Source organism: Acinetobacter sp. CWB-B33 (assembly GCF_039655955.1).
In the GTDB taxonomy this organism is placed as follows: Bacteria; Pseudomonadota; Gammaproteobacteria; order Pseudomonadales; family Moraxellaceae; genus Acinetobacter; species Acinetobacter bouvetii.
Genome location: NZ_JAGFEU010000002.1, coordinates 575132 through 632802, shown reverse-complemented (window position 1 = coordinate 632802; position 57671 = coordinate 575132). Strand labels below are relative to the sequence as shown.

Here is a 57671-nt window from a genome sequence, read left to right as displayed (position 1 = left end):
GATGTGACAATTGGCCATCATGTCAAACTGCACGGCTGCACCATTGGCAACCGCGTGCTGGTCGGCATCAGTACGATTATTTTAGATGATGCCATTATTGAAGATGACGTAATGATTGGCGCAGGTTCACTGGTTCCGCCGCGCAAGCGCTTAGAAAGCGGTTATTTATATGTGGGCACTCCTGTACAAAAAGTCCGTCCTTTAACCGATAAAGAAAAAGAATTTTTACCGTATTCGGCACTGCATTATGTGAAGGTGGCGAATAATTATTTAGATCAAAATTAATCATTCACACTTTTCTTATTTTCATCCTTTTTATAAGCTCATTTAATAGGCCTTGTCTATATAGACAAATATTGACTCAAATTCCGAGTAATTTTTAATGCTGCATAAATTTAATACGTCACAATTTATAAAAATTCTTTTCACAGGAATGATTTTATCTTCAACCACTGCTTTTGCTGATGAAACTCGATGCAAAAAAGATTATGGCAGCGTTATTTCTAAAGAAATGACACAAATGAGCACCGCTTTAAATAGTGGCAATTATCAATATATTGCAGACAAGTCAGATTCGTCCATCATTGAGCTTGCAGGCGGCCAGGAAAACTATAATGCCATGCTCGTACTTGCAGCTGACTCCTTAAAGAAAGGCAATATCCACGTTGAAAAAGTCGATATTCAGCCGCCGCAAAATAGTTATATTTTTGGAAAAAAAGAGTTTTGTGTGATTCCCAAACAACTGACTATCTTAATGAATGGCAAAGCCATGACGGGAGAGAAGTCCTTTATGCTCGCAGTGCGCTCGCTTGAATCTCAAGAGTGGAAGTATATAGATGGCACTGGCTTTAAGAAAAATCCAGATCTGCTATACACTCTATTTCCTGAAATCCCTCATGATAAACATATAATCCCTGAATAATTTCATTTTAAATAAACTGTACATGTGGCCTTATTGCAATTCACCTCATGTACAGCTTATCAATTATTCTTATTGATCAAGCTATTTTCTATTGTAAATTTTGGATTAAGCCTTGAGGGCGATTAAAATTACTTAGGCATTGATTCCTAAATAACTTTAATCAGCTGTTAAATCTAAAAGCGTGGCAATGCCTCGCAATGAATGAGCTTTAAACTTATCTCTATTTCTGACTCAGCTAAAGAAATGACATTTCATCCCTGTTCAACATAGCCACACACACCAAAATTTTATACAATAGCCCATCCCTTACCATGGTGCTGGTCATGACCTCTTGGACTCCTCACGTTACTGTCGCTACAGTTGTAGAAAAAGACGGAAAATTCCTGTTTGTAGAAGAACATACAGAAGCTGTGACGCATACTGTATTTAACCAGCCTGCTGGGCATGTCGAATGCGGCGAATCCATCATTCAGGCTGCCATTCGTGAAACCATGGAAGAAACTGGCCACGCAGTAGAAATTGATGCCCTCCTTGGCATTTATACCTACACGCCGCCGATGTACCCGGACCGCACTTATTTCAGATTTTGCTTTTTAGCGCATGTGCTGGAATATTTTCCAGAAGCTGAACTGGATAAAGGCATTGTCGGTCCAAAATGGATGACTTTAGACGAACTGCTGGAGTCTGCCCGCGCGCGCAGCCCATTGGTCATTAAAGCCGTGAAAGACGCCTTGTCGGGGCAAAAATATCCTTTATCGCTCGTTTATGAGCACCAAAACTCTCCCTTAATTTCAAATTTGGATGCTTAATCCTATGCAACAACGTGTCATCGTCGGTATGTCTGGTGGTGTAGATTCTTCTGTCTCTGCAGCGCTGCTTCTTCAACAAGGCTATCAAGTTGAAGGCCTGTTCATGAAAAACTGGGAAGAAGATGACGGCACGGAATACTGTACGGCGATGGAAGACCTTGCCGATGCGCAAGCGGTTTGCGATAAAATTGGCATCAAACTGCATACCGCCAACTTTGCCATGGAATACTGGGACCGCGTATTCGAACATTTTTTAGCAGAATATGCTGCTGGCCGTACGCCAAACCCAGACATTTTATGCAACAAAGAAATTAAGTTCCGCGCTTTCTTAGACCACGCAGTCAATTTAGGCGCAGACTTTATTGCGACAGGCCATTACTGCCGCCGCGGTGAAACTGCAACCAACTCACGCGGTGAAGAATACGCGCCTCTGCTGCGCGGTCTAGACCAAAATAAAGATCAGACTTATTTTCTGCATGCTGTGCATGGCCGTGAAATTAACAAGACCTTGTTCCCTGTCGGTGAAATTGAAAAGCCTCAAGTGCGGAAAATTGCTGAAGAACTGGGCTTAGCCACCGCCAAGAAAAAAGATTCTACCGGCATTTGCTTTATTGGCGAACGCCGCTTTAATGACTTCTTAAAGCAGTACTTGCCTGCTCAGCCCGGAAAAATTTTGTTGGATAACGGCAAAGAGGTTGGTGAACATCACGGCTTAATGTACTATACGCTCGGTCAGCGCGGCGGCATTGGCATTGGCGGCTTAAAAGGCGCGGAAGAAGGCGCTTGGTTTGTGCTGCACAAAGACATTGAAGGCAACCGTCTGATTGTTGGCCAAGGCCATGAACATCCGTTGATGCAAAGTACTATACTTTGGAGTGAAGCGATTGACTGGGTTGCCGGTGAGCAGGAAATTCCCGAATCAGGTTTCCGCTGCACAGCTAAAACCCGCTACCGCCAGTCAGATCAGGGATGCACATTGTATAAAGACCCAGATGCCCCGAAGGGTGTCCGTGTTGAATTTGATGAACAGCAGCGCGCTGTCACACCTGGTCAAAGCGTGGTGTTCTACGCAGGTGAAGTTTGCTTAGGCGGCGGTGTGATCCATCATACCAATGCTCCTAAACCGGATTTTATTTAAAAGGATTGTTTCGGCATGACAGAGTTACCGTTTCAACAGCCTCAAACTCTGAATGTTCGCCAAAACCGTGCATTGGCGTTAGCGGGCGTTTTTCAAGCGACCCAGCTGACGCATATGACCGCGTTGACTGGACAAAAGAGCATTGGCGAAAGCGGTAACTTTTATTTAGAACAGATGGTGAAAGCCAGTTTAAATATCCGCCCAAGCGGAAAATGCAGCTGTCAGACGCTGGACTTTTTTAATCAGCTGGCCGATATTTCCCTCGGTTTAAAAACCTTAGAAAGCAGCATAAATCAGCCGTTCAATACCTCTCCTACATCCAGATTACCTAAACTTTCCAGTGCCAAACTCCCCATGAGCTATGCCATGGCCCTGCTGCAATTAGAAAAAAAAGTCTACAGCAACCCTAAATTTGTTGAAATTATCGAACACTCTCAGCAAAAAATTCTCCGTCAGCTGTCTTTCTTTGACAACAACTATCTGCATCCCAGCGTACTCGCCAGCCTTGCGCAAACTTATGTAGATACTGCTGGACAGATTAATCCGCGCATTATGGTGCGCGGCAATGCAGAAGCATTCAAAGATTCTTCACATACTGACCGCATTCGCGCATCGCTCTTTACTGGCCTGCAGATGGCGCATTTATGGCGTCAGCTGGGCGGCAGTTCATGGGGCATGATTTTCAGCAAACGCAAGCTGCTTAAAGATATTCAAGATCTTGCCCGGCTGCAGTATCAGGTGATTTAACTTGAACTGCATCAGGCTCTTTGTTTTACGTTTAATTCCAAAGTTTAAGGAATCGCTATGAACGCTTTAACCGCACTTTCACCATTAGATGGTCGCTACGCTAGCAAATGTGATGCTTTGCGCCCTTTCCTCTCTGAGTTTGGCTTAATCCATGCTCGTGTGACTGTTGAAGTGCGCTGGTTGCAAGCGCTTGCAAACCGTCCTGAAATTACAGAAGTTCCGCCATTTTCAGCGGCAACCAATGCAGCTTTAGATGCAATTGTTGCGAACTTTTCTGAAGACAATGCAAACCGCATTAAAGAAATTGAACGTACAACCAATCACGATGTAAAAGCAGTTGAATACTTTCTGAAAGAACAAATTGCACATATCGATGAACTTAAAAATGCTGGTGAATTCATTCACTTTGCATGTACTTCTGAAGACATCAACAACCTTTCTCATGCCTTAATGCTGAAAAATGGCCGTGCGGTTCTGGTTGAATCAATGCAGCAAATCGTAGATGCCATTGCAGCTTTGGCTGAAACGCATGCAGAACAGCCTATGCTGTCCCGTACGCATGGTCAAACTGCAAGCCCAACAACCTTGGGTAAAGAAATGGCGAACGTGGCGTACCGCCTTGCTCGTCAAATCAAACAATTCAACAATGTTGAATTGCTCGGCAAAATCAACGGCGCAGTCGGCAACTACAATGCGCACTACTCGGCTTACCCAGACATCAACTGGCCTGCGCATTCTCAAGCTTTTGTCGAATCTTTAGGCTTAACCTTCAACCCATACACTACGCAAATTGAACCGCACGATTACATCGCAGAAATGTTCGATGCACTTCGCCGTTTCAACACAGTATTGATCGACTTTAACCGTGACGTTTGGGGCTATATCTCTTTAGGTTTCTTCAAACAGCGCTTGAAAGAAGGCGAAGTGGGCTCTTCAACCATGCCGCATAAAGTCAACCCGATTGACTTTGAAAACTCTGAAGGCAACTTGGGTATTGCCAATGCAGTGCTTGCGCACTTAGGCGAAAAACTTCCAATTTCCCGCTGGCAGCGTGACTTAACGGACTCTACTGTTCTGCGCAACATGGGCGTTGGTATGGCGCAAAGCTTGATCGCTTTTGAAGCGTGCTTAAAAGGTGTGGGCAAACTTGAATTGAATGCTGCGCGTATTCTTGAAGACTTAGATCACGCTCAAGAAGTGCTTGCTGAACCAATTCAAACCGTTATGCGTCGTTATAATGTTGAAAAACCATACGAAAAATTAAAAGCATTGACTCGCGGTCAAGCAATGACGCGTGAAATGATGGTTGATTTCGTCAACGGCAATGAATTAGAAGCCGTTCCTGCTGCTGACCGTGCGCGTTTGGCTGAAATGACGCCTGCAACCTATACAGGTAATGCCGCTGAACAAGCAAAACAAGTTAAAGCTTTAATTGCAAAAATCTAATTTAGCTTAAATATAAAACGAGGCTTTATGCCTCGTTTTTTATGCTTCATGATTCTGGTAAAGGACAATATCTAGACCAATCCGCTTGCATTTTTACCAATTCATTACCCGTTAAAATATCGCTGTAGTAAATATAATAAGTCGCATCTGGATATTGAATCTCGTGTCTATACAGCATGCCGCGCAAAGACACAGGCAGCTCTTCGGGAAAATCATCCGCCAGATATAATTTCTCAAAATCATAATTAAAATAGCAATTCTGTTTTGCTTCAAATGCTTCTACAATAGCCATGTTTGCAGCCTGGAACATGATAAAAATATAAATGCAGTTTACCGAATTCATTGATGAAAAGCTTTAAATGCAGCCACAGCATGATTCATCACATTAAAACGGGTTTAGAAAATCACAATGAATTTCAAGCTATTTTAACCAGCAATTCCACTGAGCGGGCAGCCATGCAACCTCACATCGCAATTACATTATTTCAAATCAGCAGATAAAAGATGGCATTGCTTAAATCTCATTGACCATTACACTTAAAAACAGCGAAACTTAAGCCTCGCCTTTTATGCCTTCCTTATTGATACTTAGATTGAACATAATAAATGATTGAAACACAGCTTAGCGGCAAACATTGGATTTGCCTTGCAATACTCTTACTGGCTGTCGCAATCGCCAGCATCCACCCGCTCGAATTTGATTCATATTTGCTGCATCAGGCCGGCACAGCCTTTATGCTGGCTGCGCTGCTGTATTGCCAAAAAAAGATTGGATTCACCTTTTACAGCTTTGCCCTCTATACCGCTTTCCTGCTGATACATATCTTAGGCGCGCATTATTTATATTCTTACGTGCCATATAACGAATGGCTGATTCAATATCTCAATTTTGATTTAAATCAAGCCATGGGCTGGTCACGCAATATGTACGACCGCTTGGTACACCTTGCATCAGGCTTATTGCTCTACCCCGTATTTTACCGGCTGTTTCAAGTCTGGCTGCCGAATCTTAAGCCCTTCACTTTATTCTTGCTGGTCATTCAATTTATTATGGCCACCAGTTTAATATATGAATGGATAGAATGGATCATTGCGATTCGACTCTCGCCGGAAGAAGCTGAAAATTATAATGGTCAGCAAGGCGATATTTGGGATGCGCATAAAGACATGCTGCTGGCGACCGTTGGCGGCATGATAACCGGCGTGATGTGTTTACTGAAGCCGCCAAAAGCATAATCGGGTTTGGGCTTTATTCACGCCATTTGATGACGATCGAATCCTGCATATGCGGATTCAGCTTGCGGTCATAAAATTCGAAACAGGCGCGGCCTCCTGCGCCTTTTTTCAAAAGGCCTCCATCAATTCGTAAATGCCGTGAATATTTTGCATCATCCATCAGAACTTCTATGCGCTCGAAGGGTTTCCTTTGATGACTATTTCCTGCTGTCATATATGTTTGATAGCCTTGCACCATACCGCAAGCTTGGGAGCGGATTTCAGCCGGCTGCCCAGTATAGAAAAAATAGCCAGCCAACAGCACTAGCGCTGGACCAAACAGCATCGCATATTGCTTCAAAGCCTGTGTTTCCGCTATGCGGTAACGCAGCAAATACATCCACGGCCAAACCAAAATGCAAAAAATGCCAACAAAAACAAACAGGAGTTTAAGCATTATCGAATACATCCAGGATAATGCCAGTGGCAGAACCTCATTCATCAATCCATTTTAAAATTTTAGATTCAGCCAAATCTGGATGCTCAAACTTGTCTAAATATTCAAAGCAAACATTATCACCTTTATTTTTCCGCTGCATTTTTTTATCAAAACGCAAATGCCGATTATATTTCCTGCCTTCAAATAAAATCGCAATCCGTTCAAAATGATCATGCTTTATTGAATATGTCTTATAAAACTGCACCACTCCGCACGCTTTTGAAGGCAAAATCGTTTTTTCCTCTTTTAAGCAAGCCGCGGCAATGAGGATAAAAAAGCCCGGCAATAACGCATAAAAAGGATAAGTATCACGATGATTTTTATTGCTTAACTTTGGAACAATAAAAATCAAAGTTAAAAATGGAATCATCACTAAACTTATGATTCCGATAAAAACCACAAAGCTAAACATCATTCAGCATCCGCAACATATCCCCCGTATTACATCACTCAAGGCGCTATCCACTGAGTAATATTTGAACTTTTCAAGTGTGAATATTGATTACGGTCATAAAAGCTAAAACAAACCCTGTCATTGATACTTTTTCGAGCTATATGCGTATCAAAACGCATGGCGCGTGAATACTCTGAGCCATCCAATTTCAGCAGAATTTTCTCGTAAGGCTGACAGCGCGTTCCGCCTCTCCCCGCGCAGTTTTTATAATGCTGATATCCCAAGACCACTGCGCATGCTGTCGATAACGCCATGGGCTTTTCTTTTTTCATTTTCATGCCAAAGTGATACGAAATGAGCCCTGCTGCCAGCATTGACCCCATAACAACAAAAGGCCGTACTGCCCATTTCTCATCCTCTTTTTCTGCCTTAGGCAAATACACCGCTAAAGCGGCAGCAAAGCCTAAAAAACTAAAGAAAAAGAAAATTAACCCCAAAATAATCAAAAAATTAGACATTAAAAAATAAGTTCAAAACATCAATCTGGCATGATGGCATTTTTTCCATAAAAAAGCTCACCGAAGTGAGCTTTAACATTGTTTAGCTTCAGGATTTAAAGCTTAGGATCACGCAGCTGAACTAAATCTGCATTCACCTTACTCAATGATTCCATCACTTTAGACAGCACCACTGGAATCAATGAATCTGCGATTTGAGCCGCCTGTAAGCCCAGTTTTTCACCTAATGTCGGCTTCTTCCGGGTTTCAATCACATAAACATCATGCTGCTGCAGCAAGCCCAATAAATATTCATCCGAAGTTTGCAGCTTATCCACCAAATTTAAATCCAGAGCATCGTTTCCATACCAATGCTCGCCTGTCGCTACTTTTTCAACATTCAATTTTGGACGGTATTTTTCCACAAAGTGCTTAAACAGCTCATGGGTCTGCTGCAGCTCTTCTTCAAACTTCGCTTTGCCTTCTTCCGTATTTTCACCAAACATGGTGACTGTACGTTTGAATTGGCCAGCCGTATACAGTTCAAAATCAATATGCTTTTCTTTCAGCAAGCGGTTAAAGTTGGGCACTTGTGCAACCACGCCAATGGAACCGACGACAGCAAAGGGCGCAGAAATAATATCAGAACCAATACAAGCCATCATATAGCCGCCGCTGGCTGCCACTTTATCGACACAAATCGTTAAATGGAAGCCTGCATCACGCAAGCGCACCAATTGTGCAGCCGCCAAGCCATAGCCATGCACCATGCCGCCCGGGCTTTCCAAACGCACAACCACACGGTCGCGGCCGGCCTTTGCTGTTGCCAGAATCAGCGTAATTTCTTCACGCAATTGCTCAACGGCAGAGGCCGCAGTATCACCTTTAAAATCCAGTACATAAACTTTTTGATTGTTTTTCTTACGTGCGCGGGCTTCTTTAGCAAACTGCTGTGACAGCTGCAAAAGTTCTAATTTTGACCCTGCTGATTGAGCCATTTTTTTCCGTTGTTCATTAATCCGCGCATTCAAATGGTGAATGCGGATTTCAGCAGGAAGTTTAGTTGTATGAAATAGCATAATGATTTCTTTTCTCAAATAAAGCTTGGCTTGCTTCTTAGATTAGGTCAATGCCCGTATTTTTCAATAGCCTTTAATCATCTTATTATGGGTACTTTTGTCTTTCATTAACCATGACTCATCTTTGCCAGCAGTAATATTTATAGCCAATACGGCCCCGTGATCCGCATAACAAAAAACAGAGCGCTAAGGCTCTGTTTTATAAAACGATAAATATTTAAACTAACCAAAACGGCCAGTAATATACGCTTCAGTCAATTGATGATCCGGCTGAGTGAAGACCTTCTCCGTGGAGTTAACTTCAATCAAATCCCCCAAATGGAAGTAAGCTGTACGGTCAGACACGCGCGCCGCCTGCTGCATAGAGTGCGTCACAATGGCAATTGTATATTGATTGGACAATTCTGAAATCAATTCTTCAATTTTTGCCGTGGCAATCGGGTCCAGCGCCGAACATGGCTCATCCATCAGAATCACTTCCGGACTGACAGCAATGGTGCGCGCAATGCATAAGCGCTGCTGCTGACCGCCAGACAAGCCTGTACCCGGCTGGCTTAAACGGTCTTTCACTTCGTCCCACAGACCTGCTTTACGCAAGCTGTTTTCGACAATCTCTTCCATGTCATATTTATCACGCGCTAGACCATGTAATTTCGGGCCGTATGCAACGTTGTCAAAAATAGACTTTGGAAATGGGTTGGGTTTTTGGAACACCATGCCCACTTGAGCGCGAAGCAACACCACATCCAGATTCGGATCATAAATGTCTTGATTGTCCAGCATGACTTTGCCTGTAACACGGCAAGAATCAATGGTGTCATTCATGCGGTTTAATGTCCGCAAAAAGGTCGATTTGCCGCAGCCCGATGGGCCAATAAAGGCAATCACTTCATTTTCATAAACTTGTAAATCAATGCCTTTGATTGCTTCCGCTTCGCCATAGTAAACATGAACATCGGATGTGCTGAGTTTTACATTCTTGGCTTTTTCATCTTTTTTAGAATGCTGCTGCGTATCAAACTGCGATACAAATGACGTCGAAGTCTGTTTTTGAGCATCCGAAGAAGCTGTAAAGTTTTTTTGCTCTGGATTCACTGATTTATCCTGATCTAAGGAATTCGTTTTAGAGGTTGCCGTTGCAGTATTCATATCATGCTCTCACTTACCAGCGGACTTCAAATTTCTTTCGTAACCAGATGGCTAAACTGTTTAAGCCAATCATCAGCGCTAAAAGAACAATAATGGCAGCCGCGGTACGGCCCTCGAAGAAGTTGCGCAGTTCGTTGCCTTGCCATAGGAAAATCTGTACCGGCAGCGCAGTTGATTGATCTAGCGGTGATGCAGGCACGCTTGCGACAAAAGCGCTCATGCCGATTAATAGCAATGGCGCAGTTTCACCCAACGCCTGCGCAACACCAATAATGGCGCCCGTTAAAATACCCGGCAAAGCCAAAGGCAATACGTGATGGAATACCGTCTGCAGGCGTGATGCACCTAAGCCTAAAGCTGCTTGACGAATCGATGGCGGCACGGCTTTTAATGATGCCCGGGTGGTAATAATCACGGTAGGCAACGTCATCAAACTGAGTACCAGACCGCCGACTAAAGGTGCAGATAATGGCAAATGCATCCAGCCAATAAAGATTGATGCGCCCAGCAAACCAAACACAATTGATGGAACAGCCGCCAAGTTGTTGATGTTCACTTCAACTACATCGGTAATCCAGTTTTTTGGCGCAAATTCTTCCAAATAGATTGCGGATGCAACACCAATCGGAATCGAGATGATGATCACAATCAGCATCATGAACAGCGAACCCATGAATGCGCCTGCCAAGCCAGAAGTTGCTGGCGAACTGCGCGAGTCTGGATTGGTAAAAATACTGGTATTGAAGCTGTTGGTGATAATGCCCTGCGCTTTTAACTGATCGGCCAATTGACGGACTTCGGGGCTCAGCTGCTGCTGATCATCCGGTAACGAGCGGTCAATATTGCCCGCCAGCCAAACATCCACATTGGCATCCGCCAGCAGTTTTATATCTTGCTTTTTGCCAATTAAAGCCGGGTCAGCTAAAACCATATCACGCAGGCGGTAGGCTTCTGAACTGGTGTACAGTGAAGTTAAATCATCACGCTTTGCTTCCAATGCCTTATCTTCAGCAATAAGGCCGTTGACAATCAATGCATCCCAATCCACCATGCCCATTTCTGTTTGCCAAGCAACGTAACGCTCTTGATATTGCGCTGGAGATTCACCTGCTTTTTCCACAGGCTTAGGCCCAGCGTTGATAATCGATGGATCAAAATACACAGGAACGGTCATGCTGCTTTGCCAAAAAGACGGCAAGCCTTTAATCAGAATACTGCCGAACAGCAGCGCCACAAAAAACAGCCCTGTAAGCACCGCAGAAAACCCGAAAAATTTAAAAATTTTTTCTTTGCGGTGGCGTTTTCCCAAAGTTTTTTCAATGGTTTTCTTACGTTTTTCGCGCAATTCAGCCGCAGCCCGCGGATCTAAAACCTGATCCATAGATGTTGTGTTTGAAGTACTCATTATTCGTATTGCTCACGGTATTTGCGCACAATGTACAGCGCTACAATATTTAAACCCAAGGTAATTACAAACAAGGTCAAACCCAGTGCAAATGCCACCAGCGCCTGCGGGCTGGCAAAGTCAGTATCGCCCGTTAATTGGTTCACAATGGTAATGGTGACGGTAGAAACAGCTTCCAGCGGATTCACATGCAGCAGCGGACTATTGCCTGCTGCCAAAACCACAATCATGGTTTCACCGATAGCGCGTGAAGCCGCCAGCAAAAATGCGCCAATAATCCCCGGAAGCGCTGCCGGCACAATCACTTGACGGATTGTTTCTGATTTTGTTGCCCCAAGCCCCAATGAACCGTCACGCAGCGATCTCGGCACCTGCGTAATAATGTCATCAGACAATGACGACACAAATGGAATAATCATAATCCCCATGACGAAACCGGCAGTTAAAGCACTCGTTGCATTGATCTCTAAGCCAATATAAGCCCCCATCTGCTTGATGAATGGGCCGATAATCATTAAGGCAAATACACCGTAAACAATGGTTGGAATACCCGCTAATACTTCAATCGCCGGCTTGGCCCATGAACGGAAACCGGATGACGCATATTCAGCTAAATAGATAGCGATCATCAGGCCCACAGGCACTGCAACCAGCAGCGCAATACCGCTTACCATCAGTGTGCCCCATAACAATGGCAGCAAACCGTAACTGCCTTCAGCATTGCCTGATGTACTGAACCCTGGGTTCCATTCGGTGCCAAAGAAGAAGTCCAGCGGGCTGACAAAGCTGAAGAAGCGCATGGCTTCACTGAACATCGACATCACAATGCCAATCGTCGTCAAAATAGCAACGCCTGAACACAGCGCCAGCGCGACATTAATGACTTTCTCAACTTGGTTGCGGGCGCGGTAGCGTTTTTCTACACGGCGTTTTGCCCAAACCAAGCCAATTAAGGCCGAACAAATCACCACTGCCAATTTAGCGAAAGACGCAATATTTTCGAACTTCGCCAACTGCTGCGCTGCAGCAACTTCATAGGCCGCAGGCTGATCGCTGACACCAAAGCCCGAAGCAATCGCCTGTACCCGATCAATCAGCACGCTGACACTTGCAGGGTCCATAGTCGCCTTAATTTGTGCAGGAACGTTATCCAACACAACATGCTTGAGAATGCTCGGCTCGACAATATTCCAAACAATCAAAATTAAAAAAGCAGGGATACCGCACCAAAGAGCAACCAAAGCGCCATAATATCCAGGGCGCGAATGCAGCATCGCAGAATTATTTCCCTTGCCTGCCATATTGCGGCTTTTGGTTAAGCCTATTTGATAGGCGATGGCAATAATGGCCAGCAGTACACCTATAAGCAGCAGATTCATGTATTCTCCACCGTTTTTTCAATTTTCATTCTTTGAAAAAACATATTCTTTGCAAAAACCAATGGCAGGTTCACCCTGCCATCTGTTCTTGTACCATTCTTATTTAACTGCTTTGCCTGCTTTAAAGTCCGCTAGAACTTTTGCACGCTCTTTGTCAGACATTGAAATCAAGCCTGCTTTTTCCAATTTAGAGCCTTTGCCTGACACTTTTTTGCTCAGGAAGAATTCTGAGTACTGTGATAAGCCTTTGATTGATTTTAAGTGCTCGCCTTTCACATAGAAGAACAATGGGCGGGAAACTGGGTAAGAACCGTTCAAAATTGTCTTCTCTGAAGGCGCTACATTATTCACTGTCGCTACGCGTAATTTGTCGCGGTTTTGGTCATAGAAACCTAAGCCGAATACTCCGACTGCGCTTGGAGATGTCTTTAAGCGAGCCAATGTTTCTGTGTAATCGCCAGAAATTTCAATCACACGGCCATCTTTACGGAAAGTTGAACATGCTTTCTTCTGAGCATCTTTATCTAATTTTGCGAAAGCTTCATACGTTTCACAGCCTGCATCAACCATTTTTTCTTGGAACACTTCACGTGTACCGTGGTTAGATGCTGGAATCACTAAAGTGATTGGCTCATTTGGCAAAGTTTTATCAATTTGATTCCAGCGGGTATACGGGTTTGGAACCATTTTACCGTTTGATGGAAGTTCTGCTGCCAAAGCTGCAAATACGTGCTGCGGGCGCAGCTTAAATGCCGCTTTATGCGAATTAGATGCAAACACGATGCCGTCATAACCAATTTTAATTTCTAAAACTTGATTCACGCCAGCTTTTTTACATGCCGCCAATTCGGTATCTTTAATTTTACGAGATGCATTTGCGATATCAATCGTGTTGTCGCCGACACCGTTACAGAACTGTTTCAAACCGCCTGATGTACCGCCAGAACCTACAACCGGCGCTTTAAATTGCGGGAAAGTATTGCCAAATTCTTCAGCGACAATACTTGCATAAGGCAAAACTGTTGAAGAACCAGCAATTTGAATAGTGTCACGTGCTGCGTTTGCAGCTGTTGCCGCAGCAGCGCCTGTTAGTGCCAATGCAATTGCGATGTTGTTAAAGCGCATTCTCATCTCTCTTATTTGATGCAGTTTAGGAGTACGCCACTTTTTATTAAGTTTTGTACTTATTTCGATAACTGCATTTTGATTTTAGAATATGACAGATAAGTTACATCTTTATGACGATTTAGTGATAATTGCCAGCGAGCCTTTGATTTAAATTAATTTCCTTAATTTTCAATATGTAATAATTTTTTTCAAGCTTCTATAACAATGCATTTATTGATTATTAAAAGTAAATTTTCATTGCAATGTAACTTTGTACCTTATGCAAGCCGCCTTCAATCGCTAAAAGCAGGGCATTTTCTCTGATTCATGTTAAATAAAAGTATGCATTCAGGTGTTCTAATTTTTAAACCATTTTATTCCAATAATTGAAATTTCTTAGAACAATGCATTGCCCTATATTGATGTTAAGACATCATGAAAATAGCAGCATGAACAGCAAAATAAATACTTACAATCCAGACCGCCCTGTTCACATGACTTTTGAAGAGCATGACTGGCATCTGCTGGCAGAATATTGGTATCCCATTGCCTTAGCGCGTGATATCAGCGAACAGCCTTATGGCGCCATGCTTTTAGATATGCCCTTAGTGATCTATAAAATGAATGATGAATTGATTGTCGCAAAAGATGCCTGCCCGCACCGCGGCGTACCGCTGAGTTTAGGCAAAAATGATGGTCAAGGCGTGGTTTGCCGCTATCATGGCCTGCGCTTTGGCAAACAAGGTCATTGCAACCGTATTCCGGCCCATCCTGAACAAAAAATTTCACCTCGCTTTAATTTGCGTACTTATGCTGCCGTTGAGCGCTATGGCTTAATTTGGTGCAGCTTAAGCGCGGACAAAGAAGCAATACCCAATATTCCTGTTCTGCCCTTTTGGGAGGATGCTGAGTACCAGCAGCTGGTTTGCCCAACGGTAGATTTTCAATGTTTTGCAGGCAGGCAGCTTGAAGGTTTTATTGATGTCGCACACTTTGCTTGGGTGCATCCAGATACTTTTGGCGACCCTGAAAATGCAGAAGTGCCTGACTATAAAACTTTCGAGACTGAAACTGGATTCAATGCAGATTATTGGAGCAGTGTCGGCCGCTATCCGATTGGCTTGGATCAACGAGGCAAAGACGGTTTCCAATGGCTGCGTCATTTTGAGATTCATTTGCCTTTTACTGCCACACTGACGATTCATTTCCCGAACAATACAAAGCAAGTGATTATGAATGCGGCTTCGCCCATGACCGCCCGCAGCACACGCCTATTTGCACCCATCTGCCGCAATTATGACAAAGACCTGCCAATTGAAGAAGCTTACGAATTTAACCTTAAAATTTTTGAGGAAGACCGCTTGGTGTCCGAATCGCAAAAGCCTGAATATTTGCCGCTGGATTTAAGCATTGAAGCGCATTTCCCTGCGGACCGCAGTTCCAGCATGTACCGTAAATTATTACGTAAGAAAGGCTTTAGTCCGTTGTTTGCAGCATAAAAAAGAGGTCCTAAGACCTCTTTTCACTGCAATGGTTTAATGTGCGAGTTCCGCACGGCCAACCGCTTGAGCTGAATTTTTATTACTGCCTTTAATGAGTAAAATACATATAAAAGCGGCAATTAAAGGCACGCCTAGGGCAAAGAAATAACCCGAAATGCCAAATTTATTTAAGATGATACCGCCAATTGCCGAACCAATAATAGCACCGAAGCGCCCCATGCCTATTGCCCAGCCTGTCGCCGTCGCTCTAATTTGGGAAGGGTATGATTGGACAACCAAATAGTTCAGCGCCAATTGCTGGCCGCCAATTCCAAAACCAGCCAAAGCAATTAAGATAAAAATATACATCCATTGCTGCGAATGGATCAGTGAGCCTAGACCTAAAACCACACCCAAACCTACAATCAGCATAAAGGATAGAATTTTAGCGGTATTCAATTTTGGCAGAAAATAAGCCAGCGGCAATGCAAACAGAATAAATGCCGCATTCACTGTAACCGATGCATAAGGCGCTTGTTCAGGCGCCAATCCGGCCTGTTTTAAAATAGTTGGCAGCCACGATAGCAGCATAAACCATGCAATCCAATTAAAGAAGTAGACACCCCACACTCCAGCTGTCGTTTTTGCCAACCCATTCTGGAACAGCAAAGAAAAATGCATTTTCTCGGTACGCGCTGGACTTAAATCTGCCAAATCTTGATCAGAAATATCTGCCTTTTCCGCATTAATCCGTTCAAGAATGGCCGCAATTTTTTGCTTTGTTTCAACACCTTTCTGCTGCGCCAAATATTCCAATGACTCTGGCAGCATAAAATACAATGCCGCTAAAAAAACCAATGGCCATGCCCCACCAATGATATAAATGCCCTGCCAGCCCCAAATGGGTAAAATCTTCGCCGCGAGCAAGCCGCCTATCATTGCCCCTGCTGGCAATGCCAAAAGCACACAGGTTGTTACTGTACCTTTATATTTCTGAGGAGAATATTCAGCTGCCAAGGCCAACAAAACAGGCGTTGCTCCGCCCATTCCCAACCCAGCAATAACACGAAGAATCAAAATTTGGTCTACATTACTGACAAATGCCGTGAGCAGTGTTGAAATTGAAAAAACAGCCACACAAAACAGCAGTGTTTTTCTGCGTCCCAGCTTATCGCCTAAAATGCCTAACAGCATCGCACCTACCGTCATCCCGACAATGCCAGCGGTTAAAATTGGCGCCAAAGCGCCTGCTTCCAAACCAAAATGCTCAAGCAACGCAGGCGCAGTAAATGCCACTGCTTGCGTGTCAAAACCGTCAAATAAAGCAATAATAAAACATAGAATAATCACCCGCCATTGAAAGCCCGAAATGCCTTTATTTAAGGCGGCTTTTATCACAGAGGCATCTTTTAAAACGTGATCCATACACTGTCTTCAATCATCCATAAACATCTTAACTGTAGAAATGCTTTTGCTGACGGTCAAAGATCAATTAAGTATAAAAATATACTTTTAACGAAATGACGCTAAATTTAAATCGTGCTGAATCAAAAACAAAAAAAAGGAGCTCAAATGAGCTCCTTTTTCTACAACTACAAAATGACAATTAGTCAATTGCAGGTGTATATGTACCGTCTGCGATTGAATCTTTGATACGGTCCGCTTCTGCAAGCACAAGTGCAAGCAAGTTCTTCACGTTATCTAAAGTCGCCACTGGACTTAAAGTGGTCATTTTCAGAGATTGAACCTGACCCACTTTAGTCACACCAATATTCGCTTCACCGCGTGCAAACAATTCGTCTGCTACGTTTTGGTTCAATGTATCTAACAATTCAGCTGGATAGCCTGCTGGAACCACACGGAATAATACCGAAGCGAATTGCGGATCAACCAGCATCTCTAAACCGTCTGTTGCATTGATATAGTCAGCCACTTCACGCGTCAGCTTCACCCCATGGTCGATCATCGAACCATAAAGCTCTTCGCCCAATGCTTCAACGGTCATCCACAATTTCAACGCGTCAAAACGGCGGGTGGTTTGCAGTGACTTAGACACCAGGTTAGGAACGCCGTGCTCTTCGTCATAAGCCGAGTTTAAGTACTCAGCTTCGTAGTGCATGAAACGGTAGTTCGCTTCATCTTTCAGCAAGAACGCGCCGCATGAAATCGTTTGGAAATAATGCTTATGGAAATCAAGCGTGATTGAGTCAGAAAGCTCAATACCATCCAGCATAGAACGATAGTCATTTGAAAGAATCAGTGCACCGCCCCATGCTGCGTCGATATGCATCCACGCGCCATATTTGTTGGTGATTTCACGGATTTCTTTCAATGGATCAATCGCGCCAGCATCAGTTGTACCTGCAGTCGCAACGACACATGCCACAATCTTGCCTTCAGCCTGAAGGTGAGCCATGGTTTTCTCAAGTGCGTCCACATCCATCTGCGCGTTCTCGTTCACAGGAACGGTTACGACAGATTGGAAACCCATGCCCATCATCGCCATGTTCTTCTGCACAGAGAAATGCGCATTTTCAGAACAGATGACTTTGACATTGCGCATTGCATCAGCCGGAATGCCGTCTCGCTGCACAGACCACGGATTGCCGTTTTCGTCTTTCCAGTTTTTTGAGATGCATGCATCACGCGCCAGCAGCACGCCCATCAAGTTAGACTGTGTACCGCCAGAGGTGAATACACCCGCCTGACCTGCACCATAGCCTACTTTTTGACGAAGCCAGTCAATCAGCTGAACTTCCATCAATGAACCTGCAGGGCTTTGATCCCATGAATCCATCGATTGGTTTGTCGCGTTAATCAGCACTTCTGCGATTTGGCTGGTCACCATCGTAGGACAATGCAAGTGCGCTAGCGAGTGCGGATGATGCACTTTCAAGCTCTTGTTGAGGAAAAGCTCAACCATACGCTCTAACGATTTGTGTACGCCCATCCCTTCTTTCGAAGGATTGAATGCGATGGCACTGCGGAGCTCTTTAATGCTACCGCCAGTGTACATTTTGTCATTTTGCAACCATGCAGAAACGGCTTGAACCGCTTCGCCCATTGCTGACTGATAGTCAGCAATGGATTGTGCATCATTGCAGAATAACGCTTTACGGTGTTCTGCAAAATCTACCATGATTACGCGCCTCGGGTAGCAACTAGGGCTTCAGCAAGTGCTTTCTTGAAGCGAACAATCACTTCTTCACATTCAGCTTGATTGATGATCAATGGGCAAAGCAGGCGAATGACAGTACCGTTACGGCCGCCTTTTTCCAACAGCAGCTTGTTGTTGAAACATGCAGTTTGAATTGCTGCTGCCAATTGAGAATCACCTGGTAAAGAACCCATGTGATCCGCTTTTTGACGTTCGTCAACAATTTCAACACCAATCATCAAGCCGCGGCCGCGCACGTTACCGATGCATGGGAATTCAACCGCTAATTTTTTAATTTCAGCCTGTAAGAAATCACCGCGCTCCTGCGCATTTTGCGCAAGATTTTGCTCTTTGATGGTTTTGATCGTTGCAAGACCTGTACCCATCGCCAATTGGTTACCGCGGAAAGTACCGGTGTGACCCGCTGGCTGCCATGCATCAAACTTACGTTTAATACCTAACACAGCAAGCGGCAAGCTACCGCCTACGGCTTTAGACATCACCACTACGTCAGGTTCAATACCTGCATGTTCAAATGCAAACATTTTGCCTGAACGCCCAAAGCCTGCTTGAACTTCGTCAAGAATCAACACAATGTTGTGTTTTTCAGTCACTTCGCGGATTTTTTTCAACCATTTGGTTGGCGCTGTTACCACACCGCCTTCACCCTGAATAGCTTCAAGAATGACAGCTGCAGGCTTGGTTACGCCGCTTTCTACATCTTCAATGAAATTTTCAAAGAAGTATGTCAAAGCGTCCACACCCGCTTCACCGCCTAAGCCTAATGGGCAGCGGTATTCATGCGGATACGGCATAAATTGAACGCCTGGCATCAAGCCATTTACAGCATTTTTCGCAGACAGGTTGCCTGTCATTGCTAGTGAGCCGTGCGTCATGCCGTGATAGCCGCCAGAGAAACTAATCACTGAACTGCGGCCTGTATACGTTTTCGCTAATTTAATTGCTGCTTCCGTGCCATCTGCACCAGACGGGCCACAGAACTGCAGGCAATACTCTTCCTTACCGCCTGGTAATTGTTCAAGTAATGCTTCAGTAAATGCATCTTTTAAAGGTGTCGTTAAATCTAAAGTATGTAATGGCAAACCACTCGCAAGAGTGTCTTGAATACTTTGAATTACCGCAGGATGATTATGGCCTAAAGCCAATGTGCCTGCCCCAGCTAAACAATCGAGGTACTCTGTACCTTCAACATCAGTAACCCAGCAGCCTAAAGCTTTTGCTATCGCCAGCGGAAGTTTGCGCGGATAGCTACGAACATTGGATTCCATCTGACTTTGGCGAGTCAGGTAGTATTCGTTAGTAGAATTAGGGGCAGAATTTACAGAAGAAACGCTCATATCGAATTACCATCTCTGATATGGGTTGAAAGAAATAAGTCGGGTGACTTGCGGTCCTTTGACTCGGTGCTTTATGGATCCAGTTCGACTATTCTGTTAGTCATGACTAGAGGGCGGATGATACAGATTTTTTCAATAAAATAAACAAGTTTTGCATCATAAAATAGCTAAAACTGATTGAAAAAAAGGATCAAGACCAGCCGAAGTTTGAATTATCATATTACAACGTGACAATTCAAAGAAAACCCTTTTATTTTATGCTTTTTGAAATCTTATGCGGGCTTATTTTAATTTTCAATCAATTCAAAAGCTAACCATATATTTTAAAATGGTTTTTTATTTCCCATAAAAATATAAAAGAGCTTAAAATTTTACAATCGCGCCACATATTTTCCTTTAATCCAACATAATCCGCACTTAAGATATATGCACAGCATAAATCAGCATTTTATTTTTTAAAGACGTTCTTGCAGAAAAATAGGCCTTAAGCATGAAAAAAACGACCTTATCAGCACTGTTGCTGGCTTCTACCCTGAGTGTTCCTGCGTTTGCGCAGCAGGCTGAATCCTTGAATTACAATATCGTCAACATTCAAGCGGATGCAGCCCGTCAAGTGTCCAACGATGAAATGAATGCCGTATTGTATATAGAGAAATCAAATAAGCAGCCTGCCGAACTGGCTGCTCAAATTAATCAGCTGATGTCCCAAGCAGTGAATACTGCGCGTAAATACCCAAATGTGAAAATTGAAACCGGCTCGCAAACAACCTATCCGATCTACGACAATGACAGCCGCAAGCTGAAAGAATGGCGCGGCCGTGCGGAGATCCGTTTAGAAAGTACCGATTTTAAAGCGGCCAGCCAGCTGGTCAGCGAACTGCAGCAGAATTTCCAGACTCAATCAATCAACTTTTCTGTATCTGACGCTCAACGCAAAAAGATAGAAAGTGAATTAATGATTGAGGCTTCAAAAAATTTCCAGCAGCGGGCTCAAACGCTGTCGCAGGCATGGAATAAATCTGGCTACAATTTAGTGAACTTAAATTTGAATGCCAGCAATTACGGAGGACAGCCGGTTCCGCGAATGGCGATGATGAAAGCAGCTCCAGCGGATTATGCTATGCCTGAACAGGAAATGGCAGGCGGAGAATCTAAAATTGCAGTAAATGCAAACGGCACGATTCAATTCAAATAAAGCATTAAATTCGCGCGTAAAAAAACCGTACCAATGTACGGTTTTTTTACGCGCGGCAAAAGCCTTTGCCCTGAAGAAATTTCTATTAACCTGCGTCAGACAATAGCAATAACTGATAATAATTATTATTTATATTTTTATCACAAAAGTCTATGATACGGCCCTCTCTCCAATCAGCCGTTCACCACACAATGATGTTTTCAAGCCCTCTCCTGCTGCAAAATCTAAATTTCAAATCCTCCCAGCTTAGCCTCGCGGTCAGTCTTTGCCTAATGGGCTTATCCGCAGCCCATGCTGAAGAAAGTGCTGCGGCCAGCACCAATATGCTGCCAACCATTACAATTGAAGCTCAGGGAAACTGGCTTGAAAATGCCAATGCCGAAAAAGTGCAGCAGCATGCAGGTGCGCGAACCATTGTTGACCGCCAGCGCTTAGAGCAAACGGCATCGACTTCTCTGAAAGATGCATTGCGCCAAGTGCCCGGTGTTCAAGTTCAAGAAAACAATGGTACAGGCGGCAGCGATGTCTCTTTAAATATTGGTGTCCGTGGTCTCGCCTCGCGCCTGTCGCCGCGCTCTACCGTACTGATGGATGGCGTGCCTTTATCCTTTGCGCCTTACGGCCAGCCGCAGCTGTCTTTAGCGCCTGTCTCTTTAGGCAATATTGAATCAGTTGATGTGGTGCGCGGCGCAGGTTCTGTACGCTTCGGGCCGCAAAACGTCGGCGGCATCATCAACTTTGCAACCCGCAGCATCCCTGAGAATTTTTCGGGTTCTGCCGGCTTGACCACTGAATATGCTTCAGGAACAGATCAAACCAAGCTTAGCCCGAACCTATTTGTCGGCGGCACTTTAGAAAACGGCCTTGGTTTAGCGCTGCTGTATTCAGGCACCAAAGGCAACGGTTACCGTGAAAACAACAATAAAACGGACATAGATGATGTCATGCTGAAATCATCTTATAATTTTACAGAGCAAGATCAAATTGCCTTAAATCTGCATCATTACGAAGGTTTTGGTGAAATGCCTGAAGGCTTGACGGCAGCGGCTTTTGCAGAGAATCCCTATCAGTCGAACAATCAGCGCAGTTATTTCAGCGGGCGCCGCTCAGATGTTTCTTTGCGCTATACGCATAAAGATGATGTCAATAATTTTGAGCTGCTCAGCTATTATATTGACTCCTTCCGCACCAGCAATTTATTGACTGACCAAAAAGATAAAAACGGCAATCCATTCAAGCGTCTGGACGAAGCGCCGCGTGACTATAAAGTATTTGCCATAGAGCCCCGCTACTCGCGGACTTACGGCCTGGGCAATACGCAGAATGAAGTCACTGTCGGCTACCGCTATATGGATGAGCAAAGTTCAGAACTTGCCGGCCGTGCTGATTATGCGGTAAATGCCCAGCCCGGTGCATTTGCAGCGCGGACTGCCAGTGATGGCGGCACAAAAGCGCATGCGTTTTACATCGATAACCGTTTTGAATTAGGCAAATGGAATATCACACCCGGCCTGCGTTTCGAATCAATTGATACCCACAATACCTTCAATGTCTATAAAAATGGCAAAGTCGACTCATCTGTCAGCCCATCCATCCAGTCCGATGAATTCCTGCCGAGCTTCTCTGTTCTGTATAAAGCAAATGACAATTGGAACATCTTTGCCAATGCAGGCGTATCTTTTGGGCCGCAGCAGTACAATCAGCTGGCCACCACCAACAGCACAACTGGCGCAGCTGTCTCTACTTTAGACGGCCTCAATCCTGAAAAATCTAAAAACTATGAGATCGGCACCAAATATTTAGGCAATGGCCTCACCGCCGAGCTCACCGCGTTCTATTTAGACTTTGATAAAGAACTGCAATTAGAGCGGGACAGTACTGGAAACGGCATTTGGACCAATTTAGGCGCGACCAGCCACAAAGGTGTTGAAACGGGCCTCAGTTATGATTTCGGCACCCTGTATCAAGCATTGGAAGGCTTAAAAGTCTACAGCAATTATACTTACACCAAAGCTGTTGCAGAAGCTGGCGAATTTGAAGGCAAAGATTTGCCATTCTATTCACAGCATGTCGGCAATTTAGGTGTCAGCTATCAGTATGATCAATGGTCGATTAATGCCGATATGTTTGCGCAATCCAAACAGCATTCACCAAATAATCCTGATAAATCATTGCCTGCAGGCTTTTATCAAACTGAAGAAACCGCTGATGGCAAATATGGCGATATTGCCGGCTATTCAACTTTTGCTGTACGCGCAGGCTATGACTTCAGCCAGCAGCTGAATGGCTTAAAAGTTGCAGCAGGCATCAAAAATGTCTTTGATAAACAATATTACACCCGCTCAACAGACGGTACTGGCGGAAAATATGTTGGCCAGCCGCGCACATTCTTCCTGCAAACCTCTTTCGATTTTTAAACCGCAATTCTTCGGTGCATAAAAAATCCCGCTTATAGGCGGGATTTTTTATTTCAGTTTTGCTGCATTAAATTACATAGCGCCATTTTTTATTTGATACAGTTTCCCTCGATTTTTCATTAGTATTCATGTTTTTGCCATGTCAATTGACCGCCTGAATTTATATTTTTTCAATATCTTGAACGCGCCTGATCAGGCCTCTTCCTTCATGACGCATTATGCGATTTTTATTGCGCATGATTTAATCTACATCATGCTGCTGATTTTTGCCGTGCTCTGGCTGCGCGGCAATTACCAAATCAAAAAACAGATTTTAAAAGCGTTTATTTTTACCTGCATCACATTGTCCATCAGTGAAATGGCATCTGCTTTCTTCAATACTCCGCGCCCCTTTGTAATGGACGTTGGCCGCACCCTGATTGAACACTCCGCTACAGGTTCTTTTCCAAGCAATCACATGGCTATTTTCAGCAGCATTGCATTTGCTTATTATTTTTCTGAGCAGCGTCAAGTCGGGAAGTTTCTGATAATACTGGCTTGGCTGGTCGCATGGTCTCGCGTCTATGTCGGCGTGCATTTTCCTGTGGATATGATTGGCGCATTCCTTTTGGCCTTTGCGGTGAATGCTTCTGGACAAAGCCTATGGAATAAATATAAAGAACAGCTGATGGCTTGGGTCATGGCGGTTTATCAAAAGTTGCTGCATCCATTGATTGAAAAAGGCTTGATTAAATAAACCATATAAAAAATCCCGCTCGAAAGCGGGATTTTTTATATGCATCAGCTGAATCGAGAATGCTTAGTAAATCGCCATGTGATTGCGGTGAATCATTTCCAGCGAACGCGCCTCGCCCAACACCTGATGCACTTTATCGGATGCCAAGCCTTTCACGATTTCTGCAGAACGGGAACTGAAATTGACACGGCCCACTGCTACACGTCCGCCTTGCGTATCTACGCATTCAACCACATCGCCGCGTTCAAAATGCCCTTCAACGGCGCGCACGCCAACCGGCAGCAAGCTGCGGTGATTTTCTTTAATCGCCTTAACAGCGCCATCATCAATCACCAAACGTCCAGCAGTCTGCAAATGCGCCGCCAGCCATTGCTGGTGCGCAGTCATACGGTCGTTGTCGGTAATAAACAAGGTGCCAAGCAATTCACCGCCCATTAAGCGCGACAGCACATTATCGCTTTCACCGCTGGCAATCAGTGTAGGACAGCCTGATTTTGCCGCTAAACGCGCAGCGCGGACTTTGGTCAGCATGCCGCCGCGGCCAAACTTGCCGCCGCCGCCAGCCATATCAAACAGGCTTTCATCCAAGGCGCGCACTGTATGGAACAGCTTTGCATTTGGATTAGAACGCGGATCTGAATCAAACATGCCCTGCTGATCTGTCAAAATAATCAGCAAATCGGCATGCACCTGACCTGCAACCATCGCAGCCAGAGTATCGTTATCGCCAAAACGGATTTCATCCGTCGATACCGTGTCATTTTCATTAATGACAGGTATCACCCGCCAGTCAATTAAATGCTGCAAGGCGTCGCATGAGTTCAGATAACGGCGGCGGTCAGCCAAATCATCATGGGTAAGAAGCACTTGAGCAGTACGGATGCCATGGTTTTCCAAAACACTCGACCACGTCTGAATCAAACCCATTTGACCAATGGCTGCGCACGCTTGAAGACTGGGTAGATCTGCGGGCCGATTTTCCAGCTTCATGCGGACCATGCCTTCCGCCACAGCGCCAGAAGATACAAGGATAATTTCATGCCCTGCATCATGCAGATTTGCAATCTGTTTCGCCCAATGCGAAATAGCGTCCAAATCCAAACCTTTGCCGTTTGCTGTGAGCAAAGATGATCCGATCTTAACTACAATCCGCTTACAATCATCAAGCTGCCGCTTCCCATCTACCGCTTCTATCATCTTGTCCTCAGTTACTCTTGAATAAGAGCTTAACGTACGTAGTACACTTCCGCTTCACCATCTTCACCATCATCTTCGTCATCATCTTCAGCCAATAGGCCTGCAAGACGCTGCTGACGGCGCAATTCGCGATACGCTTCTTTCGCTGCGATGGTTTGTTCACGTGTTTCCGCTTCAAGCTGGTCACGGAATGCTTTCATTTGCGCCGCGTACTCAGGATCTTCAACTTCACGCTCACGCTGCAGTTCAATTTGATCCATCAAGTAATACACAACGTCTTTGGTGCCTTCCGACATTAAGCCCGAAGTTTTGAATACAGGGCCTTTCCAGTCCATTTCTGCAAGAAGGTGAGCGCACCATTCTTCACGGCTTTCTTCCGGCAATTGATCAAGTTTGTTCAAGACCAATACAATTGGCAGCTTAGACAATGTCGGAGAGAATTTTTCCAATTCAGCCAAAATTGCTTTGGCATTATACGCAGGGTCTGAACCGTCAATCGGCTGTACATCCACAATGTGCAATAAAATGCGAGTACGCGCCAAATGCTTCAAGAAACGGATACCTAAACCCGCACCTTCAGAAGCGCCTTCAATCAGCCCTGGAATATCCGCCATGACAAATGAACGGTGACGGTCTGCATCCACAACCCCTAGATTAGGCACCATCGTAGTAAACGGATAGTCTGCAACTTTCGGTTTAGCCGCGGATACAGCACGGATAAATGTTGATTTGCCTGCATTTGGCATGCCCAGCAAGCCAACATCCGCCAGTACTTTCAATTCCAGGCGAATTTCACGGTATTCACCTTTAGCGCCATGCGTACACTTACGCGGTGAACGGTTGGTCGATGACTTAAAGTGCGTATTGCCCAAGCCGCCATCACCGCCCGCAGCAACCAGCACGCGCTGCCCATCGGCAACCAAATCGCCAATAATGTCACCAGATTCCATATCAACAATGGTTGTTCCAACAGGAACCAATAATACGGTGTCTTCACCGCCACGGCCCGAACAGTTTGCGCCGCGGCCATTTTTAGCGCGTTCTGCACGGAATCTGCGGGTGTAACGGTAATCTACAAGCGTGCTTGTATCGTTGTCAGCCTGAACATAAACACTGCCGCCACGGCCGCCATCGCCACCATCTGGACCGCCAAACGGTACGAATTTCTCTCGGCGAAAACTGGCTACGCCATTGCCACCGTCGCCAGCCTCTACGGTAATGACTGCTTCATCAACAAAGCGCATGCTGCCAATCCTCTAAATACTTTAAAACCGCCTATTCTGCCATATTTTACAAAATTTCTCGAATAGAATTATTCATGTTGCATAGATATTTCTTCATTTTTACCAGACATACCGCGCATGCATGAAAACCAGATTCTAAAATGCATCCATTTTCAATCCAGCGGCTGCTGTTTCTAGCGCTATCAGGTGAAAGGCAGATATGATCCGTTTGCAGAAATACCTATATTTAATATTCATTTAAAGGCTGCTAAATCATGCAGATGAAGTCCTTTCTAAGTGATTTAACTGCATGCCATTGTCCAGCGGCAGCTTTAGGCCATTCATCAAAATTTTGAAAATTGTCATGGCAATGATCAGCCTTCATCCTGCAGCCGCAATCCGTTTTTGATGCTGATTCAGCGGAACTGACACTTGACTGAAAGCCGCAAAGACCCGCTCTGTCATTAAACAGCATTCATTTTTAGCGGTATTGCTAACGGCAGCATAAAGTCCTCAGCACTGCGGCGAATAGGCAAATCTTCAGCACGTGATTTTTCTTTTAATATTCCAGCCTGATGCTTCAGCGCTTGATCCCTGTAACAATGACCGCACTCATGATTAATTTGCTGAAAATCACACCATTAATGGCATTAATAATGGCCAAAGCCCATGCCGCCAACGGCATAGAAGTTGCGTTGTCACTCACACATAGATGAACATCAAAATACGAAACCGGTGATGCCTTTTCTATAAAAATAGAATAAAAAAATACTGCTTATCCATATATCCTGATCTGCTGCTTTCCATAGACAGCTTTGAAAGACTCGATATCCGCCCGCAGCTGTTCAGCACAGCGCCATCATTAAATTTAAGCGCTTTTGTTGCTGATTTTATTGCTTAATATGTCCGGTATATTCTGCTCAATCCAGCTGATTAAATACATCACTTTTTCCGCAGCCTGTGAACCTGTAATTGTCAGCTGATATTCTACTTTTGGCGGAACCACCGGATATACGGTGCGCAAAATCAAGCCATCCTGTTCCAGTGTCTTTAAGGTTTGTGACAGCATCTTTTCACTGATGCCCTCTATACGCTGTTTTAATTCGCTGAAACGATGCACCCCTTCGCTCAGGCAGCGCAATACCAGAACAGCCCATTTACTGGTGATGTGTTCTAAGATTTCCCGTGAAGGACAGTTTGCGGATAAAACTTGACCTAATAATTTGCTCGAAGCATAAGTGCTCATTAAATCTCTCCAATTCGTAACAAACTAACTTTTTGGTACGTACTTACATTTTGTAAGTTAGCAGATTATGATTCAATCATCAAGTATATTTTATAGACACGTCATAAAGACATATCCAGAGGAAAGAAGATGAAAATTGCAATTACTGGCGCAACAGGCCAACTCGGTCAATTGGTGATTCAAGCGCTGTTAAAGGACGTTCCAGCTTCACAAATTATAGCCTTAGTCCGCAGCGAAGCCAAAGCCGCTTCACTTAAACAGCAAGGTGTTGAATTGCGCCACTTTGATTACGATGCGCCCGAAACGCTTGCTCCCGCCCTGCAAGGCGTAGACAAACTGCTGCTGATTTCAGCCAATGAAATTGGCCGCCGCACACCGCAGCATAAAGCTGTGATTGAAGCCGCCAAACAGGCTGGCGTGCCTTATATTGCCTATACCAGCTTACTGCGTGCAGACACATCCCCACTCGGCTTAGCGCAAGAACACCGTGAAACCGAAGCGCTGATTCAAGACAGCGGCCTTGCTTATACCTTCTTACGCAACAACTGGTATAGCGATAACTATTTAGCCACTGTGCAGCAGATTGCTGAATCTGGCGTGCTGTATGGCGCATCGCAAGACGGCAAGATCAGCTCGGCTTCCCGCGAAGACTACGCAGAAGCGGCTGCCAAAGTTTTAGCCAGCGCTGGACATGAAAACAAAACCTACGAATTAGCAGGTTCAGAAAGTTTTACTAAAGCGGATTTGGCTCAATTCATCGGTCAAGCGGCGCATAAGTCCGTCACTTATCAAAACCTGTCTGCCGATGACCTGCGTCAAGGCTTAACTCAAGCCGGCCTCCCTACACACTTGATCGATGTGATTGTGGATGCCGATGTGCAAACCGCCAAAGGCGCGATGTACAGCGACAGCAAAGACTTAGAACAATTGATTGGCCGCAAGACCACCCGCATTCAAGATACGATTAAAGCTGCGCTTTAAGCCGCCCTTTTCATCCGCACCTTCAAACACCGCCAATGATTGGCGGTGTTTTTTCATGGATGAATGTTCTTCACGGGCAGTGTCATATTCATCTCCAAATTCGCAGTCGTGCTTCGCTCTGTGTTGTACATGGTGGCATTGAAGCTTGCTATTTTTCGCATAGTCATTGGATCATTCAAATTTAACTGCGGCGCAAACTGATGCAGCACATGCAGACGCACTTGCTCATCGAACTCAAAATAGACCAAGCCATTAAATATAATTTTGATTGGAACCTGATAGTCTTGCTTTAAATGAAATGGCACTGCCAGCTTAATTGGAATATCCAAAGTGAGCGGAAACTTAGGCAATAGCTTATTCTGATAAATTAAATCTGTGGTTGTCTCCAGCGGCATGTTTTGATCAATGAGCACCTCGGTTTGATAATCAACAGATACTGAAACCGGCACTTCTACTTCAAACTCTAAATTTGCCAAATATTTCCCTGTCAAAGGCAGATTGATTTTCTGATCAATTTTCAGCTGTGTATCTAGAGTCCCAACGGACTGGGTTTCCAAATAATTACCCACTTGGATTTTTGTCGGCAGGGAGTCTGATAGTTGAATTTGTGCTTCACTCGCAGACACTTGCATACTGGCTTGAATATTCAGGTACAGCCAAAACAGCACCCCCACCAAAATTACAACGCATACAAAGCTCAGTACAAGCCGCTTCACAGACTGGAATATCCACATACTCCCTCCTATGGCTTCACTTGTTCTTGAGGTTGAGGTTTTTCACGCAGTAATTGCAGGCTATTGAGTGGAATTTTCAACTCCCCCTGCTTAATTTCAATTGGCAATGTATTTTGCACATCCACCGAAGCTTTCAATGCCGTTTTAATTGGAACGTTTAAATGCCCTTGTATTGGAATATTGGTCTTAACCACTGTATTGACTGGAATATGCAGGTTTTCTTTCAGCACTGTTTTCACAGGCGCATCAAACTTGAGGTGCACCTGCTGCTCAAGCGGCACATCAATATGAATCGGCACATCCAGCTGAATAGGAATATTTCCTTTTAAAGGCAAAGTCACATCCCGCCCCATGACTTTTACCTGCACCTTGGTATCCACAGGCATGCTCTGATTAATTTTCAAGGTTTCACGCACAGGAATGGTGGTTTTAATCGGAACCTGATTATCAAAATATACCCGTGGCGTCAGGGTTTGGGTCAGTGGAATATTCAGGTTTTCACGGATCGGAATTTCCGCATTGACGCGCCCTGTAACATCAACATCCAAGGCATCATGAATTTTAACCTCAGCTTGTAAAGGCTCTTGCAGATCAATGCTGACTTTTTGATTTTCTAAGGGAATATAAATATTAAAGTGTTTAAACGTCCAAATAGCGATAAGTACACCGCATACAGATGCTAACACAATGAATGCCAATCCGCTTAGCATATGCTTCACTTGCAAATCCAAATTCCTTTTGTTCTATTCTCTTTTTATCTGACAAATATCATCCTTTTGTCAGCCTAGAAAGTCATTGTCGGCGGTATAGCAACCAGACACTGTTATTTTTTATCACCCTATTTTACACAATATTTTAATTATTCTAAGTAAATTAGTAGGGATTAAACATTGGCAACGCTGAGTGCTCAAGCCAATATTGATGTCATTCCCACGTATCTAATCAGCTTGGATACATGCAGCTGCGCAAAAAAAAGAGCCTCAATTGAGGCTCTTTTTAGTCGCTATGACAAATTATGCATTTGTTTCAGCTGGAATTTTTGGATAGCTTACGCCGCCCATTTGCTCTGCAATACGTAATACTTGGCAGCTATAGCCGACTTCGTTATCGTACCAAACATATGCAGTTAAACGGTTGCCCGAAGTGATTGTTGCTTGCGCATCAAATACACCTGCTGTACGCGAACCGATAAAGTCAGATGATACAACTTCAGTCGAGTTGGTATAACCGATCTGACCTTGAAGGCTAGAGCTGATTGAAATTTTACGAATGTATTCGTTCACTTCGTCGCGATCAACTTCTTTATCTAAAGTTAAGTTCAAAATCGCAAGAGAAACGTTTGGTGTTGGAACACGTACAGAGTTGCCTGTCAGTTTACCCTGAAGCGCTGGAAGCGCTTTAGCCACCGCTTTAGCTGCGCCTGTTTCAGTAATTACCATGTTCAACGTTGCAGCACGGCCACGGCGGTCTGCTTTATGGTAGTTGTCGATTAAGTTTTGGTCGTTTGTAAACGAGTGAACTGTTTCAACGTGACCATTCAACACTGTGTATTTGTCATGCAAAACTTTCAGTGTTGGTGTAATCGCATTAGTTGTACAGCTTGCAGCAGAGATAATGGTATCTTCATCAAGAATGTCTGCCTGGTTTACACCAAACACCACGTTCTTCATGTCGCCTTTACCTGGTGCAGTCAAGATCACACGTGCAGCGCCTGGGCACTTCAGGTGTTGAGCAAGACCTTCAGCATCACGCCATTTACCAGTGTTGTCGATGACCAGTGCATTTTCGATGCCGTATGCAGTGTAATCAACTTCAGATGGATTAGATGCATAAATCACTTTGATGAATTGACCGTTCGCAATGATTGCTTCGTTTTCTTCATCGACAGCAATCGTGCCAGAGAATGGGCCATGGATTGAGTCACGGCGCAATAAAGACGCACGTTTTTCCAAATCACCATCAGATGACTTACGAACCACAATCGCTTTTAGGTTCAAACCGCGGCCTAAACCCGATTGGCCAATCATTAAACGCGCAAGGATGCGGCCGATACGGCCAAAACCGTAAAGAACCACATCACGGCCTTCAACTGAAGTTGCACGGCCTTCTACCGATTTAACAGCGGCTGCAACAAATGCATCAACGTCGCCGCCTTGCTCTTTAAATGCAACAGCCAATTTGCCAAGATCAATTTCAGCGGTACCGATATTTTCGATTTTAGCCAAAGCTTGAAGAATTGGGAAAGTGTGAACGACAGAAAGCTCAACGTCCATCATGCGTGTGAAACGGTGCGCTTTTAAAATCTGGATCACTGAACGGTTAACTAAAGAACGTCCAAATACTGAAACCACAATATTTTTTTCACGGTAAAGCTGACCGATCAAAGCGATCATTTGTTCCGCGATTTCTTCACGGTTTTTCCAGCGACCTTGGTGCTCTGCATGTAGGGCGATGATAGTCTCTTTGCTCACAGATACGTCCTCTAATTAATTGTATATCTAGGCATAAATTTCAAAACCCGACAATTGTAATGGAATTATCTAAAAGATAGAATCCAAAACAAGTTTTGATTGGCGTATTTTGCTATATATTCATTATAAATTTATAAAATAGTTGCAATTATTATTATGATTTTGCTTTTAAAAAGAATTTAATACGCAATTTAAAAGATTTTTTATATTTTTGTTTATTTGCTTCTTTATCAAACAAATTGATAAATACTGCAATTAATGATCAGCACAAATTAGTGAAATTGATTTTAAACTTTGCATGGCACTGCTTTAAATTGCATGACAGATTTGGCTATTTACAAGGCCCTTTATTTTTCCAAACGTTCAAAACATTGGTCTTTAAAGAATATCTTTGAAGAGAAATCACGCGCCGCATTATTCCATGTCCAAACGTTCCTGCACCTTGCCGCGGTTGCGGGCCAATATGTTTGCATTGCGCTTCTGCTTTGCAAGATGAAGACAGCCTTCAATCACCAGCAGCACCACCGCCAGCCAGATTGGAATATAAGTCAGCCATTCTGATGCTTCGACCCGCTCCCCCAGCATAATTGATGCAAAAGCCAATAAAACGGGTTCTAAATAGCTCAATAGGCCAAAAACCACAAAAGGCAAATAACGGCTGGCTAAGATATAACTGCCTAAACCGAATGCGCTTAAAAAACCTAAGCCAATAACGGCCCAAATCAGGTGAGTGGCATTCAGCATTAATGAAATGCTGTCTCTGTAGAAAAATGCTAAATACACAGCAACGGGCAGAATCAAGAACAAATCCCACCAGAACCCGCCCAAATGATCGGTTTTACAAACACGGCGCAGGAAGAAATACAAAGGATAAGCCAAAGCAATATAGGCGGTTTCCCATGCAATACTGCCGATACGCCAAAGTTCATGGCCGACACCCAGCACAGCGAGCACAACGGCAGCCAGCTGCCAGCGGCTTAATTTTTCTTTATAAAGCACACAGCCGACCAGCACCATCACCAAAGGCAATAGGAAATAGCCAAGTGAAACCTGTAAGCCCCGGCCGTTAATCGGCCCCCATAAAAACAGCCACAGCTGCGTGGTGCATAAAACCGAACTGAAAATCAGCCACGGCAGCATCCACGGCTGCTTGAAAATCCGCTTAAAAATCTCACCGATATGCTTTAAATCGCCCGTCCACCACATAAACAGCGTCAAAAACGGCAAGGTTGCCAGCATGCGCCAAGCAAACGTCTGCTCACTGTCTAAAGGCTGCAAAAAATGCGTATAAAAATATAAAATGCCAAAAGTGACAGATGCCAATACAGACAATGTAACGCCCTTATACATCCCTCACCTCAACAAAGTCTTGCAAATTTTCCGCTGATAATACTTGAATTTTCAAGCAGATTGAATACTGACATGCCCGCAAAGAAAAAACCATGCCTGAGCATGGTTTTTGAGTACGCTGTATTTCAATATTTATTTGACGGTCTGTTTAGTATGAATCAAATCACTCAAGTCATAACCGACCGACTTGGCATAGTCTAAATATTCATTAATCACGCTTTGCTCAGGATGCTGCGTCCGCGACAATACCCACATATAATTGCGCCGCGGCTCACCGACCAGAACGGTCTGATAGTCATCATCAATTTTCAAAATCCAATAATCCCCCCGCGCCACAGGCAGCCAGCGCACAGCTTCAGGCAAAAAACTCACTTTCAGCTTGCTGTTAAAAGGTGGATTTTGTACAAATGCTTCGCCAATTGACTGCATCAATTTGCCGTCTTGGGTATAACAGCGGTTATCTACAGTGACATTGCCGTTTTCGTTCAAGGTATAAGTAGCCGAGACATTGCTTCCGCATTTATTTTGAAAGTACATGGGCTTGCGCGCAATTTCATACCACACCCCCAAATAGCGGTCTAATTCGACCTTATCCACCACAGCTAAGGGCTTGCTTTGCGCATAAGCCATGGTCGCCATGCCTAAGCCCACTAAAATAGCCCCGCCTACCGCAATTTTAGCTAAGGTAAAGCCAGCTTTCGGAATATTTTTTTTCATCATTATGAATACCTTTACTGTCAAACTTTGCTTTTTTAACAAGCAGATTGCTTAAAAGATACTGCTTTAAAAGCATCCTAACTGTCTATGTTCTGTAATGATTTTCAATAAGTTTTACATCTTCCGCTGGCTTTTCTGCAACTTTAGCTTATTGAAGCATTTGCGCTTTTAAACGCAAAATTTCATCCCGCAGGCGCGCGGCCTGCTCAAACTGCAAGTCTTTCGACGCTTTCAGCATTTCTTTTTCAAGCTTGCCGAGATGTTTCGAAAACAGCTTCGGATCAGACAGCAAATGCTGTTCATCCGCGCTCAGCGCCTTGCTTTGATCGCTGATACCGGCTTCAATTTCATCATCATTCAGTACTTCGCCATCATCCAAATCTTTCGCGACTTGACGCACGGCGCTGCGCGGCACAATACCATGCAATTCATTAAACTCCAGCTGCTTATTACGGCGGCGGTCTGTTTCATCAATGGCTTTTTGCATGGAGTCCGTAATGCGGTCTGCGTACAAAATCGCTTTGCCGTTTAAATTACGCGCTGCCCGGCCAATCGTCTGAATCAGTGAACGCTCTGACCGCAAAAAGCCTTCCTTGTCTGCATCCAAGATCGCAACCAAAGACACCTCTGGCATGTCTAGGCCTTCACGCAGCAAGTTAATGCCGATCAATGCATCATGAACGCCTGAACGCAGTTCATGAATAATTTTAGTCCGTTCTACGGTATCAATGTCAGAATGCAGATAAGCTACTTTCACACCATATTCTTTTAAATATGAGGTCAGATCTTCCGCCATGCGCTTGGTGAGCGTCGTCACCAGCACCCGCTCATTCAATTCTTTCCGGTTATTGATTTCCGACAGCACATCATCAACCTGTGTCAGGACTGGGCGTATTTCAATTTCAGGGTCAACCAAGCCTGTTGGGCGCACTACCTGTTCAACAATCTGTTCAGACTTTTCCAATTCGTATTTGGCAGGCGTCGCACTGACATAAATAGTCGAAGGAACAATGCGCTCCCATTCTTCAAATTTCATCGGGCGGTTGTCCAGCGCGCTAGGCAGGCGGAACCCGTAATTCACCAGATTCTCTTTACGCGAACGGTCGCCTTTATACATTGCGCCAATTTGCGGAACCGTGACATGCGATTCATCAATAATCAGCAAGGCATCATCCGGCACATAATCAAATAAAGTCGGCGGCGCTTCCCCAGCGGGGCGGCCGGAAAGATGGCGTGAATAGTTTTCAATGCCGTTGGTATAGCCCAGCTGCTGCATCATTTCTAAGTCATAGCGGGTGCGCTGTTCAATCCGCTGCGCTTCCAGCAGTTTGTCATTGGCGCGGAAAAAGCCTAAACGGTCTTTCAGTTCATCCCGAATGGTGTCTATGGCACGGGTCAAATTATCCTTAGGCGTCACATAGTGGCTTTTAGGATAGATGGTCACCCGCGGCACTTTACGGATCATTTTTCCCGTTAAGGGATCAAACCAGCGGATTGAATCCACTTCATCATCAAACAATTCAATGCGGATGGCATGCTGATCCGATTCAGCGGGGAATATATCAATGATTTCGCCGCGGATGCGGTATGTGCCGCGCAAGAATTCCAGTTCATTGCGGCTGTATTGCATCTCGACGAGCCGGCGGATAATGTCATCACGGTTCAGCACATCGCCCTGCACAATATGCAGCAGCATGCTCATATAGGCATTCGGATCACCCAAGCCGTAAATTGCCGATACAGAAGCGATAATAATGGCATCGCGGCGTTCCAACAGGGCGCGGGTTGCTGACAAACGCATCTGATCGATGTGATCATTAATGGATGAGTCTTTTTCAATAAAGGTGTCTGAAGACGGCACATACGCTTCAGGCTGATAATAATCATAATAGCTGACGAAATATTCCACGGCATTGTTTGGAAAAAATGCCTTAAATTCGCCATACAGCTGGGCTGCCAGCGTCTTATTGTGCGCCATGACAATCGTGGGCCGCTGTGTCTGAGCAATCACATTAGCCATGGTATAGGTCTTGCCCGAACCCGTTACCCCCAGCAGCAGCTGATCGTGATATCCCTGTTCTATACCGCGCACCAGCTTTTCAATCGCCTGCGGCTGATCGCCTGCGGGCTGATAATGGGTGACTAATTCGAAAGGTTGATGCTCACTCATAAAACGTGTGGTCCAATGCGCTGCTGAAATTGACTGTTTCAATTATGAGGGCTAATTAAGATTACTCAAGAGTGAAATGCCCTCAGAACACTGCAAACGCTCTGATCGTTCCCATCACGGCGCCTAATGCAAATGCCAGGCAGTTTGCATTCAGGCCAAATCGAAAAAACTTTGCAGAAACAGCTTCAGCGGCTCATAGAATAAATGCCCTTCGGTTCATCCCCCCCTAATTGATCTCGCTATTTTTCATAAATGAAGCATGCTTTTTCCTTGACCCGATACGCGTTCAAAGGCAACATGAAACCAAAGGATTATGACAGCAGTGCAGCCTATGACTTATCATTATCATGACGAGAGCATCGTTAAAAGCTTACCTGAAGATACAATTTTTGTATTTGGCAGCAATATGGCAGGCACACATGCAGGAGGCGCTGCAAAAACTGCGCTGCTGCATTTTGGCGCAATGAAAGGCGTTGGACGAGGCTGGGCAGGCCAAAGCTTTGCGATTCCCACCATGAATGAGCATTTGCAGCAAATGCCGCTGTCGCAAATCCAGCACTATATTGATGACTTTAAAATCTATACCAAGAATCATCCTAAATCTAAATATTTTATTACCTCTGTGGGCTGCGGTGTTGCTGGCTATAAAGTTGAAGAAATTGCTCCAATGTTTAAAGGCATTTCCCATAATGTTATTTTTCCAGTGTCCTTCCGCCCCTTTGTCGAAAAAGCCCTGCCCAAGCTGACACAGCATTTTTTACAGGCCATTTTCTCGGACAGTGTAATTTTTGCAGCGAATGCTGAAGAAACGGTTGATGCGCTGGATTTAACCGAGAATGAAAAAAGCGCAGCAAAAATTATCCTCAATACGCAAATTTACCCGACTGACAGCAATGGCCGCGACCGTACTTTTGAAATACAGGATATTATGCATGTGCTGCAAGGCAAAGTATTTGAGTTCGAGCATTCAGCAGAAGACGCCCTGATGTTTGGCGGCGCCATTCTGGCATTGCTTGAACTCTACAATATCAATGAAAAGGATTTTGCCGATGTTTGGTTAGGACAGCGCGAGATCAGCCCGCCTAGAGCAGCCAATAGATCGAAAAAATAATCTTCAAGTTCTACTATTTTTTTAATTTAAGGCCAAATCCTTGCGGATTGGCTTTTTTTTATAAATTTATATTCTATTTTTTAATTTTTTCAGTTACTTTTTGAGACATAAATCACAGTAAACAAACAATATCTTAATTGTACAATGACGAAACCGCTCCTAACAGGCCGAGACATGATACCTCATAATAATTCTATATTTCATATATCCCCGATCCCGTTATGGCTTGAAGATTTTAGCGAAATAAAACAGCAATTGGATCTGTGGCGAAAACAGGGGGTTGAGGACTTACGTCAATATTTATTAAACAACACCGCAAAAGTCGCAGAAAGCGCCAGTAAAATTAAAATACTGCAGGTCAACACCCGCACTTTGGAACTATACGAAGCCGAACACCTTGAGCATTTATGTGAAAATTTACCGACGATTTTCCAGCAGGATATGCTTCAAACGCATATCGAAGAGCTGGTGCAGCTGTGGGAAGGTAAAACCCATTTCATCAATACTTCTGTAAATTATACGATTTCAGGCAGCCGTTTAGATATCCAGCTGCGCTGTACCATTTTGCCGGGATATGAACATGACTGGTCAAAAGTCTTGATCAGCACAGAAAATATTACGCCTTACCAAAATGCCCGCCGGCAGGAAGAAAAAAACCGCCAAATTGCCGAAGCGCGCTTCAATTATTCCCCAACCTCACTATGGGTCGAAGATTTCAGCCTAGTAAAGGCCAAACTGGATTATTTGCGCTCCATCGGAATCGAAGACTTCTCTACTTTTTTAGATGTCCATCCAGATTTTGTGCAGCAGTGCATTAAAGAAATCATCATTGTAGATGTGAATCAGGCAACATTAACCCTGTTTGGCGCCCCAGACAAAAATACGCTGCTGAAAAATATTCATAAAGTCTTCAGTCAGGAAATGAATCACACTTTCCGTAAACAGCTGCAGGATTTATGGGAAGGAAAAATTCATCATCAGCATGAAGCGGTCAATTATGCGCTGGACGGCAGCATCCGCCATGTCATTCTGCAATTTACCGTTTTTCCAGGCTATGAAGAAACTTGGAGCACCGTTCAAGTTGCATTGATTGACATTACTGCACGCAAAAAAGCGGAAAACTATTTAGAATATTTAGGCAAGCATGATGTCTTAACCAAATTGTATAACCGCACCTTTTATACTGAAGAAATTAACCGTCTGGAGCGCAGCATTCAGCGTCCTGTCTCTTGTATTTTCATTGACTTAAATGGATTAAAGGACATTAATGACAACTACGGCCATGATGCCGGCGATGAACAGCTGCGGCGAATTGGCAATCTGCTGAATCAGCTGATTCAGCATACGCAATATTCTGCGTCACGCATTGGCGGTGATGAATTTGTCGTCCTGCTTCCCAATGCTGATGAGGCTTCACTGCAAACCAGCCTAAACAGCCTTCAGGAACTCATGCATGTCGACAATCAGTATCATTCATTGCACCCCATGAGCCTGTCTATTGGCTCTGCCAGCACACTGCCGAATGAGCGCATTGAGGATTTACTGAAACGTGCCGATGCGCTGATGTATGAACAAAAGAAAAAATACTATGCCTGCTAGCCCGCTATTCTTCAAATAAAGCATAAAAAAACCTGCATTTCTGCAGGTTTTTTTATTAACGCTTGCCCATAGATCGGCGCGTACCGCGAGGCGGCATCCAAGTCCGATCCGCATAGTTTTCCGGCTTTGGCCGGACTTGATTATGCACGGAATCTTGCTGCGCCTGCTCAGCTGAAACAACCGGAAACGGAAGTTTCACAGCAGCTTTTTTCTTGGGAGAGTTTGGGGTGCTCATGTGATTTACTCAATTCATTCTGCCCATATTGTACAAAAAACTCAGGCTTTGGGGAAATCCATTGCTTAGAGGCTTCCAAAGATGCGCAAAAACTGTAAGAAGCATTGGTACTGCTCTGATTGAAAAATTTCAGTTTTATGCATGACAGAGCTGTAAATGGACTGATCAGTTCATTGATTTGATCCCTTAATCCTAAAATGATATTCCGCTTTTAAATACGGCCGTATAAAATTTCTGAATAAAAATTAAGACATACATTATTTTAAATACAGCCACTTACAACACTTTAATAAAACAAAAAATGGAGTTCCCTAAATGCATCAATCAGCATTCTTATGTATTGCCGCAAGTTTCGCGTCTATTTCTGCCACGGCTCAAGCCGCAGATTTTTCAAAATATTTCAGCATGGAAGCCAAAGGCTTTAAGCGCTTTTCCGTTTCAGCTGGCGCTTTGCATGTCATGCCGCAAGGCAAAGCGCAGCCATTTACTGTGCAAACGGCTGTCCCGGACGGCACTGTGGCCAAAAACGGCGCAATTAAAGTTGATACGGTACTCAACAATCTGAATAAAAATGTTGATCAGGCTGGTTTAGCCGCGGCCCTGAAAAGTTTAGGCTATTTAACCGGAGGCACCTTGCCTGCAAACTTAAGCGGCAGCTCAAAAATTAATGGACTGCAAAGCTGGGACAATCCAGGCACGGGACTGGAAGCAGATGATGTCACGACCCTTGGCCTGATGAGCAGCTACTTTTTTACCGATAATGTGTCTATTGAAATGAAAGCCGGCATTCCGCCTAAAGTGGACTTGCAAGGCCAAGGAAAAATTTATGCGCCATTTGCAGCCATTGCAACGCCGGAACTTCTGGGCCTGCCATTAAAGTTCATGAATATTGATCTTCAAAACACTATCTTCATCACAGACCTGGGCGCTTATGGGCCAGCAGCGTCCGCCCGCGCTTGGACACCCGCTTTTGAGTTCCAGTATCACTTTGGCAAAACCGGCGTCAATAAATTCCGTCCCTATGTCGGCGCAGGCATGATGTATGCCTATTTTAATGAGCTTGAAATCAACCCGCGCACTGAGCAGGATTTAATTGCAGCCGGCCATATGATTGCCAATATCAAACAAGGGCAAGCTGGCGCATCACTTGAAAGAAAAACCAGCAGCGCCAATCCGCAAGTCGATTTAGAAGCGACCGATGCATTTGCACCCATCGTGACCGCTGGCTTTACCTACGACTTCAATGATAAATGGTTTGCAACGGCATCCATCAGCTATGCACAGCTTAAAAATGAAACCACCATCACGGTCACTGATGCAAAATTGGGAGAGCTGATCCGCTCCAAAGCAGACATTGAAATCAACCCATTGATGATCTACGCAGGTGTCGGAATCCGATTTTAATTTTAAATAAGTTGACTAAAAGCAGGCACTTAAGGCCTAATTTTCATAACTTTTTATAATGTTTTTTACATAATTACTAAAATAAAGTCATCATTCTTAAACAAATCGCATTACTTTTAACATGAAACCTACCGGTATATCCGATTTCAATAACATTCATTCCCGTTTTTCATTCGCATAATTGGCCTGCTAAAAAAAATTCCAATAGCTGTTTTGGACATGGAGTCCTTTGAATGAAAAAAACTTTACTGTGCATGGCAACGTCCATGCTTTCCGTACCGATGATCAGCCATGCTGACTCACCCTATTTCAGCCTGCATGATGGCGATGGCTTCAAGCGCTTCTCCGTCTCTGTCGGCGCTTTGCATGTCATGCCGCAAGGCAAAGCGCAGCCGTTTAAGGTCAATACATCCGTAGCAAATGGTGAAAAAGCGGCCGTTGGAGATATTTCTATTGATGCGGTAAAAGCCAATCTAGATCCTGAGATGAGTCCCAATATTTCAACTTGGTTTGTTGGCGTTTTAGATAAGTTAGGCTCTGACACGCTGCCTGCAGCGTTAAGCGGCACAGCCGAAATTAATGGACTTGAAAGCTGGGACAATCAAGGAACTGGCTTAGAAGCAGACGATGTTACCACTCTTGGCATCATGACCAACTACTTTTTCACAGACCATGTATCCTTTGAGATGAAAGCCGGCATACCGCCTAAAGTGGACTTGATGGGCAAAGGCAAAATTTATGCCCCTTTTGCAGCCATTGCTACACCGGAACTGGGAATTATAGATTTACCGCAAATTGCAATGAAAAACAGTCTGCTGATTACTGATTTAGAAGCCTATGGCCCTGCCGCCTCTGCCCGCGCATGGACTCCCGCAGCAGAGTTCCAATACCATTTTGGCAAAACCGGCGTCAATAAATTCCGCCCTTATGTCGGATTGGGCATGATGTATGCCTATTTCAATGAAGTGGAAATCAACCCGCGCACTGAGCAGGATTTAATTGCAGCTGGCCATATGATTGCCAATATTAAAGACGGTAAAGCTGGAGCGGCCTTAGACGGCAAGCCAAGCAGCGCCAATCCAAAAGTCGATGTAGAAGCTTCAGATGCTTTTGCACCGATCGCAACCCTTGGCTTTACCTACGACTTTAATGATAAATGGTTTGCTGTCGGGTCTGTGTCCTATGCACATTTATCCGACGATACCACCATTACTGTTTCGGACGATACGCATGGTGAGCTGATCCGCTCCAAAGCAGATATCGAAATCAATCCGATTCTTGCCTATGCAGGCGTTGGCATGCGCTTCTAAAACCGCGCGCATCTTAACCTGAAAGACGGTTTCCGCCGTCTTTTTTGTTGCCCTTTTACATAACTAAAGTTTATTACTTGGTGAAAATTAATTGATCGTATTCATGTAATGAATCGAATAATATAGGCAGACTGCACCGTATACAGAAAGCCAAATGACTGACACGCAATTTTCAAAGCCTCTCATTTATATGCTGATCGGCAGCGCCATTATTTTGGCGCTATCGCTAGGTATCCGGCATGGTTTTGGCCTGTATCTGGTGCCCATGAGTGATGAGTTCGGCTGGGGGCATAATGTATTCAGTTTAGCGATTGCGATGCAGAACCTCATTTGGGGTGCTGTACAGCCCATCACAGGCGCATTTGCAGACAAATACGGCAGTAAAATAGTTGTTGCTGTCGGCGGGCTGCTGTACGCCTTAGGCCTGCTGATGATGGCGTTCAGCTCTACAGGGCTGATGCTGAATTTAAGCGCCGGCTTAATATTAGGCCTTGCGCTTTCCGCAACCTCATTTCCGGTTTTACTGTCCGCAGTTGGCCGTGCCGCGCATCCGGAAAAACGCAGTTTAGCGATGGGGATTGCCAGTGCTGCAGGATCGTTTGGGCAATTCATTATGCTGCCATCTACCCTGCTGCTGCTGCAAAATATTGGCTGGTCAGCCGCTTTAATGGTCAGCGCTATTTTGGCTGCGCTGATCATTCCCTTGGCATGGATGCTGAAAGCGCCGATGTATAGCGCGCCCTCTGCACAGTCCTTAGAAAATAAGCCCAGTTTAGGCTTTAAAGATATTTTAATCATTGCCAAAAATCACAAACCGTTCTGGTTCTTGGCTTTAGGTTTCTTAGTCTGCGGCTTTCAAGTGGTCTTCATTGGCATCCATTTGCCTGGTTATCTGATAGATCATGGCTTCAGCGCAGCAACGGGAACCATTTTCCTTGCATTAGTAGGACTTTTTAATATTTTTGGCACATACGGTGCGGGCTGGCTGGGCGGAAAATTTTCTAAGCCGCATTTGCTGATGTGGCTGTATGGATTGCGCGGCATCGCCATCATCGCCTTTTTGATGCTGCCGCTAAGTGCATGGACAATCTATGCCTTTGGCGCCATTATGGGACTCTTATGGCTCTCTACCGTGCCCTTAACCAATGGCATTGTGGCAAACATGTTTGGCGTGAAATACCTGTCCATGCTCAGCGGCATTGTATTTTTTACTCACCAGGTCGGTTCATTCTTTGGCGGCTGGCTCGGCGGCTTGAACCATGATATGACAGGCAACTATAATATGGTTTGGGCGCTTTCACTGGTATTGAGCATCTTAGGGGTGTTGGTGCATTTCTTTGTCACAGAGGAGCATGTCATACATGACTGATTCAATGCTTGGATTAAAACTAACCATTCTTGCAATAGCCGTGGCTTTTTTGGCGCTGGCTATTGCGCTCTGGATGAAAACGCCTCAACTGTTTGAATATTTCAATCAGGCTTTTTGCGCGCATTAACAATGCCAGTCTAAAACGCATCAATTGGCGTTACTGGCTTTTATCTGCACAAAGACAGCGTGAACAGTGTCAAAAAATTGACATTTTCCAGCAGTTTTCCTGCTGAGATTTTCCAAAATAACTAAAAGCCAATAAATCAGCAATTTAATCTATTTTCTTCATTTATTCATAAGTTTAGCAATTCTTATGATTTCTCTTGCGCATGCATCTTTCTTAAATTCAGTGCATGCAAAATACTTTAGAGAAATAACAATGACGGCTTTAACCCAACTTTCACAAGCGATACATGATGCGCCCCGCTGGCATCAGCAAGATCAGTTTCAAAACCCGCAAGAGGTCAAAATTGTCCCTTTAGCTGGAGAAGCCCTAGGCGCAGCTGTTTTTGGACTGGATGCAAAAAAAGCGCAATCTGGAGAAACCATTCTGCGCCTGAAACAGGCGCTGGCTGAACATTTAATTTTAATTTTCAAGCAGCAAAGCATAGATGATTTTCAGTATTTAGCTTTTGCCAGCTATTTTGGCTCTATTTTCCGTCCCAGTTCTGATACCCCTGTATTAGCCACCCAAAGCGATACTGGCACACCGCCAGACGTGGTGCCTGTATCCAACGCAGTGGGCCAAGGCGATTATACAGGCTATGGTGAACTCGCACCGCATGCCGACCATCAATGGACACCCCTACCTTCTTTTGGTTCTCTGCTCTACGCGATTGAACTGCCTAAAGACGGCGGTCAGACCTCTTGGTACAACACAATTAAAGCCTATGATGCCTTAGATGATGAAACGAAACAGCATTTGGACACGCTGCAGCTGATTACCTACAATCCTTTTGTACGCTTCCAAAGCAATAAAGGCGCGCCCAAAGATGGCAGTTACGGTACATTTCCTAAATACCGTTTTAAAGACCAGCCTGTAATTGGCGATGCTTATCCTCACCCGCTGGTGCGCACACATCCTGAAAGCGGCCATAAAGCGCTGTGGCTAAATACACATAATGAAGTCGAATTGGTCAATTATGACGATCAGGCTGGAAGTGAATTGATTGCCAAACTGCGCGAGCATATTTTAAAACCTGAATTTCATTATGAACATCATTGGGAACAAGGCGATATTGTGTTTTGGGACAACCAAGCCACTTTACACTCGCGCCGCCCTTTCCCTGCCGATCAGCGCCGTTTGCTTAAGCGCATCAGTCTTGCAGGCGGGCGCCCATACTAAAATCGTTTAAGTTCTTTATCCAGCCTAGACACTAATACAGCAAACCGTCCGCTAAGAAGGCCGCAAACACGCATCTTCTAATAGCGGACTTTTTTACTTTGGACTTGCATGTTGATGCCGTATAACCGCCATTATGTTAAATAGGAAAAATTGGTGAATAGATTTTTATATTATTTATAGGGGGGATTACCGAACCGCAATGTATATGATGATGTAAATTAAAATGAATTTCCGGTATTTAAATTTGATACAGATAAAAAAGCAATTATTGAAATTAAGCTACTTGCATTAGAGTTTTCAGGTGATTTTTAGCTATCCTCAAAGGTTTAACTAAATCAGCTCAAGAATCTAAATCAGCAGATCAAAAAATTGAGGATTTTATTCGTGGCTCTGCCAAGCGCGTTAAAGGCTTAGAATCCTCTCAACAAGCATATCGTTAATTTACCTTTTCGTTATCTGAAAAAATAAATCTAGAATTAATGATTTAAGAATGGATGACAGAATAGTAAAAGCAAAGCGCTCAATCATCTTGAACGCCGCTTTGCATCATAGGATTTAGATCAAGCTGTATGAACAGAAGTTAAATAAGTTATGTAATCTACATAATGATATATTTATCCAAACCTAATGATTCATCATCATTGTTTAATTAAGGTGATTAAAGTAGTGAAACATTGATTAAATACAACTGCCGCTTAAAAATCTTACTTGCCAAATAATTGTTTCGTTGCTTTAGGCTCTACTGCGCTGCGCTTGTTTTTGCCGTCAAAATAGCGATCAACATGACAAAGTTGAGTTTTGCTGTCGCAGAATACACCGTTGGCAAATGTAAACGCAGAAGTATCAAATTCACCTTGAGAAAAAACCTTCTTCGCCTGACGTTTCCCAAGATATTTTTCAGTTAGTTTTTTTGAAACGCCTGTCTTATCGGCACAAATATATTTGTCGCACAGCACGCCAGCAGCTGGATTTTTTAATACCTGTGTTGTTTTCGCAAAACTTACTGTACTAAAAATAAAAAGGAGGACAGTTAAAGCAAGGGAAACTATTTTCATGAGATCAACACACTAAAATTTAAAAGATATTCAGCTCATATTACTGCAGTTTAAACTTCAAATATCGAAAAAAAAATATTTCTTCTAAATATAAAATTTTTACATAAATTATATTATTGTTAACTTTAAAAAAACTAAAAACTCATTTTTATCCAATTAATTTATTAACAATCATGATTAAGTCAATCAGAACCGAGCGCGTATCTATAAGTGACTAAGCTGCATTAAAAATCGCCCCGATTTTTTAATAATGACAAACTGTATTTAAATGCTCAACGAGATTATAAGGATTACCCATTCAGTTTCAGCTTTCTTGTCTGAATTTATATAGCGATGCTTAAGATTATTTGTACCGTATGCGGATTATTTTTTGGTGTGGATAATTTCAAAAATCATCATCTCCAATGGTTAATGAACTAAATAAAGCAAGTTCATTAAACCTGCAAAAGGATAACCCCATCACGGGATGGGGTTATCCTTTATTTTAATTTAGAGAATTGACTGAAACACTTACCCTTTAATTAAAATCTGAAACTATATAAGCTTTACCAGCTAATATTCACACGCCGATTTGGTGTTAAGCACGGCACCATATCCGCCCGTGCAGTCACTGCACAGCTTTGATATTCTTCAGTTACGCCCTTTGCTTCAATACGAATACGTTCAGAGGGTATACCGGATTTAACCAAATAATCAGCAACCGTTGAAGCGCGTTTTTGTGACAGTTTCTGGTTATAGCCGACATTACCTAAACGGTCAGTAAAACCCGTAATGACCACAGGATCATGAGATGCTGCAGCTTTAATATTTGCAGCTATCCCATCCAGAATTTGAGATCCTCCGATAATGGCTTGCTCATCAAAACGGTCAAAGTTAAACAGGACATTAGCATTTCGCGGTGAAACTGCCTCATCAATAACTGGAGCCTCAGGAACAGGCGCTATATTTTCCGAACGCAACATAAGCTCTTCACAGGCTTCACCTTTCCAGCTTAAACGTTCAGATAAGCTTTTTTTGTCAAAATCGATACGCAATTGGCAGCGTTTATACTCTTGTGTGTTCGGCTTGCGGATATCCAAAACATAATTCCATTTTTTAACAAAGAAAACACCTTCACTAAAATGCGGATTTCCTAAAATATGGCGGAATTGATCCTTCGTCAAACCAGTGCTTAAACGCGCTACATCAGCATATTCATAGCGTTGAACTTGTTCCAAATAGCTATTTTCAATTTTTGGAAAGACCACTTCTTGCTGGGTTTGTACCGGTTCCATCTCAGCATAAATTGACATTGTGGTTACAAGCAATACACCACCGATGATGCTTTTAACAATTTTTTTCATAATTCATTGAATCTCTAGAGTTAAATATATAAGGAAGACTGAAACCAGCCTTCCTTAGTTTTCATCGATTGCGTATTAATCAATTACACCGCTGATACCGATACGGAAACTTGGATCGCCTTCAGACGCAGCAGCAATACCGCCGGTTAATGACCAACGTCCATTATCCGCAGTTTTTCTTAAAGTCACACCGACTGCATTTTCACCAGCATGATGTGCTGCAGCCGCTGCATAGGTCCATTTGCCAGCTACATAAGGTGCTGTTTCTAATGCCATTGCAGCTGCAATACCCGCATTAGCACGTCTTTCTACACCATCAATGCGCTCATTGGCACTATAAAATGCTTGCTCTAGCTGATCGCCAAGATTGGTAATTTTTTGATCAAGCTGATTATCGCGGTTATCCAATGCACTTAAAGCATCACCCACATTATTATGAGACCCTCCACCGACGTTATAAGTCGGACCGGTATTGGTTTCATAGTTTGCGCCACCACCTAAATGGTTATAAATATTAGTATTGCTTGTATGAAGTTGAGATCCATTAATGGCATCTTTGGAATCTTTGCTAATCGTTCCATCAGCAACACCACTGACCTTGTGATTACCCGCATTGATGCCTGAATCCTTGTCGATCACTACATCACCAACCGTGACCTTATTCGAATTCACAGAGTCAAAATTGACATCTTTTTTGGTCGCAACATTATAGTTAGTACTGCCATCTTTATTGGTGGTCTGACTCACTACGATGTTTTCGCCTTCTGAAACAGTGGTTTTGGCTTTCGTCACATTGCTATTTACGTTGTTAATCGCTTCATGCAGCTGACCGCCATTGACTGCATCTTTTGAGCCTTTGGCAATTTCACCATCTTCAACACCGGTTACCTTCTTGCCGCCAGCATCGATACCATTTTTGGTCACACTTGGGCCGCCTGCGATGGTCAAGCCATTATCATCAATGGTGGTATCACCGGTTTTAATGCTGCCATCTTTACCTAGATTAAGATCTTTCGCTAAATCGACCTTAATTTGATTGCCATTTTTGCTCACCTGAATGTTGCCATCCGTATTTGCAAAATCAACCGTGTCACCAGGTTTCACAGCACTTTGGTCTTGACCATTTGCAGTTAAGTTCCAACCTTTGTTGGCGTTATTCGCCACATTATTGATTGAATCGATCGCATCATGAATGGTGTTCTTGCCGGTATTGCCGACATTAGAAGTCGCTACACTGCCATCAGCATTCAGTGATGTATTGCCGCCGATGCTGTTTTTAATGCTGTTGACTGTTTGATGCAGCTGGCTGCCATTGATGGCGTCTTTCGAAGCCGCATTAACATCGCCATTTGCCACATTGGTGATTTTCTTCTTGCCTGCATCAATGCCTTGAGCCGTAATGCTTGGACCGTCTTTGATGCTTAATCCAGCATTGTTAATCAGCGTATCGCCCAGCTTCACAGAATCAAAGCTGACGTCTTTCTTCGTCGCAACTTTGTATTCTTTGCTGCCGTCTGCATTGGTAACATCGGTCACCGTAATGTTGTCGCCTTCCACAACGCTAGTTTTAGCAGCGGCTGCAGCTTTATTAACGGAGTCAATCGCATCATGAATGGTGTTTTTGCCGGTATTGCCGACATTTGAAGTCGTTACACTGCCATCAGCATTCAGTGATGTATTGCCGCCGATGCTGTTTTTAATGCTGTTGGCTGTTTGATGCAGCTGGCTGCCATTGATGGCATCTTTCGAAGCCGCATTGATATCGCCATTTGCCACATTGGTGATTTTCTTTTTGCCCGCATCAATGCCTTGAGCCGTAATGCTTGGACCGTCTTTGATGCTTAATCCAGCATTGTTAATCAGCGTATCGCCCAGTGCAACTGAGTCGAACTTAACGTCTTTCTTCGTCGCAACGGTCAGGTTATTCGCTTCACGCTTAATCTCAATGTTTTCACCATCCAAGAACTGAACAGTATCTGAGGCTTTTACCGCACTTGCAGCATCGCCATTCGCCTGGATCTTCCAAGTCTGGTTTTGCAGGTTGGCAATATCACCCGTATTGCTAGTAATTTGCTCACCCTGTTTGGTCACAGTTTGGGTCAAATTAGTCACATTTTGATTGGTGCTGTTTAATTGACTGCCATTGATGGCGTCTTTCGAAGACGCATTGATATCGCCATCCGCCACATTGGTGATTTTCTTTTTGCCCGCATCAATACCCTGAGCCGTAATGCTTGGACCGTCTTTGATGCTGAGGCCGGCATTGTTAATCGTCGTATCGCCCAGCTTCACAGAATCAAAGCTGACGTCTTTCTTCGTTGCAACTTTATATTCTTTGCTGCCGTCTGCATTCGTGACATCGGTCACCGTGATGTTGTCGCCTTCCACAATGCTAGTTTTAGCAGCGGCTGCGGCTTTATTGACAGAGTCAATCGCATCATGAATGGTGTTTTTGCCGGTATTGCCGACATTTGAAGTCGCTACACTGCCATCCGCATTCAGTGATGTATTGCCGCCGATGCTGTTTTTAATGCTGTTGGCTGTTTGGTGCAGCTGGCTGCCATTGATGGCATCTTTCGAAGCCGCATTGATATCGCCATTTGCCACATTGGTGATTTTCTTTTTGCCTGCATCAATGCCCTGAGCCGTAATGCTTGGACCGTCTTTGATGCTTAATCCGGCATTGTTAATCAGCGTATCGCCCAGTGCAACTGAGTCGAACTTAACGTCTTTCTTCGTCGCAACGGTCAGGTTATTCGCTTCACGCTTAATCTCAATGTTTTCACCATCCAAGAACTGAACAGTATCTGAGGCTTTTACCGCACTTGCAGCATCGCCATTCGCCTGGATCTTCCAAGTTTGGTTTTGCAGGTTGGCAATATCACCCGTATTGGCCGTAATTTGCTCACCCTGTTTGGTCACAGTTTGGGTCAAATTCGTCACATTTTGATTGGTGCTGTTTAATTGGCTGCCATTGATGGCGTCTTTCGAAGATGCGCTGATATCGCCATCCGCGACATTGGTGATTTTCTTTTTGCCCGCATCAATGCCTTGAGCCGTAATGCTTGGACCATCTTTGATGCTTAATCCAGCGTTGTTAATCAGCGTATCGCCCAGTGCAACTGAGTCGAACTTAACGTCTTTCTTCGTCGCAACTTTATATTCTTTGCTGCCGTCTGCATTCGTGACATCGGTCACCGTGATGTTATCGCCTTCCACAACGCTAGTTTTAGCTGCAGCTGCAGCTTTATTAACGGAGTCAATCGCATCATGAATGGTGTTTTTGCCGGTATTGCCGACATTTGAAGTCGTTACACTGCCATCAGCATTCAGTGATGTATTGCCGCCGATGCTGTTTTTAATGCTGTTGGCTGTTTGATGCAGCTGGCTTCCATTGATGGCATCTTTCGAAGACGCGCTGATATCGCCATTCGCCACATTGGTGATTTTCTTTTTGCCCGCATCAATGCCCTGAGCCGTAATGCTTGGACCGTCTTTGATGCTTAATCCAGCGTTGTTAATCGTCGTATCGCCCAGCTTCACAGAATCAAAGCTGACGTCTTTCTTCGTCGCAACTTTATATTCTTTGCTGCCGTCTGCATTGGTGACATCGGTAACCGTGATGTTGTCGCCTTCCACCACCGTCGTTTTAGCTGCAGCTGCAGCTTTATTGACGGAGTCAATCGCATCATGAATGGTGTTCTTGCCGGTATTGCCGACATTTGAAGTCGTTACACTGCCATCAGCATTCAGTGATGTATTGCCGCCGATGCTGTTTTTAATGCTGTTGGCTGTTTGATGCAGCTGGCTTCCATTGATGGCATCTTTCGAAGACGCGCTGATATCGCCATTCGCCACATTTGTGATTTTCTTTTTGCCCGCATCAATGCCTTGAGCCGTAATGCTTGGACCATCTTTGATGCTTAATCCAGCGTTGTTAATCGTCGTATCGCCCAGCTTCACAGAATCAAAGCTGACGTCTTTCTTCGTCGCAACGGTCAGGTTATTCGCTTCACGCTTAATCTCAATGTTTTCACCATCCAAGAACTGAACAGTATCTGAGGCTTTTACTGCACTTGCAGCATCGCCATTCGCCTGGATCTTCCAAGTTTGGTTTTGCAGGTTGGCAATATCACCCGTATTGCTAGTAATTTGCTCACCCTGTTTAGTCACAGTTTGGGTCAAATTCGTCACATTTTGATTGGTGCTGTTTAATTGGCTGCCATTGATGGCGTCTTTCGAAGCCGCATTGATATCACCATCCGCAACATTGGTGATTTTCTTTTTGCCTGCATCAATACCCTGAGCCGTAATGCTTGGACCGTCTTTGATGCTTAATCCAGCATTGTTAATCAGCGTATCGCCCAGTGCAACTGAGTCGAACTTAACGTCTTTCTTCGTCGCAACGGTCAGGTTATTCGCTTCACGCTTAATCTCAATGTTTTCACCATCCAAGAACTGAACAGTATCTGAGGCTTTTACCGCACTTGCAGCATCGCCATTCGCCTGGATCTTCCAAGTTTGGTTTTGCAGGTTGGCAATATCACCCGTATTGGCCGTAATTTGCTCACCCTGTTTGGTCACAGTTTGGGTCAAATTAGTCACATTTTGATTGGTGCTGTTTAATTGGCTGCCATTGATGGCGTCTTTCGAAGATGCGCTGATATCGCCATCCGCCACATTGGTGATTTTCTTTTTGCCTGCATCAATACCCTGAGCCGTAATGCTTGGACCGTCTTTGATGCTTAATCCAGCATTGTTAATCAGCGTATCGCCCAGTGCAACTGAGTCGAACTTAACGTCTTTCTTCGTCGCAACGGTCAGGTTATTCGCTTCACGCTTAATCTCAATGTTTTCACCATCCAAGAACTGAACAGTATCTGAGGCTTTTACCGCACTTGCAGCATCGCCATTCGCCTGGATCTTCCAAGTTTGGTTTTGCAGGTTGGCAATATCACCCGTATTGGCCGTAATTTGCTCACCCTGTTTGGTCACAGTTTGGGTCAAATTAGTCACATTTTGATTGGTGCTGTTTAATTGGCTGCCATTGATGGCGTCTTTCGAAGATGCGCTGATATCGCCATCCGCCACATTGGTGATTTTCTTTTTGCCCGCATCAATGCCCTGAGCCGTAATGCTTGGACCGTCTTTGATGCTTAATCCAGCGTTGTTAATCGTCGTATCGCCCAGCTTCACAGAATCAAAGCTGACGTCTTTCTTCGTCGCAACTTTATATTCTTTGCTGCCGTCTGCATTGGTGACATCGGTAACCGTGATGTTGTCGCCTTCCACAACGCTAGTTTTTGTGCCAGCTCCAGCATTTTTTTCAATTGCTTCTGCGATAGACGCATAGTCATTACCAGCGACATTAAATGGCCCAGTTAACTTGCCATTATCACCGACAGTAACGCCGCCGCCAATAATATCTGCAGCGCTATTTGCAACATTACCCAATACCACATTGGTTCTGTAAAGTTGGCTGCCATTAATACCATCGGTGCTTGCAGCACTGATTTGACCCGCTGCAACATTTTTAAGCTGACGCTCAGCTCCGGCAGATCCTAAAGAAACTTGATCACCCGCCTGACTTGCAGCACCCGCAAATGATCCAAATTTTATGCCATCAATTGTTGCTTCTGTTTCTTTTGTTGCATCGGTATCGGTATTTGATTTTGAACCAATTGCGACAGCATTCGTTTTTGTTACTTTAGAGGAATTACCAATAGCAATACCATTGCTTTGTTCTACTCTTGAACCAAAACCTAAAGCTGTTGATTCTTTTGCATTAGCAGCAATCGAAGAGTTTGAGCCCAAGGCTAAACTTTTCTCAGCGCCGCCTTCAACAGATGCCTTGCGGCCAATCGCGACAGTATCTCCAGTATTATCACCAATTTTAGAAGCAATACCGATTGCAACACCACCGTCAGAATTGCCTGAATTGGCTTTTGCACCAATTGCAACTGATGCATTATCCACATCTGTTTGCGCTTGATCAGCAATTGCCCCTGTGCCAATAGCAACGCTGTGCGCCCACGCCCAAGTGTCATTACCAATGGCAACACCGCCTTTGTCATCGCCGCTATTTGCATTTGCATTGCGGCCAATCGCAATACCGTCATTGATGACACGTGAATTTTCACCGATGGCGATACCGCCTTGTTGTCCAGTACCAGCAGTAACATTAGCAGAACAGCCAATTGCAATGGAGGTTGAGATGCTGGTCACTGCTGAACCGCAATTTGGATCAGATATAGCAATAGAATATGCAGAAGAATCATCACCATTGCCTACTTTCACCGCATATAGTTGTGGTGAAAGCGCAAGTAAAGCTGAAGCTAATAGACTTAAATTAATCGTTTTTTTTGTTTGCACTATTGTTAATTCAGTACTAGAGCTTGCAACCGCTTTGCTGCGAGATGAAGAATGGCCTTTCGCTGTTGCTAGTTCAGAAACAGCAACCCATGCACCCACTGAAGCATTCCAAATGACTTTATAAATTTTATTCACGTTAACCCTATAAAAGTGACACAGTTCTCATTATCAAATAATAAAGAGACAATATATGCAGAAGATCGGCATTATATTCATTTTTTATAATTTATCTATACTTAAGCTATGTTTTTTTCATTTTTTTTGAAGAAAAACTAACTAATCTTTGTCGACATCGAGTGAAATCTCAAATATCTATGCCGTCACTCTGAGAGTTAAGCTTCATTCTATTTTTTATTTTAAGCGTAATAAAATCTTATAATTAGAGATGATTTCATAGGTAAAGTTAGATTCAGTTTTCCTAAAACCAATAAAATACACGATATATAAATTCATTTAATAATATTAAAAATCAATAATTTAATAACATAAATAATGTCTTTTTCTACTCAGGAAAGCTTTTTAGATAAATTATTATTTTTCACAAGCAAGGGTTAATCAATGTTCCACAGTTTTGATAAAATTTACTTAATAATATGCACTCTGTTGCCGTCAAAATTCCACTTTCTTCCATCCATAAAAAAACCCGCAAGCAATCACTCACGGGTTCTGTATTTAAAATTTAAAAATCTTAAAATAAACGGTTCATACCATTTAATGTAGCTACACGGTACGCTTCCGCCATGGTTGGGTAGTTGAACGTGGTTTCCACAAAATACTTAATGGTATTGTTTGGACTGTTCATCACCGCCTGACCAATGTGGATAATTTCGGCTGCGTTATTGCCAAAGCAATGCACCCCCAGCACTTCCAAAGTGTCACGGTGGAACAGAATCTTCAATTCGCCGACGGTATCACCGGTGATTTGCGCACGCGCCAAGTAACGGAATGATGCCTGACCAACTTCATACGGAATTTTTTCTTCAGTCAATTGCTGTTCATTCTTACCAATTGATGAAATTTCCGGAATGGTATAAATACCTGTCGGAATATCGGTTACTGGCGCCACATCTTTTTCACCGCTCATGTTCGCGCCCGCACAGCGGCCTTGGTCATAGGCGGCTGAAGCCAGTGATGGCCAGCCAATCACGTCGCCTGCTGCGTAGATATTTTCGACTTCAGTCTGATATTTCTCATTCACCGTTAATTGGCCGCGGCTGTTTGGCTTCAGGCCAATATTCTCTAAGCCTAAACCATCGGTATTGCCTGAACGGCCGTTACACCACAAAATGGCGTCCGCTTTAATTTTCTTGCCGCTTTGCGTATGCAGGACAACATGATCATCAAAGGTCTCAAGGAAATCAATTTGTTCATTATGGCGAATCAATACCCCTTGCTCACGCAAGTGATAAGACAAGGCATCTGAAATTTCATCATCCAGATAGCTCAGCAGCTTATGCTGGGTATTGATCAAATCCACCTTATGGTCTAAACCAATAAAGATAGAGGCATATTCACAGCCAATCACGCCAGCGCCATAAATAATGATTTTCTTGATTGAAAAATCCAGATCTAGAATTTTGTCTGAATCAAATACACGCGGATGATTAAAATCAAGCGCTGACGGGCGGTATGGGCGTGAACCTGTTGCGATCACCAACTGCTGGAAACTTAAAGTTTCTGTAATGCCGTCTGCACTGAAAATTAAAACAGTGTTCTGATCTTGAATGTATGCCCGGCCATGATAGATATCAATTTTATTGCGGTCATAAAAGCGTGAATGCGTATCCACTTGCAGCTGAATCACTTTATGCGCATTGCGGAGTACTTGCTTCATGGTGAACTGTTTCCATTCACCTACTTTTTGGAACATTGGATCACGCTGATAGCGGATAATGCTGGAAACAGTTTGACGCAATGCCTTACTTGGAATTGTACCCACATGCGTACAGTTGCCGCCCAGCTGCTCACGCATATCCACAATGGCAACACGTTTGCCGGATTTCGCAAGCTTCATTGCGGCGCCTTCACCCGCAGGGCCTGAACCGAGAACTACCGCATCGTACTTAATGAAAGTCCCACTAACGATCTCTTTCTTACGTGGCATTCAACGCTCCTTCAAAAATCACTTATTGCTTATCTTGCGTATATTATGACGTAAATAGCGCCGCTTTGCTGTATTTAGCTCACATATATTGAATGATGACTACATTTAGTAAATGAATAGTATTTTCGCCCCTTCATTTCGCATTTCCGCTATAATGAAGGCACTATATTTCTAGAATCTCTCCCCCGTCAAAACAGTGGAAAAGTTGAATATGTCTGAAAACCGTAAACCAGAACAGGGTGTCAAACTTCGCGGCGCTGAAAAAGTTGCCCGCATTCCTGTAAAAGTTGTTCCTACGGTTGAAGCGCCACGCAAACCGGACTGGATTCGAGTAAAAATGGCGGCGCCAGATGAAGTGCAGCGCATCAAAACAACTTTACGCGCACAAAAGCTGCATACGGTATGTGAAGAAGCCGCTTGTCCAAACTTGCCTGAATGCTTCGGCGGAGGCACTGCGACCTTCATGATCATGGGTGACATCTGTACCCGCCGCTGCCCATTCTGCGACGTTGCCCACGGCCGTCCAAATGCGCTTGACCCAGATGAACCGCGCCATATGGCAGAAACCATTGCCAATCTTGGCCTAAAATACGCAGTGATTACCTCTGTAGACCGTGATGACCTTTTAGATGGCGGCGCTCAGCATTTTGTAGACTGCATTAAAGAAGCGCGTGATTTAAGCCCGAAAACCCTGCTTGAAATTTTGGTACCGGATTTCCGCGGCCGTATGGATATCGCGCTGCGCATTATGACCGAATGTCCGCCAGATGTGTTTAACCACAACATTGAAACTGTGCCGCGCTTGTATAAAGCAATGCGTCCGGGTTCTGACTATCAGCACTCGCTGAACTTACTGAAGATGTTTAAAGAATACTGCCCAGATGTGCCGACCAAATGCGGCTTAATGGTCGGTATTGGTGAAACTGAAGAAGAAGTCATTGCGCTGCTGGATGATTTAAAAGCGCATGATGTTGACTATATTACGATTGGCCAATATCTGCAGCCGTCTAAAGAGCATGCGCCGATTGACCGTTTTGTTACTCCTGAAGAATTTGAACGCTATACGGCGCATGGCCAGAAATTAGGTTTCAAAAATATCTGGGCAGCGCCTATGGTGCGTTCAAGCTATTTTGCAGACCGCCAATACTACGGTGAGCCAGTTCCATCTGTACGCCGCAAAACGGATCCTGCAAAAAAAATTGCCGTGCAAACGATTGAAGCTTAATTTTCACTTGATGTGAACATCGAATAAAAAAGCCCTCTATACATTGAGGGCTTTTTTATTCTCAGCATATTTAGAATCTAAGCGCGCTGCCAGAATTCTATTTGTAAATTACGTGATGTGACATTTCTTTGCGTGAATCTGGTTGTTTTGCGCCTACTTTTTAACCACCCTATAGTTAGACATATTCTTTGCCCTTTCATTATTTTAGGGCAACTTCACACGAACATGCGCAGGCCAAACAAGCCATACACCGTCAAACGGCATGAAGACCTCAAACCCAGAAGATCAAATCACTCTGCTGATGCCGTCTGCAATGGAATGCTGATTGAGCTGAGCCCTTGTCACTGGAGCCAATAATAATGCTATTTCTACTCAGTGCTGTACTCTTCATTTTTACGCTATGGGCTATATTCTTCTTCGGACTGCCACGAAGTGCTGGCGCCCTTGCATTGATCGTAGCATCCATCGCAATGCCTTTGATCAGCCCATGGTCCCTTATTTTTGGCATACCGCTTATTTTGCTGAGCCTCATTGTGCTGATTGCACCGCTGCGCATGAATATCATAACCAAGCCAGCATATAAAACTTTAGCCAATGCCATGCCCAGCATGAGCAGCACCGAACGCGAAGCGCTGGATGCAGGCACCAGCTGGTGGGAAAAAGAATTATTTATGGGCGCGCCAGACTGGAAAAAGCTTGACTCCTACCCTTATCCGCAGCTCAGCACTGAAGAACAATCCTTTTTAGACCATGAAGTTGAGCAGCTCTGCAGCATGCTGAATGAATGGGATATTCATCACAAGCATAAAGACCTGCCGCCAGCGGCTTGGCAGTTCATTAAAGACAACGGCTTCCTTGGCCTCGTCATTCCTAAAGCATATGGCGGCCGTGAATTCAGTTCATTTGCGCAAAGCCGCGTCATGAGCAAAATCGCCTCCCGCTCTTTAACGGCAGCTGTCAGCTGCATGGTGCCCAACTCT

The 57671-nt window shown here is 44.1% G+C and carries 50 protein-coding genes (2 of these 50 running past the window's edge); 23 read left to right on the top strand and 27 right to left on the bottom strand.

Annotation, left to right across the window (positions count from 1 at the left end; genetic code table 11):
• The 6 genes from JZ784_RS09180 to purB form a co-directional block, all read left to right on the top strand.
• Positions 1-285, top strand: the 3' portion of a protein-coding gene (locus JZ784_RS09180; RefSeq protein ID WP_346314644.1) for a gamma carbonic anhydrase family protein. Its footprint begins 255 nt before the window's first position; 285 of the gene's 540 nt are visible here — the last part of the coding sequence; its start codon lies off the left edge, out of view; its stop codon occupies positions 283-285.
• A gap of 97 nt (positions 286-382) precedes the next feature.
• Positions 383-922, top strand: a complete 540-nt coding sequence (locus tag JZ784_RS09175; RefSeq protein ID WP_346314643.1) for a VCBS domain-containing protein — start codon at positions 383-385, stop codon at positions 920-922.
• Positions 923-1245: 323 nt separating this feature from the next.
• Positions 1246-1731, top strand: a complete 486-nt coding sequence (locus JZ784_RS09170) for an NUDIX hydrolase (RefSeq protein WP_346314642.1) — start codon at positions 1246-1248, stop codon at positions 1729-1731.
• Positions 1732-1735: 4 nt separating this feature from the next.
• Complete coding sequence (gene mnmA, locus JZ784_RS09165; RefSeq protein WP_346314641.1) at positions 1736-2869, top strand: tRNA 2-thiouridine(34) synthase MnmA; 1134 nt, start codon at positions 1736-1738, stop codon at positions 2867-2869.
• Between the two features lie 15 nt (positions 2870-2884).
• Positions 2885-3616, top strand: coding sequence for a high frequency lysogenization protein HflD (gene hflD, locus JZ784_RS09160; RefSeq protein WP_346314640.1), 732 nt, complete (start codon positions 2885-2887; stop codon positions 3614-3616).
• A gap of 57 nt (positions 3617-3673) precedes the next feature.
• Positions 3674-5062: an adenylosuccinate lyase gene (purB, locus tag JZ784_RS09155; protein ID WP_005008888.1), complete on the top strand. Its 1389-nt coding sequence runs from the start codon at positions 3674-3676 to the stop codon at positions 5060-5062.
• A 46-nt stretch (positions 5063-5108) separates the two neighbouring features.
• On the opposite strand, the gene JZ784_RS09150 is transcribed toward purB, so the two are convergent.
• Positions 5109-5354: a hypothetical protein gene (locus JZ784_RS09150; protein ID WP_346314639.1), complete on the bottom strand. Its 246-nt coding sequence runs from the start codon at positions 5352-5354 to the stop codon at positions 5109-5111.
• A gap of 314 nt (positions 5355-5668) precedes the next feature.
• Between JZ784_RS09150 and JZ784_RS09145 the strand changes: the two genes are divergently transcribed.
• Positions 5669-6298 (top strand): DUF2238 domain-containing protein, encoded by a 630-nt coding sequence (locus JZ784_RS09145; protein ID WP_346314638.1) that lies wholly within the window; start codon positions 5669-5671, stop codon positions 6296-6298.
• Between the two features lie 13 nt (positions 6299-6311).
• On the opposite strand, the gene JZ784_RS09140 is transcribed toward JZ784_RS09145, so the two are convergent.
• Genes JZ784_RS09140 through JZ784_RS09130 form a run of 3 tightly spaced genes read right to left on the bottom strand, consistent with a single transcriptional unit; the run spans position 6312 to position 7502 of the window.
• Positions 6312-6734, bottom strand: a complete 423-nt coding sequence (locus JZ784_RS09140) for a hypothetical protein (protein WP_346314637.1) — start codon at positions 6732-6734, stop codon at positions 6312-6314.
• A 37-nt stretch (positions 6735-6771) separates the two neighbouring features.
• Positions 6772-7191: a hypothetical protein gene (locus JZ784_RS09135; RefSeq protein WP_346314636.1), complete on the bottom strand. Its 420-nt coding sequence runs from the start codon at positions 7189-7191 to the stop codon at positions 6772-6774.
• Between the two features lie 35 nt (positions 7192-7226).
• Positions 7227-7502 carry a hypothetical protein gene (locus JZ784_RS09130; RefSeq protein ID WP_346314635.1) on the bottom strand — a complete coding sequence of 92 codons (276 nt, stop codon included), beginning with the start codon at positions 7500-7502 and terminating at the stop codon, positions 7227-7229.
• 22 nt (positions 7503-7524) lie between these two features.
• Here JZ784_RS09130 and JZ784_RS09125 point away from each other — a divergent pair, with 22 nt between their 5' ends.
• Positions 7525-7698, top strand: coding sequence for a hypothetical protein (locus JZ784_RS09125; protein WP_346314634.1), 174 nt, complete (start codon positions 7525-7527; stop codon positions 7696-7698).
• Between the two features lie 85 nt (positions 7699-7783).
• Here the strand turns inward: JZ784_RS09125 and sohB are convergent, their stop codons facing one another.
• The 5 genes from sohB to JZ784_RS09100 all read right to left on the bottom strand — a co-directional run bounded on the left by sohB (position 7784) and on the right by JZ784_RS09100 (position 13804).
• Positions 7784-8746 carry a protease SohB gene (gene sohB, locus JZ784_RS09120; protein ID WP_346314633.1) on the bottom strand — a complete coding sequence of 321 codons (963 nt, stop codon included), beginning with the start codon at positions 8744-8746 and terminating at the stop codon, positions 7784-7786.
• 222 nt (positions 8747-8968) lie between these two features.
• The gene (gene pstB / locus JZ784_RS09115) at positions 8969-9895 is read right to left on the bottom strand and encodes a phosphate ABC transporter ATP-binding protein PstB (protein WP_005008872.1); all 927 of its coding nucleotides are present in this window, start codon (positions 9893-9895) and stop codon (positions 8969-8971) included.
• A 13-nt stretch (positions 9896-9908) separates the two neighbouring features.
• On the bottom strand, positions 9909-11300 hold the full coding sequence (gene pstA / locus JZ784_RS09110; RefSeq protein WP_346314632.1) for a phosphate ABC transporter permease PstA: 1392 nt from the start codon (positions 11298-11300) through the stop codon (positions 9909-9911).
• On the bottom strand, positions 11300-12679 hold the full coding sequence (gene pstC / locus JZ784_RS09105) for a phosphate ABC transporter permease subunit PstC (RefSeq protein WP_005008867.1): 1380 nt from the start codon (positions 12677-12679) through the stop codon (positions 11300-11302). The genes pstA and pstC overlap by 1 nt, the downstream gene beginning before the upstream one ends.
• Positions 12680-12778: 99 nt before the next feature.
• Positions 12779-13804: a substrate-binding domain-containing protein gene (locus JZ784_RS09100; RefSeq protein WP_005008864.1), complete on the bottom strand. Its 1026-nt coding sequence runs from the start codon at positions 13802-13804 to the stop codon at positions 12779-12781.
• A gap of 431 nt (positions 13805-14235) precedes the next feature.
• On the opposite strand from JZ784_RS09100, the gene JZ784_RS09095 reads away from it, so the two are divergent.
• On the top strand, positions 14236-15285 hold the full coding sequence (locus JZ784_RS09095) for a Rieske 2Fe-2S domain-containing protein (protein ID WP_346314631.1): 1050 nt from the start codon (positions 14236-14238) through the stop codon (positions 15283-15285).
• A gap of 36 nt (positions 15286-15321) precedes the next feature.
• Here the strand turns inward: JZ784_RS09095 and JZ784_RS09090 are convergent, their stop codons facing one another.
• The 3 genes from JZ784_RS09090 to JZ784_RS09080 form a co-directional block, all read right to left on the bottom strand.
• The gene (locus JZ784_RS09090; RefSeq protein ID WP_346314630.1) at positions 15322-16692 is read right to left on the bottom strand and encodes an MFS transporter; all 1371 of its coding nucleotides are present in this window, start codon (positions 16690-16692) and stop codon (positions 15322-15324) included.
• Between the two features lie 181 nt (positions 16693-16873).
• The gene (locus JZ784_RS09085; protein WP_346314629.1) at positions 16874-18406 is read right to left on the bottom strand and encodes an aspartate aminotransferase family protein; all 1533 of its coding nucleotides are present in this window, start codon (positions 18404-18406) and stop codon (positions 16874-16876) included.
• A gap of 2 nt (positions 18407-18408) precedes the next feature.
• Positions 18409-19782 (bottom strand): diaminobutyrate--2-oxoglutarate transaminase, encoded by a 1374-nt coding sequence (locus tag JZ784_RS09080; protein ID WP_346314628.1) that lies wholly within the window; start codon positions 19780-19782, stop codon positions 18409-18411.
• A 490-nt stretch (positions 19783-20272) separates the two neighbouring features.
• On the opposite strand from JZ784_RS09080, the gene JZ784_RS09075 reads away from it, so the two are divergent.
• From JZ784_RS09075 to JZ784_RS09065, 3 genes are all read left to right on the top strand, one after another.
• Positions 20273-20977 carry an SIMPL domain-containing protein gene (locus JZ784_RS09075; RefSeq protein ID WP_346314627.1) on the top strand — a complete coding sequence of 235 codons (705 nt, stop codon included), beginning with the start codon at positions 20273-20275 and terminating at the stop codon, positions 20975-20977.
• Positions 20978-21168: 191 nt separating this feature from the next.
• Complete coding sequence (locus tag JZ784_RS09070) at positions 21169-23394, top strand: TonB-dependent siderophore receptor (RefSeq protein WP_346314626.1); 2226 nt, start codon at positions 21169-21171, stop codon at positions 23392-23394.
• Positions 23395-23533: 139 nt separating this feature from the next.
• Complete coding sequence (locus tag JZ784_RS09065; RefSeq protein WP_346314625.1) at positions 23534-24130, top strand: phosphatase PAP2 family protein; 597 nt, start codon at positions 23534-23536, stop codon at positions 24128-24130.
• A gap of 63 nt (positions 24131-24193) precedes the next feature.
• On the opposite strand, the gene proB is transcribed toward JZ784_RS09065, so the two are convergent.
• The 4 genes from proB to JZ784_RS09045 all read right to left on the bottom strand — a co-directional run bounded on the left by proB (position 24194) and on the right by JZ784_RS09045 (position 27796).
• On the bottom strand, positions 24194-25327 hold the full coding sequence (gene proB / locus JZ784_RS09060; RefSeq protein WP_005008849.1) for a glutamate 5-kinase: 1134 nt from the start codon (positions 25325-25327) through the stop codon (positions 24194-24196).
• Positions 25328-25356: 29 nt separating this feature from the next.
• Positions 25357-26571, bottom strand: coding sequence for an Obg family GTPase CgtA (gene cgtA / locus JZ784_RS09055; RefSeq protein ID WP_346314624.1), 1215 nt, complete (start codon positions 26569-26571; stop codon positions 25357-25359).
• Between the two features lie 559 nt (positions 26572-27130).
• Complete coding sequence (locus tag JZ784_RS09050; protein WP_346314623.1) at positions 27131-27256, bottom strand: hypothetical protein; 126 nt, start codon at positions 27254-27256, stop codon at positions 27131-27133.
• 162 nt (positions 27257-27418) lie between these two features.
• The gene (locus JZ784_RS09045) at positions 27419-27796 is read right to left on the bottom strand and encodes a helix-turn-helix domain-containing protein (protein ID WP_346314622.1); all 378 of its coding nucleotides are present in this window, start codon (positions 27794-27796) and stop codon (positions 27419-27421) included.
• 129 nt (positions 27797-27925) lie between these two features.
• Here JZ784_RS09045 and JZ784_RS09040 point away from each other — a divergent pair, with 129 nt between their 5' ends.
• Positions 27926-28777, top strand: coding sequence for an SDR family oxidoreductase (locus JZ784_RS09040; protein ID WP_346314621.1), 852 nt, complete (start codon positions 27926-27928; stop codon positions 28775-28777).
• 53 nt (positions 28778-28830) lie between these two features.
• On the opposite strand, the gene JZ784_RS09035 is transcribed toward JZ784_RS09040, so the two are convergent.
• The 6 genes from JZ784_RS09035 to uvrB form a co-directional block, all read right to left on the bottom strand.
• On the bottom strand, positions 28831-29511 hold the full coding sequence (locus JZ784_RS09035) for a hypothetical protein (RefSeq protein WP_346314620.1): 681 nt from the start codon (positions 29509-29511) through the stop codon (positions 28831-28833).
• Positions 29512-29519: 8 nt separating this feature from the next.
• On the bottom strand, positions 29520-30221 hold the full coding sequence (locus JZ784_RS09030) for an MFS transporter (RefSeq protein ID WP_346314690.1): 702 nt from the start codon (positions 30219-30221) through the stop codon (positions 29520-29522).
• Between the two features lie 303 nt (positions 30222-30524).
• On the bottom strand, positions 30525-31982 hold the full coding sequence (locus JZ784_RS09025; protein WP_346314619.1) for a glyceraldehyde-3-phosphate dehydrogenase: 1458 nt from the start codon (positions 31980-31982) through the stop codon (positions 30525-30527).
• Positions 31983-32396: 414 nt separating this feature from the next.
• Positions 32397-33332, bottom strand: a complete 936-nt coding sequence (rarD, locus tag JZ784_RS09020; RefSeq protein ID WP_346314618.1) for an EamA family transporter RarD — start codon at positions 33330-33332, stop codon at positions 32397-32399.
• Positions 33333-33464: 132 nt separating this feature from the next.
• A complete protein-coding gene (locus tag JZ784_RS09015; protein WP_346314689.1) occupies positions 33465-34049 on the bottom strand; it encodes a lipocalin family protein in 585 nt (194 codons plus the stop codon).
• A gap of 148 nt (positions 34050-34197) precedes the next feature.
• The gene (uvrB, locus tag JZ784_RS09010; protein WP_005008827.1) at positions 34198-36219 is read right to left on the bottom strand and encodes an excinuclease ABC subunit UvrB; all 2022 of its coding nucleotides are present in this window, start codon (positions 36217-36219) and stop codon (positions 34198-34200) included.
• Positions 36220-36550: 331 nt separating this feature from the next.
• Between uvrB and JZ784_RS09005 the strand changes: the two genes are divergently transcribed.
• Together JZ784_RS09005 and JZ784_RS09000 are read left to right on the top strand one after the other, a co-directional pair.
• Entirely contained in the window at positions 36551-37330 is a 780-nt protein-coding gene (locus JZ784_RS09005) for a hypothetical protein (RefSeq protein WP_346314617.1), read from the top strand.
• Between the two features lie 174 nt (positions 37331-37504).
• A complete protein-coding gene (locus JZ784_RS09000) occupies positions 37505-38929 on the top strand; it encodes a sensor domain-containing diguanylate cyclase (protein ID WP_346314616.1) in 1425 nt (474 codons plus the stop codon).
• A gap of 55 nt (positions 38930-38984) precedes the next feature.
• Here JZ784_RS09000 and JZ784_RS08995 read toward each other — a convergent pair whose 3' ends face one another.
• Positions 38985-39164, bottom strand: coding sequence for a hypothetical protein (locus JZ784_RS08995; protein WP_130148357.1), 180 nt, complete (start codon positions 39162-39164; stop codon positions 38985-38987).
• A gap of 315 nt (positions 39165-39479) precedes the next feature.
• Between JZ784_RS08995 and JZ784_RS08990 the strand changes: the two genes are divergently transcribed.
• From JZ784_RS08990 to JZ784_RS08970, 5 genes are all read left to right on the top strand, one after another.
• A complete protein-coding gene (locus tag JZ784_RS08990) occupies positions 39480-40568 on the top strand; it encodes an OmpW family outer membrane protein (RefSeq protein WP_346314615.1) in 1089 nt (362 codons plus the stop codon).
• A 233-nt stretch (positions 40569-40801) separates the two neighbouring features.
• Entirely contained in the window at positions 40802-41878 is a 1077-nt protein-coding gene (locus tag JZ784_RS08985) for an OmpW family outer membrane protein (protein WP_346314614.1), read from the top strand.
• Between the two features lie 154 nt (positions 41879-42032).
• A complete protein-coding gene (locus JZ784_RS08980; protein WP_346314613.1) occupies positions 42033-43247 on the top strand; it encodes an MFS transporter in 1215 nt (404 codons plus the stop codon).
• Positions 43240-43374, top strand: a complete 135-nt coding sequence (locus JZ784_RS08975; protein ID WP_265465931.1) for a hypothetical protein — start codon at positions 43240-43242, stop codon at positions 43372-43374. The genes JZ784_RS08980 and JZ784_RS08975 overlap by 8 nt, the downstream gene beginning before the upstream one ends.
• A 252-nt stretch (positions 43375-43626) precedes the next feature.
• Positions 43627-44592, top strand: a complete 966-nt coding sequence (locus tag JZ784_RS08970; protein WP_346314612.1) for a TauD/TfdA family dioxygenase — start codon at positions 43627-43629, stop codon at positions 44590-44592.
• 704 nt (positions 44593-45296) lie between these two features.
• On the opposite strand, the gene JZ784_RS08965 is transcribed toward JZ784_RS08970, so the two are convergent.
• From JZ784_RS08965 to JZ784_RS08955, 3 genes are all read right to left on the bottom strand, one after another.
• Entirely contained in the window at positions 45297-45647 is a 351-nt protein-coding gene (locus tag JZ784_RS08965; protein ID WP_346314611.1) for a YcgJ family protein, read from the bottom strand.
• A gap of 545 nt (positions 45648-46192) precedes the next feature.
• Positions 46193-46990: an OmpA family protein gene (locus JZ784_RS08960; protein WP_346314610.1), complete on the bottom strand. Its 798-nt coding sequence runs from the start codon at positions 46988-46990 to the stop codon at positions 46193-46195.
• 75 nt (positions 46991-47065) lie between these two features.
• Positions 47066-53215, bottom strand: a complete 6150-nt coding sequence (locus tag JZ784_RS08955) for a YadA-like family protein (RefSeq protein WP_346314609.1) — start codon at positions 53213-53215, stop codon at positions 47066-47068.
• On the opposite strand from JZ784_RS08955, the gene JZ784_RS08950 reads away from it, so the two are divergent.
• On the top strand, positions 53205-53486 hold the full coding sequence (locus JZ784_RS08950; protein WP_346314608.1) for a hypothetical protein: 282 nt from the start codon (positions 53205-53207) through the stop codon (positions 53484-53486). The genes JZ784_RS08955 and JZ784_RS08950 overlap by 11 nt on opposite strands.
• Before the next feature lie 564 nt (positions 53487-54050).
• Here JZ784_RS08950 and sthA read toward each other — a convergent pair.
• Entirely contained in the window at positions 54051-55466 is a 1416-nt protein-coding gene (gene sthA, locus JZ784_RS08945) for a Si-specific NAD(P)(+) transhydrogenase (protein WP_005008805.1), read from the bottom strand.
• A 211-nt stretch (positions 55467-55677) separates the two neighbouring features.
• Between sthA and lipA the strand changes: the two genes are divergently transcribed.
• Positions 55678-56691: a lipoyl synthase gene (lipA, locus tag JZ784_RS08940; RefSeq protein WP_130148367.1), complete on the top strand. Its 1014-nt coding sequence runs from the start codon at positions 55678-55680 to the stop codon at positions 56689-56691.
• A gap of 359 nt (positions 56692-57050) precedes the next feature.
• Positions 57051-57671, top strand: the start of a protein-coding gene (locus JZ784_RS08935) for an acyl-CoA dehydrogenase (RefSeq protein ID WP_346314607.1). 1893 nt of this gene lie beyond the right edge of the window; the window shows 621 of its 2514 coding nt (coding positions 1-621); its start codon is at positions 57051-57053; its stop codon lies off the right edge, out of view.

What these genes read in the sequence shown, in the direction of transcription:
- JZ784_RS09035 (WP_346314620.1), bottom strand. Translation starts at nt 29,511, where the DNA reads ATGTGGATATTCCAGTCTGTGAAGCGGCTTGTACTGAGCTTTGTATGC.
- JZ784_RS08995 (WP_130148357.1), bottom strand. Translation starts at nt 39,164, where the DNA reads ATGAGCACCCCAAACTCTCCCAAGAAAAAAGCTGCTGTGAAACTTCCG.
- JZ784_RS09065 (WP_346314625.1), top strand. Translation starts at nt 23,534, where the DNA reads ATGTCAATTGACCGCCTGAATTTATATTTTTTCAATATCTTGAACGCG.
- sohB (WP_346314633.1), bottom strand. Translation starts at nt 8,746, where the DNA reads ATGCTATTTCATACAACTAAACTTCCTGCTGAAATCCGCATTCACCAT.
- JZ784_RS09095 (WP_346314631.1), top strand. Translation starts at nt 14,236, where the DNA reads ATGAACAGCAAAATAAATACTTACAATCCAGACCGCCCTGTTCACATG.
- pstC (WP_005008867.1), bottom strand. Translation starts at nt 12,679, where the DNA reads ATGAATCTGCTGCTTATAGGTGTACTGCTGGCCATTATTGCCATCGCC.
- JZ784_RS09140 (WP_346314637.1), bottom strand. Translation starts at nt 6,734, where the DNA reads ATGCTTAAACTCCTGTTTGTTTTTGTTGGCATTTTTTGCATTTTGGTT.
- JZ784_RS09040 (WP_346314621.1), top strand. Translation starts at nt 27,926, where the DNA reads ATGAAAATTGCAATTACTGGCGCAACAGGCCAACTCGGTCAATTGGTG.
- JZ784_RS08970 (WP_346314612.1), top strand. Translation starts at nt 43,627, where the DNA reads ATGACGGCTTTAACCCAACTTTCACAAGCGATACATGATGCGCCCCGC.
- JZ784_RS09100 (WP_005008864.1), bottom strand. Translation starts at nt 13,804, where the DNA reads ATGCGCTTTAACAACATCGCAATTGCATTGGCACTAACAGGCGCTGCT.
- JZ784_RS09170 (WP_346314642.1), top strand. Translation starts at nt 1,246, where the DNA reads ATGACCTCTTGGACTCCTCACGTTACTGTCGCTACAGTTGTAGAAAAA.
- JZ784_RS08960 (WP_346314610.1), bottom strand. Translation starts at nt 46,990, where the DNA reads ATGAAAAAAATTGTTAAAAGCATCATCGGTGGTGTATTGCTTGTAACC.
- pstB (WP_005008872.1), bottom strand. Translation starts at nt 9,895, where the DNA reads ATGAATACTGCAACGGCAACCTCTAAAACGAATTCCTTAGATCAGGAT.
- JZ784_RS09030 (WP_346314690.1), bottom strand. Translation starts at nt 30,221, where the DNA reads ATGCTAAGCGGATTGGCATTCATTGTGTTAGCATCTGTATGCGGTGTA.
- mnmA (WP_346314641.1), top strand. Translation starts at nt 1,736, where the DNA reads ATGCAACAACGTGTCATCGTCGGTATGTCTGGTGGTGTAGATTCTTCT.
- JZ784_RS09005 (WP_346314617.1), top strand. Translation starts at nt 36,551, where the DNA reads ATGACTTATCATTATCATGACGAGAGCATCGTTAAAAGCTTACCTGAA.
- cgtA (WP_346314624.1), bottom strand. Translation starts at nt 26,571, where the DNA reads ATGCGCTTTGTTGATGAAGCAGTCATTACCGTAGAGGCTGGCGACGGT.
- JZ784_RS09070 (WP_346314626.1), top strand. Translation starts at nt 21,169, where the DNA reads ATGATGTTTTCAAGCCCTCTCCTGCTGCAAAATCTAAATTTCAAATCC.
- JZ784_RS09045 (WP_346314622.1), bottom strand. Translation starts at nt 27,796, where the DNA reads ATGAGCACTTATGCTTCGAGCAAATTATTAGGTCAAGTTTTATCCGCA.
- JZ784_RS08985 (WP_346314614.1), top strand. Translation starts at nt 40,802, where the DNA reads ATGAAAAAAACTTTACTGTGCATGGCAACGTCCATGCTTTCCGTACCG.
- JZ784_RS09015 (WP_346314689.1), bottom strand. Translation starts at nt 34,049, where the DNA reads ATGAAAAAAAATATTCCGAAAGCTGGCTTTACCTTAGCTAAAATTGCG.
- JZ784_RS09125 (WP_346314634.1), top strand. Translation starts at nt 7,525, where the DNA reads ATGAGCCCTGCTGCCAGCATTGACCCCATAACAACAAAAGGCCGTACT.
- JZ784_RS08950 (WP_346314608.1), top strand. Translation starts at nt 53,205, where the DNA reads ATGCTGGTCACTGCTGAACCGCAATTTGGATCAGATATAGCAATAGAA.
- JZ784_RS09150 (WP_346314639.1), bottom strand. Translation starts at nt 5,354, where the DNA reads ATGGCTATTGTAGAAGCATTTGAAGCAAAACAGAATTGCTATTTTAAT.
- JZ784_RS09175 (WP_346314643.1), top strand. Translation starts at nt 383, where the DNA reads ATGCTGCATAAATTTAATACGTCACAATTTATAAAAATTCTTTTCACA.
- rarD (WP_346314618.1), bottom strand. Translation starts at nt 33,332, where the DNA reads ATGTATAAGGGCGTTACATTGTCTGTATTGGCATCTGTCACTTTTGGC.
- JZ784_RS09090 (WP_346314630.1), bottom strand. Translation starts at nt 16,692, where the DNA reads ATGGATCACGTTTTAAAAGATGCCTCTGTGATAAAAGCCGCCTTAAAT.
- JZ784_RS09085 (WP_346314629.1), bottom strand. Translation starts at nt 18,406, where the DNA reads ATGGTAGATTTTGCAGAACACCGTAAAGCGTTATTCTGCAATGATGCA.
- JZ784_RS08965 (WP_346314611.1), bottom strand. Translation starts at nt 45,647, where the DNA reads ATGAAAATAGTTTCCCTTGCTTTAACTGTCCTCCTTTTTATTTTTAGT.
- lipA (WP_130148367.1), top strand. Translation starts at nt 55,678, where the DNA reads ATGTCTGAAAACCGTAAACCAGAACAGGGTGTCAAACTTCGCGGCGCT.
- JZ784_RS09145 (WP_346314638.1), top strand. Translation starts at nt 5,669, where the DNA reads ATGATTGAAACACAGCTTAGCGGCAAACATTGGATTTGCCTTGCAATA.
- JZ784_RS09130 (WP_346314635.1), bottom strand. Translation starts at nt 7,502, where the DNA reads ATGAAAAAAGAAAAGCCCATGGCGTTATCGACAGCATGCGCAGTGGTC.
- purB (WP_005008888.1), top strand. Translation starts at nt 3,674, where the DNA reads ATGAACGCTTTAACCGCACTTTCACCATTAGATGGTCGCTACGCTAGC.
- proB (WP_005008849.1), bottom strand. Translation starts at nt 25,327, where the DNA reads ATGATAGAAGCGGTAGATGGGAAGCGGCAGCTTGATGATTGTAAGCGG.
- JZ784_RS09080 (WP_346314628.1), bottom strand. Translation starts at nt 19,782, where the DNA reads ATGAGCGTTTCTTCTGTAAATTCTGCCCCTAATTCTACTAACGAATAC.
- JZ784_RS09000 (WP_346314616.1), top strand. Translation starts at nt 37,505, where the DNA reads ATGATACCTCATAATAATTCTATATTTCATATATCCCCGATCCCGTTA.
- hflD (WP_346314640.1), top strand. Translation starts at nt 2,885, where the DNA reads ATGACAGAGTTACCGTTTCAACAGCCTCAAACTCTGAATGTTCGCCAA.
- JZ784_RS09075 (WP_346314627.1), top strand. Translation starts at nt 20,273, where the DNA reads ATGAAAAAAACGACCTTATCAGCACTGTTGCTGGCTTCTACCCTGAGT.
- JZ784_RS09135 (WP_346314636.1), bottom strand. Translation starts at nt 7,191, where the DNA reads ATGATGTTTAGCTTTGTGGTTTTTATCGGAATCATAAGTTTAGTGATG.
- uvrB (WP_005008827.1), bottom strand. Translation starts at nt 36,219, where the DNA reads ATGAGTGAGCATCAACCTTTCGAATTAGTCACCCATTATCAGCCCGCA.
- sthA (WP_005008805.1), bottom strand. Translation starts at nt 55,466, where the DNA reads ATGCCACGTAAGAAAGAGATCGTTAGTGGGACTTTCATTAAGTACGAT.
- pstA (WP_346314632.1), bottom strand. Translation starts at nt 11,300, where the DNA reads ATGAGTACTTCAAACACAACATCTATGGATCAGGTTTTAGATCCGCGG.
- JZ784_RS08990 (WP_346314615.1), top strand. Translation starts at nt 39,480, where the DNA reads ATGCATCAATCAGCATTCTTATGTATTGCCGCAAGTTTCGCGTCTATT.
- JZ784_RS08980 (WP_346314613.1), top strand. Translation starts at nt 42,033, where the DNA reads ATGACTGACACGCAATTTTCAAAGCCTCTCATTTATATGCTGATCGGC.
- JZ784_RS08975 (WP_265465931.1), top strand. Translation starts at nt 43,240, where the DNA reads ATGACTGATTCAATGCTTGGATTAAAACTAACCATTCTTGCAATAGCC.